Genomic DNA, 57,671 nt, shown 5'->3' with positions numbered 1-57,671 from the left:
TTTCACATTAGAATACCGAAATTATTCTTCATCTAAATCAACATATTTTGCTAAAATTTCCATAAACTCCTTTCCTGTAATTGTTTCTTCTTCTAACAAGTACTCTGAAAGTTCTTTCATGGCATCTCTATTATTTGCAATCATCTTTCTTGCATCTTCTTGAGCAGACTTTATTATTTTAACTGTCAAGTCGTCAATCTCTTTTCTCGTTTCTTCAGAACAATTTATATTTCCTTCATCACCCATATATCTTGATCCATTTTCTTGAAATTTAACCATTCCAAATTCATCAGCCATACCATATCGCGTTATCATAGATCTTGCAGTGTCTGTCGCCTTTTCTATATCATTTGCTGCACCTGTTGATACTTCGTTAAATATAACTTCTTCTGCTGCACGACCTCCACATAGAGTTCTTATGTGATTTAACAAGTCATCTCTTGTGTACAAATTTTTTTCATCCTTTGGAACTTGCATTGTGTATCCAAGTGCCCCAGATGTTCTTGGTATTATCGTAATTTTTTCCACTGGCTCTGAATGACTTTGTAGTGCTGATACAAGAGCGTGACCAATTTCGTGATAAGCCACTCTCTTCTTCTCTTCTGGAGATAAAATATCTTGCTTTCTTTGTGCTCCTGCAATTACAACTTCTATGGATTCTTGAATGTCTTCTTGTCTAACTTTGTCATGACCCATTCTAACTGCACGAAGAGCTGCTTCATTTAAAATATTTGCAAGTTGTGCACCTGATGCTCCAGCTGTTGATCTTGCAATAAGTGAATAGTCTATATCATCATCCATTTGATATTTTCTTGCATGAACTTTTAAAATTTCAATTCTATCTTTTAGCGTTGGAAGTTCAACTCTTATTTGTCTATCAAATCTTCCTGGTCTTAAAAGTGCAGGATCTAAAATTTCAGGTCTATTTGTCGCTGCAAGCATTACTATTCCAATATTTCCATCAAAACCATCCATCTCCGATAAAAGCTGATTTAATGTTTGTTCTCTTTCGTCATTTCCTGATATTCCTGCACTGTCTCTCTTCTTCCCAATTGTGTCAATTTCGTCAATAAATATAATACATGGTGCATTTTTCTTCGCTTCATCAAATAACTCTCTTACCTTTGCAGCACCTCGCCCAACAAACATCTCAACAAATTCAGAACCTGCTATTGAAAAGAAAGGCACATGACTTTCTCCAGCAACTGCCCTTGCAAGAAGTGTCTTACCAGTTCCTGGAGGACCTACTAACAATGCTCCCTTTGGACACTTTGCACCAATTTTTGTATATTTTTCAGGATTTTTTAAATAATCTACAATTTCAACAAGAGATTCTTCTGCCTCTTCTTGCCCTGCGACATCATCAAAATTTACAGTTTCTCCAGTTGGTTCATACTTTTCAATTTTTTTGCCACCAAAAATTCCTCCAGCAGCTCCTCCAATGTTTTCCATTCTCTTACTAAAAGTTCTTTGAAGCATAAAGAATAATAAAATTGGAAATCCCCATGTCATTATAAATGACATAAATAAACTTGGTTTTTCTGTAATTTCTGCACTATAATCAACATTCTCTTTATCTAAATCTCTTACTATGTCTGGATCTTCCATTTTTCCAGTTTTATAAACTTTTTCGTCATCTTTTAATTTATAAAGTATTTCAGATTCCTTAAAACTCACTTCTTTAATTTTATTTTCACTTAAATCTCTTCTGAAATCTGAATAAGATACATTTTCTATGCGATTTTGTGAAAGTATTGGAAGAATAAGCCAGTTAAGTGCAAAAACTGCTAAAATAGCAATTAAATAATATCTAAGTAAATTGTAATGTGGCTTCTTACCATTATTATTTTTATTTTCTTTCATTTTAACCTCCTAAATTTATTACGATAAAATTAAATCTTTCTTATATTATAAAAACCGGATACAAGATCCGGCTAAACTCAAAATTAAATTATCAAAGGTCATCTTCTATTACAGAAGATTTAGAATAAGCAGATGGCTTTGCCTCGAAGAAGTCTGTCTTTATTTGATTTGGATCAGAATATTCACTAACCCACTTCATAGATTCAGGCTCTTCTGTGTTTTTTGAAAACAAATTTCCAAAACCCAAATTTCTTGAACGCAAGTTGCCAAGATACATTATATAATCCTCGATCATTTTCTCATTTAGACCTCTAATTTCATCGCCTATGACATATTTACCCCAAGAAATTTCTTCCTCAACACCTTTTTTAAGCATTTCTTTATATTCTTTTACGTTTTCATCAGTAAAAATTTCTGGATTTTCCTTTTTCATTTCTAAAATAATACTTCTAAATAACCAAAGATGTGTGTTTTCATCTCTATTTATATATCTTATCTCAGAAACTGTGCCAGGCATTTTACCCATTCTACCAAGATTATAGAAAAAAGAAAAACCTGAATAAAAATAAATTCCCTCTAAAATATAATTTGCAATTAGTGCTTTCATGAAATTATCCAAACTTTCATCTTCATAAAAATCTTGGTACTGATCTCCAATAAATTTATTTCTCTTTAAAAGAAATTCATCATCTTTATATTGATACAAAATATCTTCTCTCTCTTCTGGTGAACAAATTGTATCCAAAATATAGGAATAGGATTGAGAGTGAATTGACTCTTGATAGCCTTGAATTGAAAGACAAAGATTTATTTCATTTGCAGTTATATAAGACTGTAACTTAGGTATTTGTGCAGTTTGAAGAGAATCAAGATAGATTAAAAAGGATAAAATTTTATCATATGCAGTTTTTTCATACTTATCTAAATTTCTATAATCTTTTATATCTTGATTTAAATTAATTTCTTCTGGTATCCAAAAATTATTCATAGCTTGTCGATACCAATCGCTAGTCCAGCTGTACTTTAAATTGTTAAAATCATTTAAATTTGTAGTATTTCCATTAATTACTCTTCTTTTTGAGGTTTCAATATCTCCATTTTCATTAAAAAGACCTCTCTTCGAAAGTTTCATAACTCCTCCTTAAATTATGATGCACAATAATCGCATTCTTCAACTTCTAATGACTTACTTCTGACATAGTAAACTGATTTTATTTTTTCCTTTGCCGCTTTTATATAAAGATTTAAAATTTTTCTCATTGTAAAATCCGTAGTTATATAAAAATTAATTGACTGAGATTGGTCAATATGCCTTTGCCTAATTGCAGCAGCCTCTATTAAAAAATTTTGGTCTAATTCATGAGCATTTTCATATAACCAAAAAGTCTGTGGAGTTAAATCTGGAGCAACTCTAGGAAGGATTGACCCTTTTTTCTCTTCCAAGAAATACCTACTCATAACAGGATCAACACCAGCTGTTGTAGCAGAAATAATAGAAGTAGAACCAGTTGGCGCAACAGCCATTATATAACCATTTCTAAGTCCATTATTTTTTACATCTTCTCTTAACTTTTGCCATTTTTCATCATTGTAATCTCTTAAATCAAAATAATCTCCACTTTGCCAATCAGAGCCTTCAAAGAAATTATAAAATCCTTTTTCCTTTGCAATTTCCATTGAAGCACTAATTGCATGGTAATTTATTCTTTCATAAACATCATCAGCCCACTTTAAATGTTCTTCTATATCTGAAAAAGCGATACCTGATCTCACAAGTGCATGATGATAACCACTTGTTCCAAGTCCAATTGACCTATATTTTCTATTTGTCACTTTGGCATAGGGAACTGGATAGTAATTTAAATCAATTACATTGTCAAGAGCCCTTACAGTTGTAGAAACAATATCCCTTAACTCTTTATCGTCTTCTAAATCAATATTTCCGAGGACAAGTGAAGCAAGATTACATACAACAAAATCTCCAGATTTAATTCTATTAACTATTACTTCATCGCCATCCACAGTTTCTATTTTAGTATCTAAAGTTTCAATTGCAGACATATTTTGCATAATTTCTGTGCATAAATTTGAAGAATAAATAATTCCCTTGTGCTTATTTGGATTCATTTCATTTACATTATCCCTATAAAAAGCAAAAGGCGTTCCTGTTTCTGTAAGTGATTTAATTATAAGCCTTACTAAATCCTTTACGCTCATTTCACGTCTTGAAATATTTTTATCTTCAATACATTCTCTATATTTTTCTTCCCATTCTTTTCCATAAAAATCTTCAAGAGCATAACCCTTTTTTTCCAAAACTTCGTGAGGATCAAACATATACCAAGTAGCATTTATATCTTTTTCAGCCAGTTCAAAAAACAAATTTGGATAACAAATTGCAGGGAAAATATCATGAGCCTTCATTCTGTCATCTCCATTATTTGTCCTAAGTTGCAAAAATTCTGGAATATCCTTGTGCCACACGTCGAGATAACAAGCAACTGAGCCTTGTCTAACACCAAGTTGGTCCACAGCAACAGCAGTGTCATTGGCAAGTTTAATCCATCTGATTACACCACCAGCAACACCCTTAAACCCTCTTATATCAGAACCTGTTGCACGAACTTTTCCAAAATAAAGTCCCATTCCTCCACCATGCTTAGAAACTTGTGCAAAATTATCAATTGAACGATAAATTCCCTTTAAGGTATCTGGCACTGTGTCAATAAAACAAGATGAAAGTTGGTTGTAGGGCTTTCTCGCATTTGACATAGTAGGTGTTGCAACAGTTACTTTTAGCGTTGAATAGATGTCGTAAAATTTTTTTGCCCAATAAATTTTATTTTTCTCTGGAATGGCAAGGTGCATTGCAATACCCATAAACATCTCTTGAATGCTTTCAACAAATCTACCATCATGACTTCTTATAACATATCTTTTTATTAAAAGATCAAGGCCAGAGTAATTTAAAAGTCTATTCCTAGAATTATCAATATATTCTTCAAGTTCTAAAATTTCTTCTCTAGAATAATTTTCTAAAATATATTTTCCGTAAAGATTTCTTTCAGTTAAAAATTTTATTTTTTCATAGAAATTATTAATTTCGAACTTTTCCAAATTTTTTGCAATTTTCTTTTCCAAATCATAATTTAAAAATAACGCAGCAATAAATTCCCATTTAGGGGAATCCTTGTCAGTTAATTCACTTGCCGCTTTTATAATTTCAGAGAGATAAGCATCCTCAGATTGATCTTTTTTGACAAAAGATTCAAACTTGTTGTATAAATTTTCAAGCTCATATTTTTTAGGATCGTAATTTTTTCTCACATATTTTAAAATTTTTAGCACATTTTCATCTTTAATATAATTTGCAAACTTGTCTAAAATTTGTCTTTCTTCAGAATGTCTATTTCTATAAAGAATATATGCCTTTACAACATCAATTTGCTTTTCATCAATTAACTTTAACTCAACTAAATCTTGAATCTCTTCAACAGTTGGTGGGTTTTTTGGATCATAATTTTTCAATAACTCCTCTTTTATATCAAGAGCATAATTATTTATTACAGAATCATCATAAGCCCTATCAACCGAATCGTAAGCTTTTTCAATTGCATTTTTTATCTTTAAATGATCGAAAGTGTCCTCCCTCTTATCTCTCTTTAATATCTTCATGAATCCTCCATATAGTATATTCTTATTAATTTTATTTCAAATACTACTATATAGTATCACAACAGAAATAACTTATAAACTTATAAATAGATTAAAAATAAAAAAATATCGGCATAAACTGTATAAGAAAAAACTGACATTAAAATTATCAAATAATAAAAAACCCCAAAATCAATAATTTTGAGGTTTTGTGACTTTATATAATTTTATTTTACTACTGAAAATAAAATTTTTGCTACTTTCTCTGCAGACTTTTCTGTTTTTTCTACAATTTTTTCGTCTTTAGTTTCCTTTTCTTCAGAATCTTCTCCTAAAGCTCCTTCCATTTCCTTTTTAACTTCATCTTGATATTTTTTTAAAAGTTCTGGATCTTTGTCAAGATCAGCCTTAGCTGCAAGAATTTTATCTAATTCTTCACCTTCATAAAGATCTTTTAAAGTTTCTTCTATTTCTTCATCTTTTTGACCAGATGATTTCATAGAAGCTATCATTTTATAATTTTCTTCTTTTTCTAATTCTTGAAGTTTTGTTTCTAATTCTTTTTCAGTAATATTAAAGATATCAACTATTGGCATTCCTTCGTTTGCATCGTATTTAACCTTATAACCAAAAGCTTCAGATACAAATCTTACTGGAATATAAGTTTTATCATTAATAATTGTAGCTGGTGAATCAAGCTTAACTTCTTTTCCATTTACAAGAGCCTTATTAGAATCAATCTTTAAAACAATCTTATCATTATCTTTTGAAACTGTTACTGTTCTATCTTTTCCATTCCATTCAACTTTAGCGCCAATTTTTTCATAGAAAGCACGAGCAGCTAACATTGTTCTTTCATTAATAATCTTTGGAAGAGCTTCTGGATCTTCAAAAGTTATATCTTCTCCATTTACTCTCACTGTAACAAGACTTGAATTCATTCCTGGCATTATTAGTTTCATATATTCGTCCATAGTTAATTTTTTAACTGATGTAGGGAAATTGATTTTAACATTCTCATCTTTTGTTGTCACAGTATTTCCTTTAACAGAAACTTTTACAAAATTTGAAACGCTAACTTTCATTCCAATTTCTTGTATATATTTATTTTCTTCAAAAGTTGTCTTTTCTGAAATATTTGAACCTTTTAGCATTTCTTTTATTTCAGAAGCAGAATTTACTAAATCTTCTCTTTTGTATTCTTTATTAAGCTCCTTAAAATCTTTCTTTTCTTCATCATTAATTGGGAGCCCAGCTTTATCTACAATTGCTAGCACATCTTTAGAAACAGTGTCCCAATTTTTCATAACATTATCAGATGCTTTAATAAATTCGTCAATTATTTGATCACTTGTAGCATTTAATGTATAAGTATTTCCATTTACTTCATAGTCGATACCTTGTTTAGCATCTCCTAATGCTACATCCATTAATTTTAATAAATCGGATTTAAATTCTTCAGAACTAAAATATTTAGCTGATTTAGGTGAAAGACCATTACCTTCACTAGATATTGAAATATAATCTTCTTTAATATCTTTTACGGCTTCTTTATTGACAGCAAAAATATTTTTGGACATAATAATTTCATTGTCTTTTACAAACACATCAATTTTCATATTGTTTGGGATATCTTCAATCTCTTTTTTATCTTCTGTATTCTTTAAATCTTTTTCAAAAACTTTTTTTACATCTTGAAGATTCATGTCCATAATTACATGAGCCCTGTCTTGTCCCAATTGTTCTCCTGTGAGTTTTATAGGTAACTTTACATTTACCATTTCATTTGATTTAGGATCTTTAATTTCAAAATCGTAATCAAGTTTTCCCGAAACTTTTGAACCCTCCCAATTGGAAACTTTTCCTGCGGCATCTAAATATGACACAGTATTTGCACTACAAGCTCCAAGCGTTATTGCAGCCATTAGTGCTAATAAAATAACTAAAATTTTCTTTTTCATAAAAACCTCCTCATAACATATTTATATACTACTATAAAGGATTTTTGATTACAAGTTAAAATAAAATTACAATTTAGTAAAATATTAATAGAAGTTCATTTTAAAATATATAGAATTATATTTAGATTTATTGCGTTTAAAACAAAAAAAAGGACTCAACGAGAGTCCCTCAATAAATTATTTTAAATTGTTATATATCTATAGCTTAAACATCTCCCGAATTAAGCATTCAAACTTTTAGCACTTAGCTACTATTAAATGAGATATCTTGCTACTCTTCCCTTTCGGGATAAAATAAAACTTGTCATTGGAATCACCTTTTCTTAGTAACCAATTTTGTTTTCTCAAGCTAGCTTGATTATATTATAAAGCTTCCATTTCACTTTGTCAAATGTTTTCCTCAAAACTCTTTACTTTAAAAATTAACTTTGCTTTTCTCAATTTTTTCATTTTTTAGAGCAACATTTATTACTTCTTTTGCTTTTTTTAGAGAGTTTTCTGAGCCAATATTAATTCTATAATTTTTTGAATTCTCTCTTCCTTTTATAACTAACTCTTTGTCTTTTGACTCAGAAATTGATTTCATACTGTCATAGGAAAAATGATAATTTCCTAAAATCATTCCATTTTCATATGATCCAACCACTGTTCCCAATTTATCATTTCCATCTCTAAAAGATGATTTTCTCGGTATTTCGTATATATCTGTTTCTTTTTCTTCTTTTTGTGGAAATTTTCCATTTTGGAGATTTATAAGAAATACCACAAATACTAGTATTACGAGAATTGGATTGGATAAAGCATCTACTATTTTTACATCTTTTACATACATTTGTTGCAAGAAATAAATATTTACTAAAATTAAAAATCCAAGGTAGACAAATATATTCAAATTGTAAGTTTTTTTATTTATATTTAAATTTTCAAGTTTTTTTATTTTTTTATAATTTGCTATAAAGTCCACTGCTGTCATTATAAATAAATAATTTACAACTGCCCACATAAATGAGTACAAAAACGCACTCTTCCCCATATAATTTTTCATTCCTGAAACACTAAGACTAAATGGTATTAGTATTGAAATTGCAAGAATTATATTTGATTTTTTCTTTGTCAAGTTTTTCTCCTTTTTATTACTTTACATCGTCATATTTATTTAAGTTATATTTTTCAATTACTGAAATCACTTTATTTTTATAATCTGGATCTGTGGCATAGCCACCTTCTATTATATACTGTATAGCCTCTTCATAATTTTTGGCAGTTTTTACCTTTTCATATCTCTTCGCTTCTGTTAAAAGTTTCGCATAGTGTAGGAAGGAGTCTTTCTTAGATGGATACTTTTTAAAGTTTTCCATGTATCTTCCACTTTCTCCCTCTACATATTCTTCTGTTTCAAAGACTATGCCTTCTCCTTTTTTTACTTCTTTTATACCAAAGTAATTATTATATTCTTTTGAAAGCTCCGACCTTCCCCAGTCGCTCTCTAATATTGACTGTGCAAGCATTACAGAAGGAAAAAGTTTATATTTCTTTGATATTTTTACTGCCATAGATGCTGTATCTTCTATATATTTTTGCCTATAATTTTCTTCATCATAAGCTTTTCTATTTGAAGAATTACTTATTAATAAATTCATTATTCCAACAATTACTACAAAAAATACCAAAATTACAAAAAAACCACAGCCAGTTTTTTTAATTTTCATCTTTGGATTCTTTATAAAGTTCACTTATTTTTTTATTTAATATCGGATGAAAATAGTTTGGCATAATTTCGTTTAAAGACTCCAAGACAAATTCACGCTCAGCAATATAAGGATGTGGAACTATCAATTCATCTGTGTAATATATTTCCCTATCTATAAATAAAATATCTAGATCAATTGTTCTTTTTCCCCATTTTTCATGTCTAACTCTACCTAAGTCTATTTCTATTTTCTGTAAAATATGAAGCAAATCTAGTGGATCTTCGTAAGAACTTACCACTACTACTGTATTCAAAAAATCTCCTTGATCAGTCTTTCCCCAAGCTTTTGTTTCTATAATGCTTGCTTTTTTTAATATTTTTAATCCAGATTCTTCCATCATTTTCAGTGCAGATTTTATATAATTTTCTCTGTCGCCAAGATTTGTACCTATACCAATATAATAATTTCTTCTTTTTTTAGTGCATCTTATGGACGCAGAATCAAGTGGCAAATTTATTGGTGCCCAAGGCTTTTTTATTTCTAAATCTACACTCTTAGCTATTTCATAATTGTCGAAAATAAACTTTGTTAATTTGTATCCAAGAGTTTCTACTAAGTCTTCAGTTTCATCCCTGAAAAAATTGTAAAGTTCATGAGATAATTTTCCATAATCAATAGATCTATTCAAATTTTTTTCAATGGCACAGTCCCTAAAACTCATCCCAATTTCTACACTTATTAAAAATTTTTGTCCAAGTTTTTTTTCCTCTTCAAAAAGTCCATGGTTTGCATAAACTTCAAGATCTTTTATTTTGATAAAATCCATAATTCTCCCATCAATAAATTATTTCGTGATTTTTCTTTTCATAGCTCCAATTGCAAGAATTATATGCAGGACATCTAAAACAAGGCCTTGAAAGTTTATCTGCCCTATAAAATATATTAAAAAATTCATCTTCTTGCTTTTCCTTTGTCCTATGATAACTTATGCAATTTAAAATTCTTTTTTTCTCATTTTCAGAAAAATCAGTAATTTTTAAAATTTCTCTTGCAATAATAAGAGAGCCCTCTGCATGATTTATCCCCTCTTTTATTTCAAGCACCCTTCCAAGATCGTGGAGGAGTGCCGTTGTATAAATCATATCTTTACTTATATTAACATTTCCTTCTAATTTTAATATATAGCAAATTCTTGCCACTGATATAAAATGTTCATAATTATGCCTGCAAAAGAATCTGTCTTTTTCTAAATCTTCCAATTCATTTAAATAGTCATTATAAATTTTACTTTTTATAATTTTATTTGTCTCTTTCACTAAAATTCAATCAACCTAAAAGCTTCTTGTTTTTGTTTTTCATCAGTTTCTAGAACACCTCTTGCAACTGATGTAACTGTTTTTGAGCCAGGTTTTTTTACTCCTCTCATATTCATACACATATGCTCTGCTTCTATTACAACTAAAACTCCCTTTGGTTCTAAATATTCCATCATTGCATCCGCAACTTCAATGCTAAGCCTTTCTTGAAGTTGTGGCTTTTTTGCATAAGTTTCTACAGTTCTTGCAAGTTTAGAAAGACCTGCAACTTTTTGATCAGGTATATATGCAATATGTGCTTTTCCATAGAAAGGTAAGAAGTGATGTTCACACATTGAATAAAACTCAATATCTTTTACTACAACTATATTGTCCTCAGTTATTTCAAAAGTTTTTGAAAGATGTTCCTCTGCAGTTTTTCCAATTCCTGCAAAAACTTCTTCATACATTCTAGCAACTCTTGCTGGAGTTTCAATTAGCCCTTCTCTATTTTTGTCTTCTCCAATTGCTTCAATTATCATTTCTACAGCTTCTTCAATTTTTTGTTTATCCATTATAATCTCCTTATAGATTTTATCCCATCAAATTTTATAAAATTTATTATAACACAATAGTACTTATATTTATAACAAATACCCATAAATTAAAATTTATAATAACTAATACAAATTTTGTAAGCTTTTGGTTAATTTACAATTTATTTATAATTTGATACAATATTTTTCGAGGTGTAAGATGAAGAAAATACTTCTGTACTTATATGCAATTATTTTTATTTTTTCTCTTCCTCTAAATGTATTTGCAGAGGAAAACATAAAAAAAGAAAATAATACAAATAAAATAATAGATTCTAATATAAATCTTCCAGAACAAAACTCTGAAATAGATCCAAACGCAGTAAGAAATAAAGATTTTTTAGTTCCAACAGATAAAGGAGTTCAAAAAGCAAATCAATACGAGGCAGATAAAATTAAAAATCTGGAGCAACTTCCCATGGAAAGCTTGACTAAATCATACCTCTTGGGAGATTTTAAGTCTGGAGAAATCATTGAGGGTTACAATTTAGATGAGGTTCGTGCCATGGCATCTACATCAAAACTTGTATCAATTTTTGTAGTGTTAGATAAAATTGAAGATGGATCAATTTCTCTAAATGACGAGGTTGAAATTGATCACGAGGTGGCAATGCTAAATGGATCTTCTTTTAAATTAAAAGCAGGCGATAAAGTTAGTGTAGAAAAACTCCTTAAAGCTTCTCTTGTGGTATCAGGCAATGATGCCATTACAGCTTTAGCAAAACACATCGCTGGTTCTACTGATAATTTTGTAAAAATGATGAACTATAAGTGCGGTGAACTTGGACTTAAAAATGCACATATGGTAAATCCAACTGGACTTACTGATTATGAAATTTTAGACTACAATAAGATGACAACTCGTGAAATGTTTAAACTTGCCTCAGAACTTTTAAAATTTCATCCAGAAATTTTAAAATACACTACAATAACGAAGTTAGAAGAACCTTCGAGAAATTTTATTGAATATAACACAAACCCTGTCCTTGGAATTGTTCCTGAAGTAGATGGATTAAAAACAGGTTATACTAACGCTGCTGGAAGATGTGTCATCTTGACTGGTCTTAAAAAGGGCGAAAAACATAAATCAAAAGATATGCGCCTTATTGGAATAACAACTGGCTCAAATTCTGATTTTGAACGATTTGTCGCATGTAAAAGACTTATAACAAGAGGTTTTGAAGAATATTGTTACAATGCAATAGGCGACACAGAAAAAGAAGTGAGAACTATAGAAATTCCAAATTCTCAAGACAAAAATATTCCTATATATCAAAAAGAAGTTGGCTATGTTTTGTCAAAATCAAATGAAAAATTAAAAGAAATAATAAATATTGATGAAAATTTGGAAGCTCCAATAGAAGCAGGAAGTCCTGTTGGAAAGATTAGTTTTTATAAAAATAATGAATTAATATATAAAACTGACTTAATCGTAAAAGAAAAAGTTTATGAGCAGGGAATGATAAATAAATTTAAGAGAGTCTTTGAAGAAATATTTGTAAATATTGAAAAAGCTGCTTAACTTTTATATTTAAACCATATTATAAAAAGAAGTGTCTAAAATAAATTGACACTTCTCAATAATTTTTATAAAATATATTTTATAAGTCCACGTAGCTCAGTTGGATAGAGCACACGCCTCCTAAGCGTGGGGTCGGAGGTTCGACTCCTCTCGTGGACGCCACTACTCACTTGCAATACAAGTGAGTTTTTTAATAAATTTTTGTATTTTAAAAAAACTTTCACAATAATTCAATCACATTTATAACTGGAACTTCATATGGATGAATTCTTTTTATAATCTTTAAAACCTCATCCAAATCATCTTTTTTTATCCTAAACTCAATTTTATTTTCTTCTACATCTTCAATACTTCCAACAGTTCCAATATATGGATTTGCTCCAGTTATCGGTCTAAAATGACCAATAACCTTTGTTTCTGAATAACAAAAATCATAATTTTCTTCTTCTAAAAATCCTCCTTCATTTATACCTTTCATTAATTTTTTTGCATCTTCTCTTGGTACAAAAACCTCTATTTTCACAAATTTCATTTTATCCCTCCAATATTTTTATACCCATTAGATAAAAATTGTTTATTTTTAAGTTTATCGGTTATATATAGATTGGGAGGGAAGATAATGTTAAAACTAATTGTAAAAATCTTGGTTAGTGGATTAGCTATTCTTATAACTTCTGCACTATCAATAGGTATTCAAACTGATGGTTATTCTACAGCCATAATGGCAGGTATCGTAATTGGCATCTTAGATTGGGCTATAAATAAATTTACAGGTGTTGACGCATCACCTTTTGGTAGAGGTGCAACTGGATTTATAGTAGCTGCAATTATTTTATTTATAACAGGAAAAATTGTCGACGGATTTACCGTTTCTGGATTAGGTGCTGTTATTGGTGCTTTAATTCTTGGTATTGTTGATTCATTTTTACCTGAAGATAAAAAAACTATGTAATTTAAATATTTTTATAAAAGTTTTAATAGCTCAATTATGCGAGCTATTTTTTTGTGGATAAATATAATTTCTATACCCTATAAAAGATATATTTTTATTATACTTTAAATTTTATCCACATTTTTAATTACTTATATACATTTGTGCATTTAATTTTGCTTTATTACGGTTACTTTTTATAATCTGTATCTTATTCACATCTTTATTATTATATTTTATATAACTTATTCACATTTTTATAAATATAAATTTTTGTCCACAAATAGAAAAGAAGATAGTTCAATTTTCAAACTATCTTCCGTATCTTTCTATAATATTGTCAATGACTTTTGAATCTTTGGAGTTAATATTATAATAAATGTTATTTACTCTTAGAGTAAATCCTGATTTTACAAAAGAAATTTTATTTCCACTTGTAAAATAAACATTTATATAATTACTAATTTCAGAATTAGTATCCTTATTTGCTTGTTTTCCCCTCAAACTATTGAGATCTTTTACTATTTTATTTATTGTTTTCTCATCTTTTATTGTTTTCATATTATCTGTTTTAAATCCAATAATTTCAATATAATCAACATCTTTTGGATTAATATCTACAATTTTATTTCTAGATGAAACTAAACTAATTCCAAAAAATAATATGACAACAAAAAATATAACTAAAACAATTTTAGATTTACTTGATTTTTTTGCTCTTCTGCTCATTATATACTTAAAACTCCATTCATAAATACATATGCTCTGCCACCAACTCTAATTTTATTTTCCTTCTCAGTTAAACTGGCAGAAACTTTTGAAATTCTACCAATATAATCACCTTGAATTGCAGAAATAAATTTACTTTCTGTAATTTTATTTGCATTTAAGTAGTGCATAGTCGCAGCAGTAGAGGTTCCACTTCCAAATTCTTCGTCCTCTCCAATAATTGGAGAAAAAGTTCTCTGTTTAATTTCTATTCCATCTTCTGTTGTAAAAACGTGAATAGAAATTATATCTTCCATATCAGAAAGTTCCAGTGCTTCTTTTTTGTCAAGCTTTATAGAAGAGAGAGTTTTTTCATCTTTTACTGGAACTAATATATCACAAGTCCCAGTAGAGATTTTCTCTACTTTTGAACTTTCTGATATAGAAAGTCCTATATTTTCCTCTTCTAAATCTAAAATTCTTAAAACTTTTTCTACATTTTTAAATTCTTCCTTCAATTTAATGTCTAAATTCATATAAACATTTTTTATTTTAGAGTTGCTATATTCCAACTCAACAGGTATTTTCCCAATTTTCGTGTGTTGAATTATCTTTTTTATTCCAGACTCTTGGCTTTTAATATATTCATTTTCTGCAAGAGCATAAAACGTTGCAACTGTAGCATGACCACATAAATTTATCTCTCCCTTTGGTGTAAAAAATCTAGTCAAAAACCTATCTCTATCAAGTTCTCTTACAACTACAAGTACAGATTGATTTATATCTTTTGCAATATTTATCATATCAGAATCAGTGAGTCTTCCATCATCTATTACTACTCCAGTGGAATTCCCCATAAATGATCTATCTGAAAAAGCTGAAACCAAATAAGTCGTATAAAATCTTTTCATTTTATCACTCTCTTTCTAAAATAAGTTCAACTATCCTAGAGAGATCTTCTTCTCCATAATACTCAATCTCAATTTTTCCAACTTTTCCCTTTTTGCTAAAATTGACCTTTGTACCAAGAGATCTTTCAACTTCATTTCTGACATCTTCCCAAAAAATATCTTCTTTTTCTTCTTTCTCAACAGATTTTTTTGTAGAAATTTTTTTATTCACTGGTACAGAATTTTTTACAATCTTTTGAGCTTCTTTATATTGTTTATCTCCATTTTTTATAGATAATAAATTTTTTCCATGAGATGTACTTAATTTGCCTTCCTCTAATAATTTTAACACTCGTGGATCTAAATTAAGAAGTCTAATAGTATTGCCCACATACTGTCTACTTTTCCCAATTTCATCTGCAAGTTCCTTTTGAGTTAAATTTTGAGAATCTAAAAGATGTTTATAACTCATAGCTTCTTCAACTGGATTTAAATCTTTTCTCTGAATATTTTCTATTATAGAAATTCTATCAGAAATTTCATCAGAAACATTTTTGACTATTGCAGGAACTTTTACAACTCCAACATTTGCGGCAGCCCTAAATCTTCTTTCTCCAGCAATTATTTCATATTTTTCTCCTTTTTTCTTCAATAAGAGTGGCTGAATTATTCCATACTTTTTAATTGATTTAGATAAATCATAAAGTTCATCTTCATCAAAGTTTTTACGAGGTTGATCTTCATTTGGAACAATATCACTAATATCAACTTCTAAAAGTTTAGTGTTATCTTCTTCAATAACTTCTCTAATTTTTTCACTTGAATTTAAAAAATTTCCAATTCCTCTCCCAAGACTATTTTTCTTCGCCATTTACTTCACCTATAACTTCCTTTGCAAGATCTATATATGCTTTTGCACCTTTAGACTTACTGTCATAATCGAAAATGTTCATCCCAAAGCTTGGAGCTTCAGCAAGTCTTACATTTCTCGGTATGTACGTTTTAAAGACTTTATCTTTGAAAAATTTTTCTACCTCTTCAACAACTTGATTAGAAAGATTTGTCCTTCCATCATACATACTCATCACTATTCCTAAAATATTTAAATTTGGATTGAAATTATCTTTTACAAGAGTTATAGTATCCATAAGTTGTGAAACCCCTTCAAGTGCATAATATTCGCATTGAACTGGAATAAGTATTTTGTCGCTTGCAACTAAAGACATCATAGATAAAATTCCCAATGAAGGTGGCGAATCTATTATTACATAATCGTAATTATCTTTTACTTTATCTAGCATTTTTCTTAACTTAAATTGCCAATCTTCGCATCTAGCAAGTTCAATTTCAACTCCAGCAAACTCTCCATTAGATGGGATTATATCAAGCTTACTAAATCCTGTTTTATAAATAGAATCTACTTTTTCATCTATTAAAAAATCATAAATCATATTTTTAAATTCATAAACTCCAAGTCCCGAAGTTGAATTTCCCTGTGGATCCATGTCAATTATAAGCGTTCTTTTCCCTCGAAGAGCTAATGCAGAACTTAAATTTATAACGGTGGTGCTCTTACCAACACCACCTTTTTGATTAAAAACTGTAATTACAACAGACATTTCTTACCTCATTTCTATATCATCAATAATACCATGTTTAAAAATTTTTTTAAAGATTTACAAAAAAATAACCCCAAAAATTTTTGGGGAATGCTCTACGTAGAGCATTTTTTTGTTTTTGTAATGCTCCACGTGGAGCATTAATTATAATGGAGATTTTCTTGGTTTTCCTCCACCTCTCGGATATTTTTTATCTGTCGACTTTATTTTCTTTATTACAATTATATAATGATCAATATCTGATGGCAGTGGTGTATGAATAACTTTTTCTACTTCTCCGCCCATCAATTTGATTGCTCTATCTGCTTTTTTTAGTTCCTCTTTATATTCTGGCCCTTTTTGAGATATAAAGTATCCTCCAACTTTTACAAATCCCATCGAATACTCCGTTAATGTAGATAAATTTGCAACAGCTCTAGAAACTGCAATGTCATAGTTTTCTCTACATTTTTCATCTCTTGCAATTTCTTCTGCCCTTGCATGAATAGCTTTTATATTTTTTAATCCTAGTTCTTCTATAACACCCTCCAAAAAATCTATTCTTTTCCTCAATGAATCAAGAAGAGTTATGTCTAAGTCCTCATTGTATAATTTTAAAGGTACTCCTGGAAATCCTGCTCCAGTTCCTATATCAATCACTTTCTTCTTTTCATCAAATAATCCCGTTTTAAACAAAGAGAGGGAATCCAAAAAATGTTTCACATTAAAATCGTCATCTTCAGTTATTCTAGTAAGATTAGTGTGTTTATTATAAACTAATATAAGGTCTTTATATTTTTCAAATTTATATATATTTTCAGCGTTAAGTTTATATTCCTCAAAATAATCAGCTAAATTCATTTTTTCTCCTCTTTTGTTCAAGATATATTAAAAGTACATTTATATCAGCAGGTGATACTCCTGTTATTCTTGATGCTTGCCCTATTGATTCTGGTCTTATGTCTGATAATTTTTCTCTTGCTTCAATTCTAAGTCCTTCAATGTTTTTATAATCTATATCTTTTGAAAGTTTTTTATTTTCAAGTTTTTTAAACTGATTTATTTGTATCTCTTGTTTTTTAATATATCCTTCGTATTTTATTTCTATTTCTACATTTCTTATAATATCATCTCTTACTAAAGGCCTATCTGGATCAAAAACTATAAGTTTTTTATAATCAAGTTCTGGCCTTTTTATAAGTTCGTATAAAGAAAAAGAATTTTGTGTTTCAGTAGACCCTAGTTTCTTTAAAATTTCATTGTTTTTTGATGTTGGATTTATTTGAATTTTTTTAATTCGTTTTATTTCTTTTTCTATTTCATTTTTTCTGTATAGGTAACCTTCGTACCTATTATCATCGACAAGTCCTATTTCTCTTCCTCTTTCTGTCAATCTAAGGTCTGCATTATCTTGTCTAAGAGTTAACCTATACTCTGCTCTCGAAGTCATCATTCTATAAGGTTCACGAGTTCCTTTTGTAACTAAATCATCAATTAAAACCCCAATATAAGCTTCAGATCTGTCAAGTATAAAAGGGTCTTCTCCTTTAACTTTTAGAGCTGCATTTATCCCAGCAACTATTCCCTGTGCTCCAGCTTCCTCATAACCGCTAGATCCATTTATTTGACCTGCAAAAAATAGTCCTTCATAATCCATATGCTCCAAACTTCTCTTAAGAAGAGTTGCATCAATTGCATCATATTCTATAGCATAAGCAGGTCTTAAAATCTTGCAATTTTCCATTCCGATTATTTCTTTATAAAATTGATGTTGCACTTCTACTGGTAGCGATGATGAAACTCCTTGAATATACATCTCATCAGTGGTAAGACCTTCTGGCTCAATAAAAACTTGATGTGAATCCCTATCAGAAAATCTCATAACTTTATCTTCAATTGAAGGACAATATCTTGGTCCTTTTCCTTCAATATCACCAAGTGCAAGAGCAGATCTATCTATATTATTTCTTATTATTTCGTGACACTTTTCTGTCGTATAAGTTAAGTAGCAAAGTTCTTGATTCTTATCAAATTTTTTGTCAATATTTACAAAAGAAAATGGAACAATTTCTTCATCTCCTACTTGTTCCTTCATTACAGAATAATCTATTGATTTTCTAAGTACTCTTGCTGGCGTACCCGTCTTTAATCTTTGAAGTTCCATTCCAAAATCTTTTTCTAAACTTTCAGAAAGATAATTTGAAGGCCCAAAACCACTTGGACCAGATGAATAATTTACTTCTCCCATAAAAACTCTTGCTCTTAAATAAGTTCCACTACAAATGATTACACATTTTCCGTTATACTTTGCACCATTTCTTGTCAAAACCCCAGTAATCTTATTTTCTTCTCTTAAAATTTTTATTGCTTCATCCTGCACGAGATACAAATTATTTTCATTTTCGAGAACTCTTTTCATTTCTTCATGATATTTTCTCTTGTCAGCTTGCACTCTTAAAGAATGGACAGCTGGACCCTTTGAAGTATTTAACATTCTCGACTGGATAAAAGTTTTGTCAATATTTTTTGCCATTTCGCCACCTAATGCGTCAATTTCACGAACTAGATGACCCTTACCAGTTCCTCCTATATTTGGATTACAACTCATTTGTGCAATAGAATCTAAATTTATACACAATAATAAAGTTTTAACACCAAGTCTTGCAGATGCAAGGGCAGCTTCACTTCCAGCATGACCTGCTCCAATAACTATTGTGTCAAATTCTCCAGCTTCAAAATAATTTATTTCTGACATTTTTACCTACTTTCCTATACAAAAATCAGAAAATACTCTGTCTAAAATATCTTCTGTCGTAATTGCCCCTGTTATTTCTGAAATATGTGCAATGACATTTTCTAAGTCAACTTCAATTAAATCTAAAAACACTTTTTTATTTAAACTCTCATTTACCTCTAAAAGGTCTTTTTTTGCTTCCCTTAATGCATTTATATGTCTTAAATTTGAAAGTACCATATCAGATGAAATTTGAAGCTCTCCGTCGAAAAACAAATCTAAAATTAATTCTTCTACTTTTTTTACAGATTTATTTTCCATTACAGAAAGTCTTAGATAATCATCTTTAAAATATTTTTCTATCTCCGCGTCTGTAATTTTTTGTTCTAAATCGTCTTTATTTAAAATAATAATATGTTTCTTATCTTTTATTAAATTTAAAATTTCTTTATCATCAGAATCGAATTCACGAGATATATCAAAAATTGCAATTACAAGATCTGCCTCTGATAACTTCTCTCTTGCAATATTTACACCTATTTTCTCAACTTCATCCTCAGTTTCTCTTATTCCTGCAGTATCTGCAATCTTTAATAAAACTCCATCTAAATTTATATAGTCTTCTATTACATCTCTTGTAGTTCCCGCAATATCTGTTACTATTGCTCTATCATACTTTAGAAGTCCATTTAAAAGAGAACTTTTACCAACATTTGGTTTTCCTAAAATAACTGTATTAATTCCATCTCTTAAAAGTCTAGAATTTTTAGAATTTTCAAGTAGTTCATCCATCTTGCCTATGATTTTTTCACTTCTTACAATTAAATCATTATATGCTGCATTTTCAATATCCTCATCTGGAAAATCAATGTTAGCAACAATAAGAGCCTGCATAGAAATAAGCTCATCTTTTAACTCGTTTAAAACATCACTTAAAGCTCCACCAAGTTGATTTAATCCCATGTCAAAAGAAATATCTGTCTTTGCCTTTATCATATCTATTACAGCTTCAGCTTGAGTAAGATCAATTCTTCCATTTAAAAATCCTCTTTTAGTAAATTCTCCTCTTTCAGCAAGTCTTGCACCTTTTGATAAAACTAAATTTAAAATTCTTTTAACTGAAACAATTCCGCCATGACAGTGAATTTCTACAATATCTTCAGATGTATAAGAATGAGGTCCCTTCATTTTAACTACTAAAACCTCATCAATTTGCTTTTTTTCATCACATATATGTCCGTACAAAAATTTTCTATTTTCCGCATCCCTTATTTTAATTCCATTTGCAGAAACAAAAATATCATCTATTATATCAATTGATTTATCGCCACTAATTCTCACAATTGCAATTCCAGCTTCTCCAATTGCAGTAGAAATTGCTGCGATAGTATCATTTAAATTTCCCATTAAATCAGTCCTTTTAAAATATATTACTACAACTATATAAAATAAAAAAGAAGGCTTTTAAAATAAGCCTCCTTAAATATTTTTCAATATTTTCTTTCTTTTTGAATTACTACTTTTCTAAAAGGATCTTTTCCTTCTGAATGTGTTAAAACCCCTTCAAAATCTTGCAAAGCTGTATGAATAATTTTTCTTTCATAAGAATTCATAGGCTCAAGCCTTACACTTCTTCCAGTTTTAATAACTTTCTTTGCCATTTTCTCAGCAAGATTTGTAAGAGTTTCTTTTCTCTTTTCTCTATATCCACTAGAGTCCAAACTTACTCTAATATATCTTGAAGACTTTTTATTTACTATTAAATTTAAAATATATTGGATTGAATCAAGAGTTACGCCCCTTTTTCCAATTAAAATTCCAAGTCTATTTTCGTCTCCATTTACATTTATGTGTAAAGTATTTTCTTCTAATTCCATTTCTATAATATTTTCAAGTTCCAAAGTTTCAAGTATTTTAGTCATAAATTCTCTTGCAGTACTTAAAATTTCTTCATTTTCTTCTTCAATACTTGTCTTTTTTTCTTCTTCACTTATAATATCCTCAGTTTTTTCATAAGAAATTTCATTAGAATTATCATTATTTTCAAATTTAAGTTCATTATAAGTATCTAGAACTTCATCTTGGCTCTTCTCTTTTTCTAAATCCTCATTAAATATATCGTTTAAAATATTTTTATTTTCATCTTCTTTAGGCCAAACCTTTACTGTAGCATCTTTAGAACCAATAAGTCCTAAAAATCCTTTTTGACCTTCATCCAAAATTTGAATGTTTGCATCTTCTTTATTTATATTTAATTCGGTTAGAGCCTCTCTTACTGCTTCATCTATGGATTTTCCCGTCTTAATTACATAATTCATTTTTTACCCTTACCCTTAACTTCTTCAACATCATCAACTTCATCTTCCACAAGCTTATTAGTGATAAGCTGTTGGACTATTGAAAAAATATTAGAAACAGTCCAATAAATAACAAGACCAGCTGCATATTTTCTAGCCATTGAAAAAATTAAAATTGGCATTGCAACCATCATAGTCATCATCATTGACTTTGCTTGATCATTCTCCGCACTTTGCGTTGCAGGATTTTTAGTAGTAATAAAACTTACTAAAAAAGTTGTTAGCGCAGAAACAATAGGCATTATAAGTGTAGGATCTATATGATCAATATTTTCAATATAAAAGAAATTTTTATTCATGGATTCATAAAATCCAGGATCTTTAAAAGCAAAGGTTTGTGGATTTAAAAATACTCTATAAAAAGCAATTAAAACAACCATTGTAATAATCATAGGAAGACATCCTCCAGCAAGATTGTAATCTGCATCTTTATAAAGTTTTTGTTGTTTAGCAGCCAAAGTTTGAGGATCATTTTTGTACTTTTGTTGTATTTTTTTTAGTTCTGGTTGTAACTTTGCCATTTTCTTTTGATTTTTCATCTGAGAAATATTTAGTGGCAAAATAAGAAATTTAATAATTATAGTAGCTATAATTATAGAAAGTGCAAAAAATGAAACTTGAGCTGGTTCATGTGGCATAATTGATGCAAGTCCATCGTAAATAAACTTTACAAATACACCAAGTATAGAACTAATTGCACGCATTAATAATTTCCTCCAATATTAAATGAGAGGATCGTAACCGCCTTCGTGAAATGGATGGCATTTTAAAAGTCTTCTAACAGTAAGATAAGTTCCTTTAAAAAAACCATACTTTTCATAGGCCTCATAGCTGTACTGTGAACAAGTTGGGGTAAACCTACAGTGTCTTCCTGGTAAAATATATTTTGAAATAAATTTTTGATAAAATCTTATTAAAAGCATACAAAATTTTCTCATTTAATAACCTTCTTTTGTCTTTTTAGAACAGAAAAAAAAGAATTCCTAAAGTCTTTAAAATCAGCATCACAAGCATCTTTTTTGACAACAAAAACATAATCATAACCTGACTTTATTTTATGAGAATTCTCTCTTAGTAGGTGTTTTAATCTTCTTCTTGCAAAATTTCTCTCTACTGCGTTTCCAATTTTTTTCGTTGTAGTTATTCCGAATCTAGGATAATCTCTATTATTCTTTGCAGTGAAAAGAGTAATATATTTTGAACCAGAAATTTTTTTATTAGCGTAAACCCTTTGAAATTCACTATTCTTTTTTAAATAACAATCCTTCATTATAAAACCTAAGCTGAAAGTCTTTTTCTTCCCTTTCTTCTTCTTGCTTTGATAACAGCTCTACCTGATCTAGTTCTCATTCTTGAACGAAAACCATGTTCTCTTTTTCTTTGTTTATTTTTTGGTTGATAAGTTCTTTTCAAAATTCTCACCTCTTTCTATCTTTATAATTTTATTTATAAATAGCTTAGTTGTCAAGTAATATAGGCAATTAAATAAAATTTATAACTAGACTTTGTGATTAAGAAATATTTAAAAATTTTTAATTTGTTTATAAAAATATAAAATCTCATAAAAAGCATATTGTTGATAAGTACAATGTTATTTGTTAAAATATATGTGGATAAATGCTGTGTGTATGTTTATAAAAATAAAATTGTTTATAAATAAAATTATTAACATTCTGTTGATAAAGTGTTGATAATTTCATTTTTATTTTTATAAATACGTAAATAATCATTTTTTTACAAGAAATTATAAACAAATTTACTAAAGTTATCCTGTTTATAAATATTTATCCACAAATTTATTCACAATTGCAGATTTATTTATTTACTAAAATTTATGCACACTATATAAATTGTTAATAAGGAGGAACTATGGACAAAGAACTTTCCACTATGTGGGAATCTTTCTTAAAAGAACTTGAAAAAAGATCTATGTCTCAAGTTACATATTCCACTTGGTTTTCCAGAATGCTTCCTAAATCAATAGATTATGACAATAAAAAAATTGTCATTACAGTTCCATCCCCCTTTATAAGAGATTATCTTGCAAACAACAAAAGGCATTTCGATCTTGTGGGAGATGCTTTAAAAGAAATAACTGGTATTGATTTTAATATAAGTATTATTTCAGAAGATGAAGCTGAAAATTCTCACCCAGCAGGTTTAATAAATAACAACTTTTTAAATGTTTCAAGGTTAAACCCAAAATATACTTTTGAAACTTTTGTAGTAGGTAAGAGTAATGAATTTGCCCATGCAGCAGCTTTAGCTGTTTCTGAAAACTACGAAAATCCCCAAAATGCTTTTTCAAATCCCCTATTTATATATGGTGGAGTTGGACTTGGAAAAACACATTTGATGCATGCTATTGGACATTTTGTACTAGAACAAGATCCCACTAAAAAAATCTTGTATGTTACAAGTGAGCAATTTACAAATGAGCTCATTAATTCAATTCAAACAAATAAAAATGAAGAATTTAGAAATAAATATAGAAAAGTAGATTTATTATTAATAGATGATATTCAGTTTATAGCCGATAAAGATAGAACTCAAGAAGAATTCTTTCACACCTTTAATGAACTACATGAACAAAATAAACAAATTGTTTTAACTTCTGATAAACCTCCTAAAGAAATAAAAAGTCTTGAAGAAAGACTTATCTCAAGATTTGCATGGGGACTTGTAGTTGACATTGGACCACCTGATCTTGAAACTAGAATTGCTATTTTGAGAAAAAAAGCTGATTCTGAAGGTTTTGAAGTAAGTGTAGAGGTAATGAATTTTATCGCTGAAAATGTGAGAAGTAACATCAGAGAACTTGAAGGAGCTCTTTCCAGAGTAATGGCATACTCTAAACTTACAGATTCTGAAATTACTGTAGATTCTGCAGCTATTGTCCTTAGAGATATTTATGAAACAAAAGCAAAAAAACAAATAACTGCAGAGTATATTAAGTCTGAAGTTGCAAAAAAATATGGATTAAATGTTGAAGATTTAAATTCAAGAAAAAGAACTAAAGCTATTGCCTATCCAAGACAAATTGCAATGTATATTACTAGAGAATTAACAGATTTATCTCTTCCAAAAATAGGTGAAGTATTTGGTGGACGAGATCACTCTACTGTTATACATGCTTATGATAAAATTACTAAAGATTTAGAAGATGATCCAATATTTAAAATAGAAGTTACTAATTTAATAAAGGAAATAAAATCATAGATGTTAATAATTTTTAATAAATTTAAAACTTATCCACATATTATCAATATAAAATTCTATTTTAATTCATGTATTAAAGGGACTTATTCACAAATCCACAAGTCCTACTACTATTACTAATTAATATTCTATTTTCTAGGAGGAAAAAATGCTAATAAAGGTTAATAGAAAAGAACTTACAAAACATATTTCAATAGTTCAAAAAGCAATTTCTCAAAGAACCACTATGCAAATACTTGAAGGTATAAAAATGTCAGCTAAAGATAATACTTTAATACTTACAGCTACTGATACAGAAATAAGTATTAAAACAAAATTAAATGCAATAGTTGAAAGAGAAGGGGAAATTGTAATAAATTCAAGACTTTTTGGTGATATTGTAAGAAAACTTGAAAATGACATTATAAATATAAATGTAGAAAATTATATTATGAATTTAAAATGTGGAGATTCTATCTTTAATTTATCTACACAAAAAGCTGATGAATATCCTGATCTTCCAAATGTAGAAGAAGAAACTAAGATAAATATTTCATCAAAGGATTTAAAAAACATTGTAAAAAAGACAACTTTTGCTGTTTCAAATGATGAATCAAGAATTGTATTCACTGGAGTTTTTATGGATATAAGAAAAAATTATATCAATTTTGTAGCTCTGGATGGCTTTAGAATGGCAATTCAAAAATTAGAAAAAGAAACAGGAATAGAAAATTCTGTAATAATTCCTTCAAGATCACTAAACGAACTTGTAAAAATTATTGATGATGAAAACGAAATAACTTTAAATATTTCAAGAAACAATATTGTATTTAAATTTGACGATACTGTTTTTTACAGTACATTATTAAGCGGAGAATTTTTCAGTTATAAAGCACTATTAAGAGATGAACACAAGATTTCTACTAATGTTTCAAAGAAAGAATTTCAACTTGCAGTAGAAAGAGCATCTCTACTTGCAAGAGAAGATAGAGCAAATTTAATAAAATTAAATATTCGAGATAAATACATTGATATAAAAAGTAATTCCGAAATAGGAGATGTTTTTGAAAAAGTAAAGACATCTGAAAATGAAGAAGAGCTAGATATTGCTTTTAACTCAAGATATATTTTAGATGGAGTAAAAATTTTAGAATCAGAAGAAATTACATTAAATTTTACAGATTCTGTAAATCCTCTTATAATAACTGAATCTGATGATGACTCCTATATATACCTTGTTTTACCAGTTAGACTTGCGGGGTAAATATGAAAACTATTAAAATAGACACAGAGTATATAAAATTAGATTCTTTTTTAAAACTTACAGGTCTTTGTGAAACAGGTGGAATAGCAAAAACTGTAATTTCAGAAGGCCTTGTATATGTAAATGGAGAAGTCGAAAAAAGAAGAGGTAAAAAATTATATAATAAAGATAGAATTTCCTTTAATGGAAATGATTTTATAATTGGTGAGAAATGAAACTAAAATATCTAAGACTTTTTAATTTTAGAAATTATAAGAGTTTAGATTTTATTCCAGGTGAAAATATAAATGTTCTTTATGGATTAAATGCTTCTGGAAAGACTAATTTACTGGAATCAATTTATATGTCCATAAGGGCAAATTCTTTTAGAAACCAAAAAGATAGAGATCTTATTAATATTGGTGAGAATTCTTCTAGTATTATAACTAGGTACAATATAGAAAATTTTAAAGATGATTATAGGGTTGAAATTTCAAATTTTGAAAATAAAAAATTATTTATAAATGATGAAAAAGTAAATACTAAAGAATATAGAAAATCTAGATTTGTAGTTCTATTTAGCCCAGAAGATCTCAATATGATAAAATATTCACCAAAGGATAGAAGAAAGTTTTTAGACGATTTACTCTCAAATATAGATCTAAATTATGATTTTTATATGTATAGATATAGAAAACTTTTATTCGAAAGAAATAAACTTTTAAAATCTTGTACGGATAAAAATCTTTTAGATGTATATGATAGAGAAATTGTAAAAAATGGAACTAAAATAATAATAATGCGTCTTAAAACAATAAAAAAATTAAATGAAATTGCAAAGAAACATTATAAAAACATCTCTGGAGATGATTTAAACATTACTTATTTGTCAACTGTTCCAATTTTAACAGAAGAAAGGGAACTTACAGAAAATTATCTAAAACTTTTAAAATCTTCTCTTTCAAAGGACATAGAAAAAAAATACACTACTATTGGACCTCATAGAGATGACTTAGATTTTAAAATAAATAAGTATTCATCTAAATCTTATGGTTCTCAAGGAGAACAGAGAAGTATTGTTCTTAGTTTAAAATTGTCTGAAGCAGATTTAATAAAAGAATTATATAAAACAAATCCAATACTTCTTTTAGATGATGTTTTTTCTGAAATAGATTCAAATAGAAGTAGATATTTACTTTACTCACTAAAAAATTTACAGACATTTATTACTACAACTGAAACTAGTAATTTTCTAAAGTCAATTGATGCTAATTTTTATAGGATAAATGCAGGTAAAATTTTGTATTAGAATAGGAGAAAAAATGGCCAAGGATAAAAGACATTATGACGCATCTGATATACAAGTCCTAGAAGGACTAGATCCTGTTAGAAAAAGACCAGGTATGTATATAGGTTCAACAGGAGCAAGAGGTCTTCATCATTTAGTTTATGAAGTTGTAGACAACTCAATTGATGAGGCTCTTGCAGGAATATGTGATCATATTATTGTAAAAATAAATAAAGATGGAAGCGTTGAAATTTCAGATAATGGATCGGGAATTCCAGTTGCAACACATCCGCAGACAGGAAAATCAACAGTAGAAACTGTACTTACAATCCTTCACGCTGGAGGTAAATTTGACAATTCAGCTTATAAAGTTTCAGGTGGACTTCATGGTGTAGGTGTATCTGTAGTAAATGCACTTTCCAACAAATTAGTTGCAACTATAAAAAGAGATGGAAAAATTTATAGACAAGAATTTGCAAGAGGAAAAAGAAAAAGTGAACTAAATGTAATTGGGAAAACTAAAAAGGAAGATACAGGTACTACAATTTATTTTGAACCTGATGATACTATATTTGAAACTGTAGAATTTTCCTTTGACGTACTTTCAAAAAGATTTAGAGAAATGGCTTTTTTAAATAAAGGAATAAAAATTGAATTTATAGATGAAAGAAAAAATATAAAAGAAATTTATCACTATGAAGGTGGAATAAAATCTTTTGTTGAATTTATAAATGAAAAAAAGAAACCAATTCACGATGAAATTATTTATATAGATGAAATAAGAGAAGAAACAGCTGTGGAAATAGCAATCCAATATACAGATTCTTATTCAGAAGTCGTGCTTGCTTTTGCAAATAATATAAATACAGAAGAAGGTGGAAGTCATCTATCAGGATTTAGATCAGCTCTTACTAGGACTTTAAACGATTATGGGAGAAAAAATAATATTATAAAAGAAAAAGAAGAAAATTTATCTGGAGAAGATGTAAGAGAAGGTATTTCTGCTGTTATAAGTGTAAAGCTCCCAGATCCACAATTTGAAGGACAAACTAAGGCAAAACTTGGGAATTCTGAAACTAGAGGTATTATTGATTCAGTTCTATCAGAAGAGCTTTCAGCTTTTTTAGAAGAAAATCCTAAAGTTGGAAAACAAATTTTAGATAAAGCACTTTCCGCAAGGCGTGCAAGAGAAGCAGCAAGACGTGCGAGAGATTTAACTAGAAAGAAAAATAATATTGAGTCAATGACTCTTCCTGGAAAACTTTCAGATTGTCAAAATGATGACCCTTCTAGAAATGAAATATTTTTAGTCGAAGGTAATTCTGCCGGAGGTTCTGCAAAAGATGGAAGGGATTCAGCATATCAAGCAATCCTGCCTCTAAGGGGAAAAATTATGAATGTTGAAAAGGCAAGGCTAGATAAAATGCTAAATTCTTCTGAAATAAGAGCTATGATAACAGCTTTTGGAACTGGAATAGGAGAAGAATTTGATATAAAAAAACTTAGATATGACAAAATTATTATTATGACCGATGCCGATGTCGATGGTGCTCACATTATGACTCTTCTATTGACATTTTTCTTTAGATATATGAAACCTTTGATAGAAGAAGGTCATGTATATGTGGCACAAGCTCCACTTTTTGGAATTGAAAAAGGTACAAAAATTCTTAGATATTGTCACAATGAAAAAGAACTTAGACTCGCAGTTAAAGAGTATAAAGACACAAAGATAAATATTAAAAGATACAAAGGTCTTGGTGAAATGGATCCTGAACAACTTTGGGAAACAACAATGAATCCAGATAATAGACTTCTACTTAAAGTAAATATAGATGATATAACAGAAGCTGATGATACTTTTACAGTATTGATGGGAACAGAAGTTGAACCAAGAAGAGAATTTATAACAGAAAATGCAGTTTATGCAGATTATATAGATGCATAGGAGTAAAAGATGACTGAAAATAATTTTATAGAATCAGGAATACTTGATGTAGATATTAATAAAAAGATGAGGTCTTCTTATCTCGATTATTCTATGTCTGTAATTGTCGCAAGAGCACTTCCTGATGTGCGAGATGGACTAAAACCAGTACACAGAAGAATTTTATATGGAATGCAAGAACTTAATCTTGCATCTAATGGACCTTACAGAAAATCAGCAAGACTTGTTGGGGATGTAATGGGTAAATATCACCCTCATGGTGATTCATCAATTTATGAAGCAACAGTAAGACTTGCACAAGATTTTAATACTAGATATCCACTTGTAGATGGACAAGGAAACTTTGGAAATATTGATGGAGATGGCGCTGCGGCAATGCGTTATACAGAAGTTAGGATGACAAAGTTAGCAGAAGAAATGTTAAAAGACATTAACAAAAATACTGTCGATTTTGTACCTAATTTTGATGAAAATGAAAAGGAACCTACAATACTTCCAGCAAGATTTCCAAATCTTTTAGTAAATGGATCTAGTGGTATAGCTGTTGGCATGGCAACTAATATGCCTCCACACAATATGAATGAAGCTATTGACGGTATAATTGCATATATTGACAATGATGAAATATCTATAAGTGAATTAAATGAAATTATAAAGGGACCTGATTTTCCTACTGGAGCTAAAATTATGGGAACTGAAGGTATAAAATCAGCTTATGAAACTGGAAGAGGAAAGATAACTGTAAGAGCAGTTACAGAAATAAAAAGTTTCAAAAATAATAGAGAAAAAATTGTAATTACAGAACTCCCTTATCAAGTCAATAAATCTTCACTAATAATGAAAATTGCAGATCTTGCAAAAAATAAAGTTATAGAAGGAATTTCTAATATAACAGACGCCTCAAATAGAAAGGGCATAAATATAATAATAGAATTAAAAAGAGATGCAAATGCAGAAGTTGTTTTAAATAAACTTTATAAAAATACACAAATGCAAACAACTTTTGGAATTATAAACCTTGCTCTTGTAAATGGAAAACCAGAAATTTTAAATTTAAAAGAAATTATAAGATATTATGTTGACCATCAAGTTGAAGTAGTAACTAGAAGAACTAAATTTGATTTAGATAAAGCTGAAAAGAGAGCACATATTGTTGAAGGGCTTTTTATTGCTCTAGATAATATTGATAGAATTATAAAAATTGTAAGATCTTCTAAAGATGATAATGAAGCAAAAGAAAAATTCTACAAAGAATTTAAATTAACTGAAGCACAATCTCAAGCTATTTTAGATATGAGAATTAGAAGACTTACTGGACTTGAAAGAGAAAAACTTGAAGCTGAATATGAAAAATTAAAAGCAGACATAAAATGGTATAAAGAAATTTTAGAAAATAATGATGTTCTTATGAATCTTATAAAAGATGAACTTTTAGAAATAAAATCAAAATATGGAGATTTGAGAAGGACAGTTATTTCTAACGGCAATACTGATATTGAAATTGAAGATATTATAAAAAAAGAAGATGTAGTTATTACACTCACACAATTTGGATATATAAAGAGAATGAGTGAAGGAACTTATAAGCCACAAAAAAGAGGTGGGAGAGGAGTTTCTTCTGGAAATATGAGAGATGAGGATTTTGTAAAAGAATTATTTGTAACATCTACACATGACACAATTTTATTTTTCACATCTCTTGGAAATGTATTTAAATTAAAAGCATATGAAATTCCACAAGATTCTAGGACATCTAGAGGAACAGCTATAATTAATTTGCTTGATCTTGAAGAAGGTGAAAATATAACATCAATCATACCAGTTGAAGGTTATGACCCAGACATGAACTTTTTAATGATAACTGAAAAAGGACTTATAAAGAGAACTCCTTTTAAAGATTACAAAAATATAAGAAAATCAGGTATAATAGCCATTAAATTAAATGAAGATGATAAACTTATAGATGTCCATTTGACTAAAAATGACGAAGATGTAATACTTGTAACTAAGAAGGGACTTTCAATTAGATTTAATGAAGAACAAGTTAGAAAATCAGGAAGAAATTCTATTGGAGTTAAATCAATAGATCTTTCAGACGATGATATTGTAGTTTCTTCTGATCTTATTTGTGAAAATAAATATGTTCTTGTTATTTCTGAAAATGGATATGGAAAACTCACAGAAATTTCTAAATATAGACCTCAAAACAGAGGTGGAAAAGGTCTTTTAACTTATAAAATAACGAAAAAGACTGGAGATGTAGCTGCGGCTGCAGTAGTCGAAAAAGAAGATGATGTAATGATAATTGCAGATTCTGGAATTATCATTAGAATTCTTACAGGAGATATTTCAATTCAAGGAAGAAATACTTCTGGAGTTAAACTTATGAATTTAACAGATGCAAAAGTTGTAGCTGTTGCCAATTATATTGGAGATTAGGAGGATTTATGGAATTTAGATTAGAATCAAAAATAACTGATGAATTTTTAATTTTGTACCCAATAGGAGAACTTGATGTCTACAATACAAAAAAGTTCAAAGAAAAGTCAATTAAAATATATCAAAAAGAAAAGAAAGACATTTTATTTGACTGTAAAGAACTAGAATATTTAGATTCAACAGGTCTTGGTTCACTTATTTTTATATTAAAAGAAGTTGAAAAAGATGGAAACAAAATAGTAATTGAAAATTTAAATAATTCAATAATGAAGCTTTTTAAAATTACAAAGCTTGATGATATGTTTGAAATAAGGGGATAATATGGATGTATTAAAATATCAAATACCAAATGATCCTAAATATTTTTCTACTGTAAGATTAATGCTTTCAGGAATTCTAAATATTTTAAATAGAAATATAGAAGAAATAGAAGATTTAAAAATGGCAGTTACAGAGAGTTTGAATATTGCACATAATTTAACTGAACTTGATTATATAGACTTGATTTTTGAAATAGAAAACGAAAAAAATATAAAGATTTATGTAAGTAAAATTGAAGAGGAAAAATTAGAATCATCTGAAAAATTATCTCTTGCAAAAACTATTATTGATTGTCTAGTAGACGAAAGTTATTTTGAAGGGAATAAATTTATTTTATCAAAAAAATTGTAAGGATCTGTTATGAACTTAAAAGAATATAATAACTTAGATAGAAGACTCACTAAAGAAGAAAGAAAAGAACTTTTTAAAGAATATCACAAAACTGGAGATCAAGATATAAGAGATATTTTAATTGAAGAGCATCTTTATATTGCAGAAATACTATCTAAAAAGTATACAGGTAGAGGAATAGATTATGATGATATATACCAAGTTGCATCTATTGGACTTATTTATGCTATAGAGAGATATGATCCGGATAAAGGATTCGAATTTTCTTCCTTTGCCACTCCAACTATTATTGGAGAAATAAAAAAATATTTTAGGGATAATGGTTGGACAATTAGAGTTCCAAGAAGAATTCAAGAATTATCTAAAAAAATTGCAAATGCAACTGTAACTCTCTCTCAAAAATATCAAAAGACTCCTACCATAGATGAAATTGCAGAATTTTTAAATTCAACTCCTGAAGAGATAATGGAATCCATGGAAGCATCAAAAGTTTACACTCCACAATCACTTGATGTTACTTATGAGGCAGGAGATGAAAATGAAGTAAGTCTATCTGATTTAGTAGGAGCAGATGAAAAATATTTTGATAAAATAGAATCAAATGATTTTTTCAAAAGAGCTATGGAAAATTTAGATGAAGTTGAAAAAACAATTCTAATTGATAGATATTTCAACAAAAAGACTCAAGTTGTCATTGCAGAGGAATTAAATATTTCTCAGATGACAGTTTCAAGAATGGAGAAAAAAGTTTTAGAAAAGATGAAAAAAGAACTTACTAAAACTATGGAGGTATAATGAATAGAAATAGGTACTTAGTTATTCTTTTAAAACTAGTAAATATTTTTGAAATTATAGTTTCAATTTTATTAATAGCAGGAGTTATAATTTCAATTCCAGATATTTTAAAATATTACTTTAAAATACTTACAAGTGATGCAACACTATCTTATGAAATATTTCAAAATTTTCTTTCTCATGTGCTTTTACTTGTGATAGCAATAGAATTTGTGGTTTTGATGATAGCACATACTGATACTAATATTCTTCACTTGATTTTACTTGTTATCTCAAGGAAAATGCTAGTTTATTCTGACACTATGCTCGATCTTTTATTTGCTACTACCGCAATTGCGATTTTATTTGCAGTTAGAAAATATTTACTTACTGGAGCAAGAATTGAAAATGAAAAAAATAAATACAATGAATTTTCTGCAACTACAACTATTAAGAGATTAAATTCAAAATATGGATTTGAAATTGATCCAAAAGATTCCAAAACAATTGGAGGATATGTATATGCTCTTCTTGTAAAAAATGCAGAGGAACCTGAAATCGGAGTTATAGTCGATGATGGAAAGTGTATTTATCAAATAATGAGTATGTCATCTGGTGGAGTCATAGAAACAGTTTCAATTGAAAAAATTGATAAAAATTAATAAAATAATAAAAATAAATAAAAAAGTGTTGGAAAAAAAACCAACACTTTTTTTGGAGCTGATAGGCGGGATCGAACCGCCGACCTATTGATTACGAATCAATTGCTCTACCAACTGAGCCATATCAGCAAATAATTTAAAACAATTATAACACTAATATAACACTAATGAAAAGAAATTAAAATTTAAAAATAAATAAGGTGATAATTTGAAATATATAATGGCATTTGATGCAGGAACTACATCTGCTAGGACAATAATTTTTGATAAAAAGGGAAATCCCATATCTGTTGCACAAAAAGATTTAATTAAACATTTTCCAAAACCTGGATATGTGGAAGAAGAACCAGAAGATATTTGGTCAAAACAAATAGGTACTGCAGTTGAAGCAATGTCAAAAAAGGAAATAGATCCAAAAGATATTTGTGCAATTGGAATTACAAATCAAAGAGAAACTACAATTGTGTGGAATAAAAAAACAATGGAGCCTATTTATAATGCCATAGTTTGGCAATGTAAGAGAACTTCAAAATATTGTGAAGAATTAAAAGAAAAAGGTTTGGAAGAAAAAATAAGAGAAAAGACTGGTCTTGTAATTGACCCTTATTTTTCTGCGACAAAAATAAAATGGATACTTGATAATGTCGAAGGTGCAAGAGAGATGGCTAATCGAGATGAACTTCTCTTTGGAACAGTGGAAACCTATTTGATTTATAAATTGACAGATGGAGAAGTACATATAACAGATTATACAAATGCATCGAGAACACTTCTATTTAATATAAAAGAAAAAAAGTGGGATAATGAATTATTAGAACTTTTTGATATACCAAGGTCAATGCTGCCAGAGATAAAAGATTCTAGCGAAGTTTATGGTAAATCAAAATCAAAATATTTAGGTTGTGAAATTCCTATTGCATCGGCAATAGGTGATCAACAGTCATCACTTTTTGGAACAGCTTCCTTTGAAAAAGGAATGGCAAAATCTACCTTTGGAACAGGAGCCTTTGTTTTAATGAACACAGGCGATGAGCTTATTCGTTCTCAAAATGGACTTGTTTCTACAATTGCATGGGCAATAGATGGAGAAATTAAGTATGCACTAGAAGGTTCAATTTTTGAAGCAGGATCTTGCATAGATTTTTTGCGTGATAATCTTAGAATAATTGATCAGGCAGATGATTCTGAATATATGGCAGGAAAAGTAGAAGATACAAATGATTGTTATTTTATACCGGCATTTACAGGACTTGGAGCACCTTATTGGGATCAATACGCAAGGGGAAGTATAGTTGGATTAAGTGGATCTGTAAACAAATATCACGTTGTGCGTGCAGCACTTGAGTCTATTGCTTATTTAAGTTGTGACGTTATAAATGCAATGCAAGAAGATGCAAATACAAAAATAAAATCTCTAAAAGTTGATGGTGGAGTGAGCAAAAATAATTTTCTTATGAGTTTTTTATCTAGTATAGTAAATGTTGAAGTCACAAGACCAAAAGTAATTGAGTTAACAGCTCTTGGTGCTTGTTATATGGCTGGACTTGCAGTTGGATTTTGGGAAAATATTGACGAAATAAGAGAAAATAATGAAATAGAAAAATATTTTGAGCCAGATATGGATGAAAAAGAAAGAAAAGAAAAAATGAAAAGATGGCACGAAGCTGTAAAGTATTCTATGAATTGGACAAAATAAATAATATAAAAGTTTAATAAAAGTATAGGCCTTAGAAATGTTTCTAAGACCTTTATTTTTTGTAAATTATATTTAATTTATTTGTGAAAGAAATACTTTAAAAGCTTCGTAAAAATTTATTATAGATGGAATGTTGGCTGATTCAGAAGGACTGTGGAGTCCTGTGTGATTAGGACCAACACTAATTATATCTAGATTAGGTTTCTTTTCTAAAAGATAACCTGATTCTAGACCAGCAGGTGAAACTTTTATTTCTATTTTTTTATTGAGTTCTTTTTCAAATAATTCTTTATAATCTTTTCTCAATTTGCTATCTGGGTTAAATCTCCAACCTGGGTATTTTGCATATATTTCTAGACTTCCATTATATATATCGGCTATTGTAGAAATTTTATTATAAGTATATTCAACCTGGGATTTTTCCATAGCTCTTATCTCATTTATAAATTTAACACAGTTATCTTCGATTTTAATCTCACCTAAATTATTTGATGAGATAACTACATGATTTTTAGGATCTACTTCAAAAATTCCATTAGGATATAATTTTATAATATTGATTATCTTATAAAAATCTTCTGATTTTATTGCTTTTTGGTCTGAATTTGAATCTTCAGAACTAATATAAATAGTATCAGAAAAAGAATTATATTCATAATGAATTTCTTTTTCAAATTCACTGAGAATATTATTTAATTCATTTTTATCTAAATTTGTGCTTATAATTGCAAAAGATTCTCTAGGAATAGCAAGTCTAAAGGTACCACCATTAATATCTAAAACTTCTATATTATTTTTTAATTTTTCTAACAATCTAGATAAAACTATAATAGCATTTCCTCTACCTTTTGATATATCTTCTCCAGAATGTCCTCCTAAAAATCCACCAACTTTTATTTTAAAAGTATTTGCAAATTTTCTATTTTGTCTATTAACTTTAATAGACAAGGTTACACCAGCTCCACCATTACTTCCTGATATAATTTCATTATCTTTACTGTTATCAATATTGATAGCTCTATTTCCTATTATCCAATCTTTTGATAAATTATTAACACCGCTAAAATCATCTTCTTCAACAGTAGTAAATATAGCAGTAATTGGAGGATGTGAAATTTCTTTATCTTCTAGAATTGACATTATTATAGCTACTCCAATGCCATTATCAGCACCAAGAGTGGTCTTTCCACCAGTGTTAAGTTCATCGTCATTAATTTGAACAGGTATAGGATCTTTGTCAAAATCAAATGAAAATCCGTCTTTTTTCTGACAAACCATATCTAAATGAGCTTGCAAAATTAGAGGTTCCTTATTTTCTCCTCCATTTTGACCTTCTTTTAATATTAATAAATTAAAATTATTGTCTTGTTTAACAATAAGATTAAGTTTTTCAGCCCAATTTTTTAAAAAATCAGATACTCTTTTTTCTTTAAAAGATGGCCTAGGAATTTCTGTAAGTTTTAAAAAATTATTAAAAATTTGAATTTTTTTTAAGTCGTCAATTGAATTAAATTTATTCATTATTACCTCCTAGAATGGTCCAAGACCAATATTTACAGCGACAATACAAGCTGTTATACCAATTAAGTACCAAAGTAAAACTAATTTCCAAAACCATTTAATCCATTTTCCATATGAAATTTTCATTAAGCCTAGAGAAACCATTATTGTAGCTTCGGCTGGTGAAAGTAAGTTGGTTATACCATCGCCCATGTGAAAAGCAAGAGCAACTGTTTGTCTTGTTATTCCTAATATATCTGCCAATGGAACTAAGATAGGCATAATGATTACTGCTTTTCCTGAACCAGATGGGACAAATAGATTAATTATAGATATTACTATAAAAGATAGTGGAGCAGATACTATTGATGGAAGATTTCCTAAAACCCTTGTCAAAGAATGAACTATAACATCAAGGATATGACCGTCCATCATTACTATAGTTAATCCTCTTGCCAATCCTACACATAAACAAGGATAAAGTAAATCAGCAGCTCCATTTGCAAAAGCATTAACTGTATCATTTGCTTGTTTATCTGAAATAATAGCTACAATTATAGTTAGTAATATAAATACAGCTGCCATTTCTCCTAAGTAAAACTGATATACAATTACCCCATAAACGATACCTATAACAGCTAATATAAAAGATAACAATATTAATTTATGTCTTATTGAAAATTCAATATTTGTAGAAATTTCTTCTCTATATTTACTTGTTTTATCTTCTTCATAAGATAGAGATAGTTGAGGATTTTTGTGAATTTTATCAGCATATCTATATATGTATGCGATTGTTACAATAAGTGTTACTAGCCATAAAATTAGTCTAAATCCAATTCCTGAATAGGGCGGTAATTGTGCAATTTGTTGTGAAATTCCTAAGGTGAAAGGGTTCATAACTCCACCAATATAACCAACAGCAACACCACATATACCTATAACCACACCTGTTATAGAATCAAATCCTAAAGCTAGGCACAAAGTTATTTGCATCGGTAAGAATGCTAAACATTCCTCAAAGTTACCTAAGAAAGCACCTCCTAGTGCCCATAAAGTTACAAAGAATATTACAACTAGTTTTTCTTTACCTTTTAACTTAGTAGCTGTTCTTGAAATCAATGCTTCTAAAGCACCTGTTGAATTCAAAACGCCAAAAGCACCTCCAATAATAAATAAAAATGAAGTGATTTCTGAAGATTCAACAAGTCCCTGATGTACAGAAGATAATACTTTCCATGGACCAACTGGTGTATTTTCGATAAAATGGAATGAATTAGGATCAACCATTTCTTTACCAGTTTTAGGATCTAATAGCCTAGTATATTCTCCTGCTGGGATTAAATAAGTTAAAATTGATACAATTACCATTAAAATACATATTAGTAATAATGCGTCAGGTGATTTGAAATTTTTAAATTTTTTCTTAAAATTTGCCATATAAAAAACCTCCCAACTAAAATATAACATCATGTGAAAACATTGTCAAAACAATAAAATATGTATTAATTCATCTTATAATTAAGAATGAGCTATTATATTTTGAAATTAATAGAAAAAATTTTCCTAGATATATGGAAAATTATATAACCTAATTTAATTTTTTATTTAAAAGTGGTTAATTTATTGTTGCAATTTAGATTGTAATTTAAGTCTATATAAGATAATAAAATTAAAAAAATTTTGATATAATATAGTTGTAAAAAAATAAAAGAGGAAGGAAATTTTTATGGATTACAATAATTTTTTAAGAGAAAAGATGATTCCAGCTTTTGGCTGTACTGAGCCCATAGCTTTGGCTTATGGTGCAAGTCGTGCCAGATTTATTTTGGGAGAAAATCCAAAAAAAATTACAGCAAAGTTATCGGGCAATATGATTAAAAATGTAAATAGTGTTAAAGTTCCAGGAACTGATGGGAGAAAGGGAATAGAAATTTCACTTGCAGCTGGAGCTTTTCTAGGTGATTATAAAAAGAAACTTGAAGTTCTATCTGGCATAGATAAAAGTAAGCTAGATATACTTGATGATTTAATAGAAAAAGGTCTAGTTGAAATTATTTTGCTTCATGAAAAGAAAGGTCTTTATATAGATATAATTATGGAATCAGATAAAAATAAATCTGAAGTAATTATAAATGATTTTCATACAAATATTATTTATGAAAGTTTAAATGATGAAGTTTTATTTGAAAAAAAATATGAAGAAGAGTGTGAAGAAAATAAAATAGATTTATCCTTTGATAAAATTTATGATTTTGCGAAAAATGGAGATTATGAAAGTATAAAAGATTTACTAGATACAGAAATTGAATACAACTGTGCAATTGCAGAAGAAGGAATTAAAAATAATTGGGGAGCAAATATTGGCAAATTAGTTTTAACTGATGCAAATGACAAAAATTATGAAAAATTTGTCGCCTATGCTGCAGCAGGTTCTGATGCGAGAATGTCTGGTTGCGAAAAACCAGTTGTAATAAATTCAGGCAGCGGAAATCAAGGCATAACTGTTTCTGTACCTGTAATTATGTACGCAAGGGAAAATAATATTGACAGCGACACTCTTTATAGAAGTCTTATTTTTGCAAATTTAATTGGCCTTTACATAAAAGAAGGAATTGGAGAACTTTCTGCTTACTGTGGAGTTGTATCTGCAGCTTCTGCTTCTATTTGTGGCATTGCCTTTTTAAATGGAGAAGACAAGGAATTGATAAAGGAAACCCTAATAAATTCACTTGCCACAAATTCTGGAATAATTTGCGATGGAGCAAAGGAATCTTGTGCTATGAAAATTGCATCTAGTTTAAAAATGGCATTTTTATCTTATAGACAAGCAAAATCTGGAAATTCTTTTAAAGCAGGAGATGGAATTGTAAAAAAAGATGTTGATGAAATGATAAAAACTATTGGTCACATTGCAAAGGACGGAATGATGGAAACTGACGAAGTAATTTTAAAGGAAATGATAGGAAAATAAAAATTTTAATAAAAAGACGAAGTACACATCTAATATTGATATGTACCTCGTCTTTTTTATTTTTCTATAACATTATAGCCCATGCTCTTTAAAATTCCTGTTACAGAATTTTCTGGAACAAGATGAGCTGATCCTATTAATATAAAGTAAGTGTTTTTACCATCTTCTTTTAATAATGTGTCAATTTTTTTTGCCATATTTTTATCTCTGTCAGATAAAAGTGCTTCGTTAAATTTTTCTGCAGCTTTATCCCCATTTGTAGATAAAAGTATTTTCATTTTATCTTTGTCGCCTTTTTCCCAGACATCAATCATTTTATCAAGCTGGGCATTTATATTCTTGTATCCATTTTTTTCAATTTCATATGTAAGATTTTTTATCATAGAAATATAGGACTCTTTGTCAAAATTTGAGAGTAAATCTGATTGAAATTCAACAGATTCAAGTTCGTCTATTTCAATTTTATTTAAAAGACTAAGTGCCAAGAAATATGACTCAACTCCATAATCTGATGTCGCAGTTTCTCTATTGGGATCAATTGAGAGAGTATTGTAAATTGCCCAAGGCTTTATACTTTTCACTTGGTCTTCAGTCATTCCAAAATTTTTAAAAATATCTAATACCCTTTCGTAAAGTTCTTCGCCCAAATCATCCTTTAAATTTCTGCCATCTTTGTAATAAATTTTTTCTTGCATTTCTGCTATTTTTTCTTGATCCGTTAAATCTATCTCCATATAAATTTTATCAGAATTTTTTAAAGACTTTACAATATTATTGTCAATAGGATAAAGGGAATTTCTGCCTACATGAATGGATCCAAGCATATAAACTTTGTTGTTTTTGTTATTTATTTCGTAGAAAAATCCCTTTGATACCTTGTCATTGTCTTGCAAAACTTTTTTAACAGCTCTATTGTATAGAGAAAGCATTTCTTCAAGAGGAATTTTTTCATTTAAGTAATTTTTACTATCTTCGCCCAAAAATATTTTCAAATCTTTTAAAGATTTTATTGAAAATTTATCATTATTTAAAAGTTTTGAAATAGATTCTAAAGTTTCAAGACGACTTAAATTTTTAAAATTAAAATTCCCACCAGTTTTTATGTTGCGAGATTCAATTTTTTCTTTTGCAAGATTGTAAGCTGTATTTGCATCTTCCCTAGTAACAGCTTTTGTAAAATCCTTTCCATTTGAAAAGCTTGAAATTGGAAATAAACCCATAAATTGTATATCATTTAATTCACTACTTGCCCAAGGACTAAATATTAGATCTTTAGGTGCAGTGGATTCTTCCTTAGATCTCAATTCGTGAGCTTCTTCTATTTTTTTATCTAGAGTATTTTGATTTTCGCTATTTTTATTAAAATTATCCTCTACCTTGACTTCAGTAATAACAGGAGCATTTCTATCTGCAGCAAAAGTCAAACTTGGCACAAAAAGTGAAGGCACTAAGACTAAAGTAGAAAATATTTTTTTTAATTTTTTCATTTTATCACCATTAATAAATTTCTTTTAAAAATTGTAATAATTTTTCATTTGAATTATCATCTAAAATGCAAATTCTAAAATAAGAATTGTCTAAATTTTTAAAAGTTTTACAATCTCTTATAACAATTCCATATTCTAAAAGTTTTTCACGCAAATTTGTAGAATTTATCCCATTCAAAATTTTTATTAAAATAAAATTCCCAAAACTTTTAAAAGGTTTTAAATTTTTTATTTGAGAAATTTCATTGTAAATATAATTTCTTCTAGAATCTATAAAATTAAAAATTTTATCAATATATTCTTTGTCAGAAAACATTACCTTGCCACAAATTTCTGCAACAGAATTTATTTGCCAAAGAACTTCCCTCTCTTTAAAATAATTTAAAAAGTTTTTATCAGAAGAAATTCCATATCCAAGTCTTATTCCAGGAAGTGCAAAAAATTTTGAAGTACCTCTTACTATCGCAAGATTTTTATAATGTTTAGTTAGCTTTGTAGAAGAAAAAATATCCATGTCTGTAAATTCCACATAAGTTTCGTCTACTAAAATTTTTGCATCAGTTTCTGTTAAAATTTTTTCAATATCTAACGCACTTAAAATTGTTCCAGTGGGATTATTTGGATTTGCAAAGACAAAAAGTTCAACTTTATTTTTATTTATTAAATTTATAATTTCGTCTAAATTTATTTCGAAATTATTTTTTTCTTCTAGATTGTATTCTATTATTTTAGAATTTATTTTTTTTAGTTCATTTTCATATTCAGAGTAACAAGGTGAGAGTATCATAGAAATTTTTGGATTAAAAAATTTTATAGCATCCTTTAAAATTTCTGTGGAGCCTAGTCCAAGTACAATATTTTTTTCATCACAACTTGCATAATTTGAAATAGAATTTTTAAGATCTATGTACTCTACATCGGGGTAGCTTGAAAGTAAAACTAAATTATTTTTAAGAGAATTTAGAGCTTTTACACTTGGTCCCAAGGGATTTATGTTGGAAGAAAAATCTTTAATATCTTTTATTTCTATACCATTATTTTTTGCAATTTCAAAAATATTTGCACCATGACTATTCATTTAAACACCTCCTTAATATTGTACCCTATTTTTTAAAAAATTACATTTAATATATAAATTCGACCAAAAATGTAAACATTTTAGTAATTAAAAAAATTTTATTATAAAAGTTAGAAAAATCCGATAAAATAGTGTCTTTTGATTAAAAAATAATTGAAAATATGATATACTCATAATATAAATGTCTTCTTTAATATTCCTTAAAATAATTTTATTATATAGAATTGTTTTTGAGGAAAAATAAATAGCAAAAAGGAGGAAAAGACATTATGTTAAGAAATAAAAAATTAATGGCATTTTTTTTAGCTTGTTTAATGCTATTAAGCACATTTGTTCCAATTGGAGAAATATTTGCACAAGGTGCAAATGAGCTAACAAAAACAAAGATAAGTAGAATGGAAGTTAAAGATCAAAATGGTAATACCATTGATCTTAATGACGACATTGCAGAAGAAAAAAATTGTAAATTAGAGTTTGATTGGGATTCTAGTGAATACGAAGAAAACATTAAGGCAGGAGATTACTTTAATGTAAACCTTCCAAAAAACTTTAAAACATCAGAAAATGATTTTACAGTCAATACCATTGATGGAGTTCAAGTTGCAAAGGCACAAGTAAATAACTCTAATTCTGAAGTTGGGGGAGGTACTCTAAAGGTAGTATTTACAAGCCTTGTAGAGGATAAAACAGATGTAGCAGGTAGTATTGCTATCGAAGGCAGCCTACTAAATACAAACAATCCTCCTGAAGAAAGAGAATTAGAAATTAAAGAAGACGAAGCATCGACAGAAAAAGTGATGAATGCTGAAAATAATGAAAATGATAATAATGAAGATAATGAGGTAAATGGAAGCTGTTCTAATATTGACCTTAGCTTAGATATAGAATCACACGAACAAACAGAATATTATGGAACAGATTTAATTCAAAGTAATGTAGTAATTGATGGTAAGGGAATTGAAGGTCAAGTTGAAGGATTATATTATGATATTATATTCCCTTCTGAAGAGTTTCCAATAAGAAACGATGGGAACTGGGATCCTATTGATGTGACAAGATGGGAAGACCCAAATAACCAAGGAAAGTATATAGATTCTTCAGCTACTATAAAAGAGTATCCTATGATTGATAAGGTGGAAAAGAGAGTAGAAGATAGGAAGACCATTTATAGAGTTTATTTAAAAGCCATAGATTCGACTACCACTTTAAAAATACCTTATACCTTTAGTTTTAAAGACAACATTACACCACCAGATTATAAATTCCAACCAGAAGTTAAGCTTTATGATGCAAGTGGATGTCTTATAAAAGAAGTAAAAGATAAAGTTTATTCTATTAAATATGATGACTTTAGAGGAAGAAAATTAGTTAACCTATCTAGTGAAAAAGACCAAATGAATTATGGCGGTAGTGAAGATAAAAATGATCCTCGAAGAATATCAGAAAATGACACAAGACCTGTAAACTTCCAATTCAAGTTAGAAGTTAAAGATCGTGGTTACAATGGAAGCAAAGCAAGAGCTCTTAAATCTTATGTAATCACAGACACCCTACCAACTTATACGGATAAGGATGGAAGGGAAAGGACAGCTGAATTTAGAGAGGAAGAAAACCCAGGATGGGTGCTTTCTAAAGATGGAAAGACTGTAACTTATAATCTTAATGAAAGAAAAAGACATAGTAATAAGGATGGAGACTTTTTATGTGGTGGCGCTGAAGGCGACCTATATGAAGAAGGTGTTCAGCTAAAATTACGCTTTCCAGGTGCAAAAACCAATTCAAAGGATATGCCAAAAGAGGATAGAGTATATTATGACAATAGTGTTGATATAGAAGCAAGGCCATATAACCCAAGTGAAGGGGAAGTTTACAAGGCTTCAGCTAATTTAAGCTTTCAATTGACATCCGATCCATTAGATGGAAGCGGCGTATTTTGGAAGAATAATGAATTTGATGACGGGGTATACCATCCGGAGACACCAGCCAAGACTTATTATGATCCAACAGGTATGGCTAGTGCAGAAGTCAATTATAGCGTTTTTCTAGAAAACAAGACACCTGAGCCTATGAAAAATATAGTCATAATTGAAGATGCTAAAAGCTTTGATCCTAGATTTTATGTTTCAGGTATATTTATTCCAGAACAAACTACACCTAATAAACATAACTTGAAACCTGAACAGTATGAGATAAGGGGGATTAAGTCAGACGGGACTTATGATATTATAACTGAAAAGTTATTTGGATATACTGAGCATCCGATAAATAAACTTGCTCAGGAAGAAGCAAAAAATATAAGAAGGCAAGTTCTTGATGGAAAGATAGAAAGAGAAAATGCGCCGGCTGTAAATCCAGAGTATGATAAAGTAGAGATACATTTTAAAAATTATGAACTGCCAGTAGGTGCTCAGCTTAAATTAGGTTTAAAAATGAAGTACAAGGATCCTTTTAAGGTTAAATTTGAACCAGATAGAGCCCTTAATAATACAGCAGAAGTAAATTTAAAATCCGGAGAGGATGAATATAATTTTACAGCATCAGCAGATAAATACCTCATACCAATAGAAGAGTCTGTTAAGCTCTATAAAAGCACCGATTACTTACGTAATCCTACACCTAAGGTTGGAGATCAGATTAGATTTAAAATAGAATACGATTTTAGAGGATTATCTGACCAAAGAGAACTCTCAAACCTAACATTTGTAGATCTTTTACCTGAAGGTACAACTGTAAGTACAGATCCAAAAGAATTAGGTTTAAGAGCTGATGTCGGAAGTGGATTTAATTATAAATATGAGCTGGTAAAGAATTACAATAATACGGGTAGAGACGCTTTTATTTTAAAATATGACAACTTTTTAGTGGGTGAATTTAGGAATGTTCATGGTAAGAAATTAGAATTTAGTTTTGGAGGAAGAATTAATGAGAATATTGTTCCAGAAAGGGCGATTACAGAAAAACTTAATAATGACAATATAGTATATTCTTACTTCAATGATGACCAATCTGTGTTAAACCCTAAGGTTGGTGACCCTATGTCATTTACAGTAGTTGTTGATAAGCTGGATATCAATAGAAACGGGAAGACACATGATTCTATCCTAATGGCGAAGTCAAAGGTAACCTCAACTTTGGCACAGAGTGTAAAAAGTATTAAAAGAATAAGAAGTTTAGAACCAGCAGAAGAAAATGGGGACCTTGTATATGACAGGGCATTTTCATTAGATACAGTTACTAATTATGCTGATAAAGCCAATGATAAATTAGGTAGGTTTGAATATCAGCTTAGAGTAAATAACTATAAAGATGAGTATTTAAATAAACTGGAAATATATGATGTACTACCAAGTTTTACTGATGGAAATAATAAATACAGGAATAAACTTGTCGATGAAATAAAAATCTATAAAGCTGGTAAAGATATAACAAAGGATTTTAATATTTTTTATACAACAGATGAGAATCCTTCAGAAGACCCAGTAAAAGCTGTAAAAAGCCAAAATTGGGTTAAAAATCCGACATCATACGAAGATGTAACCGCTGTAAAGATAATCGGTAATTATGACCCAGTATTAACACAATATGAAACCCTAGATATCAGACTTCAAATGAAAGCTCCAGAATATCCTGGCAGCAATGTTCTTAATGATAAAGTTGCAACGAACAGCTTTTTTGTGAGATATGCAGATGATGGAAATTTTGGAAAATCTAATTCTGTTACGAATGGCTTAATAAAAAAAGAAGACATCAAAGTCGAAAAGATTTGGCAAGATAAAGATGGCAAAGTTATAGACGCTCCAACAGGCAAAATAGAAGTAGAACTATATAAAGATGAGCAAGCCACAGGAAAGAAATTAGAATTAGATAAATCCAACAACTGGAAAGCAGAATTCAAAAACTTAGAATTAGAAGATAAATCCGACATATATACGATAAAAGAAGTCGGAGAAAAAGACGGCTCAATCAAGTTTGGAGATAAATGGTATGATGTTTCATATACGAGAACAAAGGAAGATGGTTTTAAGATCACAAATAAAGAACCAAATCCATTGACACCATTAGACCCACCAAAGACAGATGTAAAAGTCGAAAAGATTTGGCAAGACAAAGACGGAAAAGAAATATCTGCACCAGTAGAAAAAATTGAAGTAGAACTCTACAAAGACGGAAAAGCTACAGGTGAAAAGAAAGAACTAAACAAAGCTAACAATTGGAAAGCAGAATTCAAAGACTTAGACGTAGTAGAAAAATTGGACTCAAAAAAAGCCTACAAATACACAGTAAAAGAAGTTGGCGAAAAAGATGGTAAAATTACAATTGGTGATAAAAAATACCAAGTAAGTTACGATGGAAATGAAGAAAAAGGTCTAACAATAAAAAATAAGTTAGAAGAGAAATCAGACCCATGGACACCAATAACTCCATCAAAAGAAGACATCAAAGTTGAAAAAGTTTGGCAAAATAAGAATGGAAAAGTTATAGAAGCTCCAGTAGACAAAATAGAAGTAGAACTTTATAGAGATGGAAAAGCTACAGGAGAAAAGAAAGAACTAACAAAAGACAACAAGTGGACAGCAGAATTCAAAGACTTAGACGTTGTGGAAAGCTTAGATTCAAAGAACTATTACAAATACACAGTAAAAGAAGTTGGTGAAGATACTGGTTCAATTAAGATTAATGGAAATTGGTACAAAGTGAATTATAGTGGATCTATGGAAGATGGTTATACTATAAGAAATCAAGAAGAACCAAAATCACCGCCAAGACCAAGACCATCAGAACCTAATACCATAGATATTAAAGTTAAAAAAGACTGGATTCTATATGGAAATAAGCCAGTAGACAAAATAGAAGTAGAACTTTATAGGGATGGAGAAGCGACAGGAAAGCTCCTTGACTTAAATAAAGACAATAATTGGAGTGGTGAATTTAAAGATTTAGACGCTAAGAAAAGTTCAAATTCAACACATGATTATCATTATACGATAAAAGAAGTTGGCGAAGCTGGAAACACAATAAAATTAGATGGAAAATGGTTTGATGTCAATTATCTTGGCAGTGCAGAAGATGGATTTACGATTGTAAACAAAGAAGAAAAGCCAACTAGACCAGATAGATCAGAAGATCCAAAGAAACCAGAAAAACCAGATACTCCAAATAAACTGGATAATCCAGAAGAGCCTGAAAATCCAAACACTCCAGAAGAACCAAATGAGGTTGAAACACCAGACAAACCAAACACTTCCAAGACTCCTTCACAAGGTAAAGAATTGCCTAAGACAGGAGATGGATTGAATTTATCAACTTACGCTTGGATTCTACTGGGACTAGGAAATCTTTCTACATTTGCTGGAATTCAAAGAAAAAAGAAACTAAACTCAAGAAGAAAGAAAAATGTCAAATAAAGAAAGAAAGGATTATCTTAGTAAATCTCTTATTGGTATTGGATTAATATTAATAGTCTTTGCCATTGCATTTCTGGTTCTTAACAAAAAAAGAATAGAATTTAAAAAAGAAGCATCAATAAACCTTGAAAGCCAAATGAAAGAGGAATTACCTTCTTTAGAAAATTATGAAAAAGAAGAACAACCAGATGAAGTAAAGGATACTATAAAAGATACAGCAATAGGTGTTCTCAGAATTGATAAGATTGGGGTTATAACTCCTATTAGTGAAAATACCAGTAAACAATCTTTATTGACTGGTTCAGGCATTGTAGAAGGTACTGATATACCAACATCAAAAGACAACACTATAACAGTTCTTGCAGGACATAGAGGGGGAAGAAATGAAACGCAATCCTTTCTAAATATTGATAAGCTGGAAATTGGCGATGAACTAAAAATCACTACAAGAGAAGAAGAACTTTACTACAAAGTAGTTGATAAAGAAGTGATTGAACCCACAGATTGGAGTAAATTCACACGAGAGGAAGGAAAGACAAAGCTATTTTTAATGGCGTGTCACCCTTATCCAAAAAATGATAAAAGACTCTTAATTAAATCAGAATTAATAAGAAGTGACGAAAATATCGAAAACTGAAAAAATCAAAGCTATAAAAGGTGATGTTGCAGAATAGGAAGATCTATTCTGTTCATCACTTTTTTATATTTTATTTCAAATATTATATAAAAGATATCATAATTTAATATTGTAGCCTATTTTTTAAAAATTCACATTTAATATATAATATTGGGTAATAATAATACGGGGTGAGTTATGAATAATTTTTTAAATGATTATAACGATTTTGGTTCAAGAGAAATTTATGAGGAAATTAATAAGATATTTGATGAAAAAATTTCTGGTTATGGTTTAGATGAAATTTCTAATTCTGCTAGAAAATTAATCTTAAAGGAAATAGATTGTGATGCAGATATAGAATTTGTATCTGGAGGAACTGCTACAAATATTTTGGCAACTACTTTTGCATTAAGGCCTTTTGAAGCAGTTTTATCTGCAAGTACTGGCCATATAACTCATCATGAAACGGGGTCAATTGAGGCGACAGGTCATAAAGTCGTCACAATAGAAAATTCTAATGGAAAATTAAAAGCAGAAGATATAAAAGAATTACTAGAAAATCAAGCTGGAGAAATTGATGTAAAAATAAAAGTTGTCTATATTTCACAAACCACAGAGCTTGGGACAGTTTATTCGGTAGATGAGATAAGAGAGATTTATAAAGTCTGCGAGGAAAATAATCTTTATTTATATATTGATGGTGCTAGAATTGCCCATGCAATGGCTGCAAATAATTCAAGACTTTCTGATTATGCAAAATACTCACATATTTTTTCTATTGGTGGCACAAAAAATGGCGCAATTTTTGGGGAAGCTCTTGTAATATTAGATGAAAATTTAAGAAAGGATTTTAGATATTATTTGAAACAAAGAGGGGCAATGATGGCAAAATCTTTCTTGATAGGTTTGTCATTTAAAGTATTATTTCAAAGTGGTCTTTACTATGAAAATGCAAATAAAGCTTATAAAATGTCAAGACTTCTGTTCCATGGTCTTAGTAAAATGGGAAGAGAGCCACTTTTTGGAGAGTCAAATCAAATTTTTATAAAGTCAAATCCAGATGAAATTAAAAAGTTACAAAGAGAAAATATTTTTGAAATAGATAATAAAAGAGAGTCAATTATTAGACTAGTTACAAATTACAGAACAGAAGAGAGTGATGTAATAGGATTTTTAAATTCTTTAGATAAATAGGAGGAAAAAATGTTAGATAGAAATATGACAGTTGAAGCTGCAGTTATGGAGAATCCAAAGATTTTAAAGGAAATTCAAAAACTTGGCGCAGAGTATGATTTTATTGCAATGGAAAGTTTGGAAGATGCTTTAAAATCTCTTGGTACAAATTATGAAGATTTTCTAAAAAAAGTTCAGGATCAGGTTGAATTTAAAGATATGGACAGAGTTTATAAAATGAATAAGGAGGAACTTATAAATTATATTGTAAATGAAATTCATCCTTACGAACTTGAAATGACAGAAAAAATTGATGAAATTTTTAGAGGTGCAATAAAAAAATATTATAGAGAGAGGGGAGAACAACTCTTTGTAATATATGAAGTTATACTTCTCATTAAGGCAGAACTTATTTCACACTTTTCAAGCGAAGAGGAATTTGAGTTTAAAGATGCTTTAGCTGGAAAAGATGTTGATTTCGAAAATTTGATTGCAGAACATGAAAAGACAATTGGACTTTTTGACAGAGTAAAATATTTAACTCGTGATTATAAAATGAATGCGGAAGAACCAGAAGTTAAAGAACTTAATAGTCTTATGGAAGAGCTTGACGAGGACATAAGAAGACATATTTATATAGAAAATGAAATTTTATTTAAGATGTAAGTTTTTGTGAAGTTAAAAAATTTAATAAGAAGTTTTTATATGGTTTAGTTTTTTACTAGACCATATTTTATTGTACGCTTTATCTTATAAAATATTATGCAATTTAGGAAATAAAAAAGATTTTTATGTGAAGATTTGTAAATTTTTTTTATTTGTGTTAATCTAATAATAGATGACACCCAATAGGGGGTGGGAGGAGGTAATATGGAGAAAAAATTTGATGTAAGTGGAATGACTTGTGCATCTTGCGTGGCTAATGTCACAAAAGCTGTTGAAAAACTTGATGGAGTTCAGTCTGCAAATGTAAATCTTATGACAAACTCTATGAAAGTAAATTTTTATGAAGATAAAGTAAGTGAAGAAAAAATAATTAGTGCAGTGGAAAAAATTGGCTATGGTGCAAGTGTGTCTGGCAAAAAAGTTTCACAGGAAGATAAAGTAGAAGATAACAGAGAAAAAAATTTAAAAAATAGACTTGTATCTTCAATTATTTTTATGGTGATACTAATGTATGTATCAATGGGGCATATGGCTCACCTTCCAACTCCAAAAGTTTTTAATGGAAGAGAAGGGTCAATTATTTTTGCTTTTACGCAATTTCTTTTGGCACTACCTGTTGTGTATATAAATAGAGATTTTTACATTTCTGGTTTTAAAGGACTAAAAAACAAAGCTCCAAACATGGATAGTCTTGTTGCCGTTGGTTCATCGGCTGCACTTATTTATGGAGTTTTTGCAATTTACATGATGTCCTATGGCTTTGGACACAATAATATGGAAATTGTTGACCTTTACAGAAAAAATTTATATTTTGAATCTTCTGCAATGATATTAACTTTAATAACTGTTGGAAAGTATTTGGAAGAAAAATCAAAGAATAAGACTAGATCATCTCTTTCAAAACTTATGGACCTTGCTCCCAAAATGGCGACAGTTGTAGAAGATGGAGAAGAAATTGTAAAAAATATTGAAGATGTAAAAGTCGGCGATGTTTTAATTGTAAAACCTGGAGAATCTGTTGCAGTTGATGGAAAAATAATAGAAGGATCATCAACTCTTGATGAATCGGCAGTTACTGGTGAATCAATACCAGTGCCAAAAGCTGTTGGCGATAAAGTTATCTCTGCTTCTATTAATAACACAGGTTCCTTTAAATTTGTGGCAGAAAAAGTTGGAGAGGACACTACAATTTCACAGATAATAAAATTAGTAGACGAGGCAAATCAATCAAAAGCACCTATTGCAAAGCTTGCAGATAAAATTGCAGGAATTTTTGTGCCAACAGTATTGATTGTTGCAACTGTAACTTTTATTATTTGGATGAGTCTTGGTTATGGTTTTGAAAATGCACTTAATTTTGCAATTTCTGTTCTCGTGATATCTTGTCCATGTGCTCTTGGACTTGCTACGCCAGTTTCTATAATGGTTGCAACAGGTAAAAGTGCAGACTTTGGACTTTTATTTAAAAATGCAGAGGTTTTGGAAAATCTTCACAAAGTTGACGTAATTGTAATGGATAAGACTGGCACAATTACAGAGGGGAATCCAAAAATTACAGATATAATTACAGATTTAGATGAAGATGAGTTTCTAAAAATTGCTGCTTCGTTAGAGAAAAATTCACAGCATCCACTTGCTTCTGCAATTTTAAATTATGCTGAGGAAAAAAGTATAAAGATTTCTAATGCAGATAATTTTAATTCTGTAAGTGGTAGAGGTATTAGTGCAGATATAGATGGTGTAAAATATTTCACAGGAAATATAGAATTTATGCTTGAAGAAAAAATAAATTTGAAAAATTTTGAAAAAAGTGCAGAAAATCTTGCAAAAGAGGGCAAGACTTCAATGTACTTTGCAAGAGGAGATGAAGTTATTGGGATAATCTCTGTAAAGGATCTTCCAAAGGAAAATTCTAAAAAGGCCATCTCTCTTTTAAAAGAAATGAACAAAAAAATTGTAATGTTAACTGGCGACAATGAAAAAACTGCAAAGACAATTGCAAATGAAATTGGAGTAGATGAAACTTTTGCAGGACTTTTGCCACAGGAAAAAAATAAAAAAATTGATGAAGTTCAGAAATCTGGGAAAAAAGTTCTTATGATAGGTGACGGAATAAATGACGCACCATCACTTGCAAAGGCAGATATAGGAATGGCAATAGGTCATGGCACAGATGTCGCAATTGAATCATCAGATGTAGTTCTAATGAGATCAGATCTAATTGATGTAGTTTCCGCAATTGAAATTTCAAGGGCGACAATAAAAAATATTAAGGAAAATTTATTTTGGGCGTTTTTCTACAATGTAATTGGAATACCTATAGCTGCTGGAATTTTGTTTCCACACTTTGGTATAAAATTGTCGCCAATGTTTGCAGCCTTTGCAATGAGCATGAGTTCAATTTTTGTTGTGAATAATGCACTAAGGCTTAGAAGGTTTAAACCAAGGACAGTAGTAAATCCCATGAAAGAAAATTCTGATATTAAAAAAGATAGTAAAGAAAAATTTGAAAAAGAAAAAAATATGACTACAATAAAAGTAAGTGGCATGACGTGCGAGCACTGTGAAAAGAAAGTTTCTGATGCACTAGAAAAAACTGGAAAGGCAAAAAATGTAGAAGCAAATCATGAAAGTTCTTCTGTAAAATTTATAGATGAAGGCATCACAGAAGAAGAAATAAAAAATGCAGTGGAAGAAGCAGGTTATGAAGTTATTAAAAATAAAGGAGAAGATAGTATGGAAAAAATTTTAAATGTTGAAGGAATGAGCTGCAATCACTGTGTGGCAACAGTAAAAAAAGCACTAGAAAATGTTGATGGTGTAAAAGAAGCAGATGTAATTCTTGAAGAAAAGAGAGCAGAAGTAAAACTTGATAAAGAAGTTTCTGATGAAATTCTTGTAGACGCAGTGAAAGATGCTGGTTACTCTGCAAAAATTGAAAAATGAGAGCAGATAGGGAAGTCCAACTTAGAAAATTAAAAACTGTCAGGGGACAAATTGATGGTCTTATTAAAATGGTTGAAGATGACAGGTATTGCTTGGATATATCAAATCAGCTTATGGCATCAATTTCAATTTTAAAAAATATAAATAAAGATGTACTGACGGCACATTTAAAGGGCTGTGTCAAGGAATCTTACGGAAAAAGTGAAGATGAAATTGATGAAAAAATTGAAGAGATAAACAGTATAATTAACAAATTGTCAAAGTAGGAAGATTATGAAAAAAATAATATTTTTAATGATGATGATGTTTTTGTTATCATCTTGCAAAAAAGATGATTCTCATGAGATAAAATTTTCCTCTGGAGAAGTTTATAATTTTCAGTCTTTATCTGTAGAAGTGATTTCTGATGAAGAAAAAATGACTACAAGAGAGATTTTTAACAGTAAAGGCGAAGAAGAAAAGTTAGGAGAAATAATAAATCTCTTAGGTAATTGTAAAGTCGCAGATGAAGGATACTCTTATGCTTCAATTCCAGACTACAAATCTTTATTAATAAAATTTCAAACTAAAGACAAAGAAGATACAATTTATATGTATGATTCAGAAAGAGATAGGAATACAAAAAAATTCCACTATACTTTTACTGGAAGACTTGGAAAATATGAAGGGGCTTGTCTTTTATCTGATGATGATTTAATTTCAGAGATAAAGTCTATTATTCAAAAATAAAATTTATTATAAAAAAAGATTGCGGTATTTTTGCATCGCAATCTTTTTTAAGTGCTAATAGGTGTATAACCAAGTTTTTTATTTAAGAAGTAATCTAAATCATAAATTTTTTAAATTGTGATACAGGTATAAAAATAATAACTATAAAAAAGGTGTTGGAAAAAAATTCAGCACCTTAATTTTTATAATTATTCTTCAAATCCACCTGTGTAAAGGTTGTAATAGATTCCCTTTTGTTCTAATAAATCTTCATGGTCGCCTCTTTCTATAATTTCTCCATTTTCAAGAACTATTATTACATCAGAGTTCATAATTGTTGAAAGTCTGTGTGCAATTACAAAGGTAGTTCTGCCCTTCATGATTTCATCCATGCCTTCTTGTACAATTTTTTCTGTATGAGAGTCAATAGATGATGTGGCTTCGTCAAGTATCATTACAGGAGGATTGTAGATTTCAGCTCTTGCAATAGATAAAAGTTGCATTTGACCTTCTGAAAGTTCGCCACCTGCTCCAGTAATTACTGTATCATATCCATCTTTTAAATTCTTTATAAAATCGTGGGCATTAGTTCTTTTTGCAGCCTCAATTGTTTTTTCCATATCAATATCATTAACAGAATAATTTATATTTTCTGCAATTGTGCCAGTAAAAAGATGTGTGTCTTGAAGTACCATTCCAAGAGAAGATCGCAAATCATCTTTTTTAATTTTTCTAATGTCAATTCCATCAAAAGTAATAACTCCGCTGTCGATTTCATAAAATCTATTTATTAAATTTGTAATTGTAGTTTTACCTGCACCAGTTGCACCTACGAAGGCAACTTTTTGGCCAGGTTTTGCATAGAGGTTTAAGTTTTTGAGAACTTTATTTTCTCCATCATAAGAAAAAGTTACGTCATTAAATCTTATGTCGCCCAAAAGTTCTCTGTATTCGTCACTTTCAATATCGTGCCAAAAATATTTTTCTTCTCCATTGATATTTTTAACAACTTTTTCAACACTTCCTGAATAGTCTTCAGGTTCTTCTTCAAGGAATTCAAAAATTCTTCTGGAGCCTGCAATGGCAAGGACTACTGAATTTATATTTCCACCAATTTGTCCCATGGGACCCGTTAGAGTTCTTGAAAGTTGCAAAAAGGATGCAACTATTCCAACAGTTATTCCATATTTTCCAGAAACTGCCATTAATCCACCAATTAATGCAAATAAGATGTATTGAAAATTTCCAATTCCAAAGATAATTGGGAATAAAAATAGTCCAAGCCTATTTGCAATCATTGTATTCTCCATTAGTTCTTCGTTGATAACTTCAAAATCTTCTCTGGCATTTTCTTCGTGATTAAAAACTTTTACGACTTTAAGACCATCAATCATTTCTTCTATATAGCCGTTTGTTTTAGCAAGAGATTTTTGTTGTTCTAAAAAGAAGTGTGAAGATTTGCCACCAATGACGTTCATAACAAATATCATAAGCCCCACTGTAAGAATTATTATAAGAGATAATAAAAATGATTGAGAAAACATTGCAATTAAAACCATTATAATTGTCATAAGAGAAGACACAAAGGAAGGGAAAGATTGAGCAATCATGTCGCCTAATGCCTTTACATCATTTGTGTAATAACTCATAATGTCGCCATGACTTTTACTGTCAAAGTAAGACACTGGAAGAGCTTCCATTTTCTCAAACATTAATTTTCTCATGTTTCCCATAGTTTCTTCTGAAATATATACCATTAGTCTTGAGTACATAAATGAAGAAAAAACTCCAACAGCTAAAAAGATTGCCATCTTAATAAGCATAGCCAAGAGGTTGGAATAATCTGGCACATCCATTTTAAGAAGTGGCATTACATAATCATCAATTAAAAATCTCATAAAAAGTGAGATAGAAATTGTTGCAAGTGATGAAATTATTACCATAATTGAAACTGCAATGAGTTTGTATTTGTGCCTTTTAAAAATAAAGGAAAATAATTTTTTTGCAGCAACTTTATTTTCAGAAGATGAAATTTTTTCTTTATTCTTTCGCATCAAAATCACCATCGCTTTCTTGAGTTTCATTTATTTCTCTATAAATTGAACTTTTGACAATAAGTTCTTTATGAGTTCCAATAGATTCTATTTCTCCTTTGTCCATTACAATTATATAATCTGTATTTTTAAGTGACTTTATTTTTTGAGAAATTAAAATTTTTGTCATATCAGGTCTAAGTTTGTTTAAAGATTTTATGATTTTTTCTTCTGTTTTATTATCAAGAGCAGAAGTTGAATCGTCCATTATTAAAATTTTTGGATTTTTTAGAATGGATCTTGCAATGGAAATTCTTTGTTTTTGCCCGCCAGAAAAGTTTGTTCCACCTCTTTGAACCTTCATATCCAAGTCTTTTTCTGGATCGATAAAATCGTCACAACTTGCAATATAAAGTGCCTCTTTTAAATCTTCATCACTTAAGTCGTCCCTTGCCCATTTTAAATTTTCACGAAGAGTTCCTGTAAAGAGCTGATTTTTTTGTAAGACAACAGATACTTCATCACGCAGAGATTTTAAATCATAATCTTTTACATTTTCTCCTGCTACAAGGACATCACCACTTGTTGTATCAAAAAGTCTTGCTACTAAGTTTATAAGAGTAGTTTTCCCCGAACCAGTTGGCCCTATTATTCCCACATAATCAGAAGATTTTATTTTTAAGTTTATATTTTTTAAAACCGACTTATCTATATCTTTTGAATAAGAAAAGTAAACATCATCAAAAATAATTTCACCATTTTTTATTTCTTTTATAGGATTTTTTGGGCTTACAATTTCTGGTGTAGTAGAAATTACTTCATCTATACGTTTAATAGAATTTCTAGCAATAGTTATTTGAACAAGTATAATAGAAAGCATCATTAGAGAAATTTGAATTTGTATCGCATAGGTAATTAAACCAGTTAAAGCACCTGTGCTCATATTGCCTGAAACAATTAAGTGAGAACCAAGCCAGGCAATTAAAATTGTCATAAGATAAGTTGAGAAATTCATAAGAGGATTTGCAAGAGCTAAAAGTTTTGATGCCCTTACATAATTATCTTGAAGTTCATCAGAAATATTATTGAACTTTTTTATTTCTTTATCTTCTTTGACAAAGGATTTTACTACTCTAATTGCAGATAAATTTTCTGAAACATCGGTATTTAACTTGTCTGTAATTTTAAAAACTTTTTCAAAAATTGGATAGGCTTTCTTAATTATGATTCCCATTCCAATTGAAATAAGAGGAATTATAATTACAAAAGTTGGAGCAAGATCTTTTGAAAGTTTAAAACTCATAATAAAGCAAAATATAATTGTAAGAGGAGATCTAATTGCCATTCTAATTGTCATTTGAA

49 protein-coding genes and 2 tRNA genes (1 of these 51 running past the window's edge) are annotated in these 57,671 nt (G+C 29.3%); 22 read left to right on the top strand and 29 right to left on the bottom strand.

The features are described from left to right. Positions 1 to 21: 21 nt before the first annotated feature. The 9 genes from ftsH to folE all read right to left on the bottom strand — a co-directional run bounded on the left by ftsH (position 22) and on the right by folE (position 11,039). The gene (gene ftsH, locus BQ5450_RS06145) at positions 22 to 1,863 is read right to left on the bottom strand and encodes an ATP-dependent zinc metalloprotease FtsH (RefSeq protein WP_071126300.1); all 1,842 of its coding nucleotides are present in this window, start codon (positions 1,861 to 1,863) and stop codon (positions 22 to 24) included. Positions 1,864 to 1,954: 91 nt separating this feature from the next. After that, positions 1,955 to 2,995 carry a ribonucleotide-diphosphate reductase subunit beta gene (locus BQ5450_RS06140; RefSeq protein ID WP_010245271.1) on the bottom strand — a complete coding sequence of 347 codons (1,041 nt, stop codon included), beginning with the start codon at positions 2,993 to 2,995 and terminating at the stop codon, positions 1,955 to 1,957. Between the two features lie 14 nt (positions 2,996 to 3,009). Beyond that, positions 3,010 to 5,538: a ribonucleoside-diphosphate reductase subunit alpha gene (locus BQ5450_RS06135; protein WP_071126299.1), complete on the bottom strand. Its 2,529-nt coding sequence runs from the start codon at positions 5,536 to 5,538 to the stop codon at positions 3,010 to 3,012. A gap of 206 nt (positions 5,539 to 5,744) precedes the next feature. Continuing rightward, positions 5,745 to 7,478 carry a copper amine oxidase N-terminal domain-containing protein gene (locus tag BQ5450_RS06130; RefSeq protein ID WP_071126298.1) on the bottom strand — a complete coding sequence of 578 codons (1,734 nt, stop codon included), beginning with the start codon at positions 7,476 to 7,478 and terminating at the stop codon, positions 5,745 to 5,747. A 415-nt stretch (positions 7,479 to 7,893) separates the two neighbouring features. Continuing rightward, the gene (locus BQ5450_RS06125) at positions 7,894 to 8,595 is read right to left on the bottom strand and encodes a hypothetical protein (protein ID WP_010245280.1); all 702 of its coding nucleotides are present in this window, start codon (positions 8,593 to 8,595) and stop codon (positions 7,894 to 7,896) included. A 16-nt stretch (positions 8,596 to 8,611) separates the two neighbouring features. Further along, positions 8,612 to 9,187 carry a glycoside hydrolase family 73 protein gene (locus tag BQ5450_RS06120; RefSeq protein WP_010245281.1) on the bottom strand — a complete coding sequence of 192 codons (576 nt, stop codon included), beginning with the start codon at positions 9,185 to 9,187 and terminating at the stop codon, positions 8,612 to 8,614. After that, positions 9,177 to 9,995, bottom strand: a complete 819-nt coding sequence (gene folK, locus BQ5450_RS06115; protein WP_010245284.1) for a 2-amino-4-hydroxy-6-hydroxymethyldihydropteridine diphosphokinase — start codon at positions 9,993 to 9,995, stop codon at positions 9,177 to 9,179. The genes BQ5450_RS06120 and folK overlap by 11 nt, the downstream gene beginning before the upstream one ends. Positions 9,996 to 10,005: 10 nt before the next feature. Further along, on the bottom strand, positions 10,006 to 10,485 hold the full coding sequence (locus BQ5450_RS06110) for an HD domain-containing protein (RefSeq protein WP_010245286.1): 480 nt from the start codon (positions 10,483 to 10,485) through the stop codon (positions 10,006 to 10,008). Further along, positions 10,485 to 11,039 carry a GTP cyclohydrolase I FolE gene (gene folE / locus BQ5450_RS06105; RefSeq protein ID WP_010245287.1) on the bottom strand — a complete coding sequence of 185 codons (555 nt, stop codon included), beginning with the start codon at positions 11,037 to 11,039 and terminating at the stop codon, positions 10,485 to 10,487. Before folE ends, BQ5450_RS06110 begins: the two co-directional genes overlap by 1 nt. Before the next feature lie 181 nt (positions 11,040 to 11,220). Here folE and BQ5450_RS06100 point away from each other — a divergent pair, with 181 nt between their 5' ends. Both BQ5450_RS06100 and BQ5450_RS06095 read left to right on the top strand, forming a co-directional pair. Further along, positions 11,221 to 12,582 (top strand): D-alanyl-D-alanine carboxypeptidase family protein, encoded by a 1,362-nt coding sequence (locus BQ5450_RS06100; RefSeq protein ID WP_071126297.1) that lies wholly within the window; start codon positions 11,221 to 11,223, stop codon positions 12,580 to 12,582. Positions 12,583 to 12,667: 85 nt separating this feature from the next. Further along, a tRNA-Arg gene (locus BQ5450_RS06095) sits at positions 12,668 to 12,744 on the top strand. 58 nt (positions 12,745 to 12,802) lie between these two features. On the opposite strand, the gene cutA is transcribed toward BQ5450_RS06095, so the two are convergent. Next, positions 12,803 to 13,114, bottom strand: coding sequence for a divalent cation tolerance protein CutA (cutA, locus tag BQ5450_RS06090; protein ID WP_010245291.1), 312 nt, complete (start codon positions 13,112 to 13,114; stop codon positions 12,803 to 12,805). Between the two features lie 87 nt (positions 13,115 to 13,201). On the opposite strand from cutA, the gene BQ5450_RS06085 reads away from it, so the two are divergent. Continuing rightward, positions 13,202 to 13,534: a phage holin family protein gene (locus BQ5450_RS06085; protein WP_010245293.1), complete on the top strand. Its 333-nt coding sequence runs from the start codon at positions 13,202 to 13,204 to the stop codon at positions 13,532 to 13,534. Positions 13,535 to 13,825: 291 nt separating this feature from the next. Here BQ5450_RS06085 and BQ5450_RS06080 read toward each other — a convergent pair whose 3' ends face one another. The 12 genes from BQ5450_RS06080 to rpmH all read right to left on the bottom strand — a co-directional run bounded on the left by BQ5450_RS06080 (position 13,826) and on the right by rpmH (position 23,213). Next, positions 13,826 to 14,242 carry a hypothetical protein gene (locus BQ5450_RS06080; RefSeq protein ID WP_071126296.1) on the bottom strand — a complete coding sequence of 139 codons (417 nt, stop codon included), beginning with the start codon at positions 14,240 to 14,242 and terminating at the stop codon, positions 13,826 to 13,828. Further along, a complete protein-coding gene (locus BQ5450_RS06075; RefSeq protein ID WP_071126295.1) occupies positions 14,242 to 15,132 on the bottom strand; it encodes a PhzF family protein in 891 nt (296 codons plus the stop codon). Before BQ5450_RS06075 ends, BQ5450_RS06080 begins: the two co-directional genes overlap by 1 nt. Before the next feature lie 4 nt (positions 15,133 to 15,136). Continuing rightward, complete coding sequence (locus BQ5450_RS06070; protein WP_010245305.1) at positions 15,137 to 15,982, bottom strand: ParB/RepB/Spo0J family partition protein; 846 nt, start codon at positions 15,980 to 15,982, stop codon at positions 15,137 to 15,139. Further along, complete coding sequence (locus tag BQ5450_RS06065; protein ID WP_071126294.1) at positions 15,966 to 16,730, bottom strand: ParA family protein; 765 nt, start codon at positions 16,728 to 16,730, stop codon at positions 15,966 to 15,968. Before BQ5450_RS06065 ends, BQ5450_RS06070 begins: the two co-directional genes overlap by 17 nt. A 144-nt stretch (positions 16,731 to 16,874) precedes the next feature. Next, complete coding sequence (gene rsmG / locus BQ5450_RS06060) at positions 16,875 to 17,570, bottom strand: 16S rRNA (guanine(527)-N(7))-methyltransferase RsmG (protein WP_071126293.1); 696 nt, start codon at positions 17,568 to 17,570, stop codon at positions 16,875 to 16,877. Continuing rightward, on the bottom strand, positions 17,557 to 19,464 hold the full coding sequence (mnmG, locus tag BQ5450_RS06055; RefSeq protein WP_071126292.1) for a tRNA uridine-5-carboxymethylaminomethyl(34) synthesis enzyme MnmG: 1,908 nt from the start codon (positions 19,462 to 19,464) through the stop codon (positions 17,557 to 17,559). The genes rsmG and mnmG overlap by 14 nt, the downstream gene beginning before the upstream one ends. Positions 19,465 to 19,470: 6 nt before the next feature. Then, entirely contained in the window at positions 19,471 to 20,850 is a 1,380-nt protein-coding gene (gene mnmE / locus BQ5450_RS06050; protein WP_071126291.1) for a tRNA uridine-5-carboxymethylaminomethyl(34) synthesis GTPase MnmE, read from the bottom strand. 83 nt (positions 20,851 to 20,933) lie between these two features. Beyond that, positions 20,934 to 21,761 (bottom strand): RNA-binding cell elongation regulator Jag/EloR, encoded by an 828-nt coding sequence (jag, locus tag BQ5450_RS06045; RefSeq protein WP_071126290.1) that lies wholly within the window; start codon positions 21,759 to 21,761, stop codon positions 20,934 to 20,936. Next, positions 21,758 to 22,504 (bottom strand): YidC/Oxa1 family membrane protein insertase, encoded by a 747-nt coding sequence (locus BQ5450_RS06040; RefSeq protein ID WP_071126289.1) that lies wholly within the window; start codon positions 22,502 to 22,504, stop codon positions 21,758 to 21,760. The genes jag and BQ5450_RS06040 overlap by 4 nt, the downstream gene beginning before the upstream one ends. Before the next feature lie 18 nt (positions 22,505 to 22,522). After that, positions 22,523 to 22,738, bottom strand: coding sequence for a membrane protein insertion efficiency factor YidD (gene yidD / locus BQ5450_RS06035; protein ID WP_010245320.1), 216 nt, complete (start codon positions 22,736 to 22,738; stop codon positions 22,523 to 22,525). After that, the gene (gene rnpA / locus BQ5450_RS06030; RefSeq protein ID WP_010245323.1) at positions 22,735 to 23,070 is read right to left on the bottom strand and encodes a ribonuclease P protein component; all 336 of its coding nucleotides are present in this window, start codon (positions 23,068 to 23,070) and stop codon (positions 22,735 to 22,737) included. Before rnpA ends, yidD begins: the two co-directional genes overlap by 4 nt. 8 nt (positions 23,071 to 23,078) lie before the next feature. Continuing rightward, positions 23,079 to 23,213, bottom strand: coding sequence for a 50S ribosomal protein L34 (rpmH, locus tag BQ5450_RS06025; protein ID WP_010245328.1), 135 nt, complete (start codon positions 23,211 to 23,213; stop codon positions 23,079 to 23,081). Positions 23,214 to 23,669: 456 nt separating this feature from the next. Here rpmH and dnaA point away from each other — a divergent pair, with 456 nt between their 5' ends. The 10 genes from dnaA (at position 23,670) to BQ5450_RS05975 (ending at position 34,024) form a co-directional block, all read left to right on the top strand. After that, positions 23,670 to 25,019 carry a chromosomal replication initiator protein DnaA gene (gene dnaA / locus BQ5450_RS06020; RefSeq protein WP_010245331.1) on the top strand — a complete coding sequence of 450 codons (1,350 nt, stop codon included), beginning with the start codon at positions 23,670 to 23,672 and terminating at the stop codon, positions 25,017 to 25,019. Between the two features lie 148 nt (positions 25,020 to 25,167). Then, entirely contained in the window at positions 25,168 to 26,262 is a 1,095-nt protein-coding gene (gene dnaN / locus BQ5450_RS06015; protein ID WP_071126288.1) for a DNA polymerase III subunit beta, read from the top strand. Between the two features lie 2 nt (positions 26,263 to 26,264). Next, positions 26,265 to 26,477, top strand: coding sequence for a S4 domain-containing protein YaaA (gene yaaA / locus BQ5450_RS06010; RefSeq protein WP_010245335.1), 213 nt, complete (start codon positions 26,265 to 26,267; stop codon positions 26,475 to 26,477). After that, positions 26,474 to 27,550, top strand: a complete 1,077-nt coding sequence (recF, locus tag BQ5450_RS06005) for a DNA replication/repair protein RecF (RefSeq protein WP_071126287.1) — start codon at positions 26,474 to 26,476, stop codon at positions 27,548 to 27,550. The genes yaaA and recF overlap by 4 nt, the downstream gene beginning before the upstream one ends. A 13-nt stretch (positions 27,551 to 27,563) precedes the next feature. Beyond that, positions 27,564 to 29,477, top strand: a complete 1,914-nt coding sequence (gene gyrB / locus BQ5450_RS06000; RefSeq protein WP_010245337.1) for a DNA topoisomerase (ATP-hydrolyzing) subunit B — start codon at positions 27,564 to 27,566, stop codon at positions 29,475 to 29,477. A 9-nt stretch (positions 29,478 to 29,486) separates the two neighbouring features. Next, positions 29,487 to 31,916, top strand: a complete 2,430-nt coding sequence (gene gyrA, locus BQ5450_RS05995) for a DNA gyrase subunit A (RefSeq protein ID WP_010245338.1) — start codon at positions 29,487 to 29,489, stop codon at positions 31,914 to 31,916. Between the two features lie 8 nt (positions 31,917 to 31,924). Continuing rightward, positions 31,925 to 32,236 carry an STAS domain-containing protein gene (locus BQ5450_RS05990; RefSeq protein WP_010245339.1) on the top strand — a complete coding sequence of 104 codons (312 nt, stop codon included), beginning with the start codon at positions 31,925 to 31,927 and terminating at the stop codon, positions 32,234 to 32,236. Position 32,237: 1 nt separating this feature from the next. Then, positions 32,238 to 32,588, top strand: a complete 351-nt coding sequence (locus tag BQ5450_RS05985; RefSeq protein ID WP_010245350.1) for an ATP-binding protein — start codon at positions 32,238 to 32,240, stop codon at positions 32,586 to 32,588. A 9-nt stretch (positions 32,589 to 32,597) separates the two neighbouring features. Further along, a complete protein-coding gene (locus BQ5450_RS05980; protein WP_010245351.1) occupies positions 32,598 to 33,383 on the top strand; it encodes a SigB/SigF/SigG family RNA polymerase sigma factor in 786 nt (261 codons plus the stop codon). After that, the gene (locus BQ5450_RS05975; RefSeq protein ID WP_010245352.1) at positions 33,383 to 34,024 is read left to right on the top strand and encodes an HlyC/CorC family transporter associated domain-containing protein; all 642 of its coding nucleotides are present in this window, start codon (positions 33,383 to 33,385) and stop codon (positions 34,022 to 34,024) included. Before BQ5450_RS05980 ends, BQ5450_RS05975 begins: the two co-directional genes overlap by 1 nt. Before the next feature lie 53 nt (positions 34,025 to 34,077). On the opposite strand, the gene BQ5450_RS05970 is transcribed toward BQ5450_RS05975, so the two are convergent. After that, positions 34,078 to 34,153, bottom strand: a tRNA-Thr gene (locus BQ5450_RS05970). 79 nt (positions 34,154 to 34,232) lie between these two features. Here BQ5450_RS05970 and glpK point away from each other — a divergent pair. Next, the gene (gene glpK / locus BQ5450_RS05965; RefSeq protein WP_071126286.1) at positions 34,233 to 35,720 is read left to right on the top strand and encodes a glycerol kinase GlpK; all 1,488 of its coding nucleotides are present in this window, start codon (positions 34,233 to 34,235) and stop codon (positions 35,718 to 35,720) included. A gap of 72 nt (positions 35,721 to 35,792) precedes the next feature. Here glpK and pepD read toward each other — a convergent pair whose 3' ends face one another. Together pepD and BQ5450_RS05955 are read right to left on the bottom strand one after the other, a co-directional pair. Then, on the bottom strand, positions 35,793 to 37,241 hold the full coding sequence (gene pepD, locus BQ5450_RS05960; protein WP_071126285.1) for a beta-Ala-His dipeptidase: 1,449 nt from the start codon (positions 37,239 to 37,241) through the stop codon (positions 35,793 to 35,795). A gap of 9 nt (positions 37,242 to 37,250) precedes the next feature. Then, positions 37,251 to 38,660: a YfcC family protein gene (locus BQ5450_RS05955; RefSeq protein ID WP_071126284.1), complete on the bottom strand. Its 1,410-nt coding sequence runs from the start codon at positions 38,658 to 38,660 to the stop codon at positions 37,251 to 37,253. 289 nt (positions 38,661 to 38,949) lie between these two features. On the opposite strand from BQ5450_RS05955, the gene BQ5450_RS05950 reads away from it, so the two are divergent. Beyond that, positions 38,950 to 40,194, top strand: coding sequence for an L-cysteine desulfidase family protein (locus tag BQ5450_RS05950; RefSeq protein WP_071126283.1), 1,245 nt, complete (start codon positions 38,950 to 38,952; stop codon positions 40,192 to 40,194). Positions 40,195 to 40,250: 56 nt separating this feature from the next. Here the strand turns inward: BQ5450_RS05950 and BQ5450_RS05945 are convergent, their stop codons facing one another. Next, complete coding sequence (locus BQ5450_RS05945) at positions 40,251 to 41,681, bottom strand: TraB/GumN family protein (RefSeq protein WP_071126282.1); 1,431 nt, start codon at positions 41,679 to 41,681, stop codon at positions 40,251 to 40,253. A 10-nt stretch (positions 41,682 to 41,691) separates the two neighbouring features. Then, positions 41,692 to 42,759 (bottom strand): pyridoxal phosphate-dependent aminotransferase, encoded by a 1,068-nt coding sequence (locus BQ5450_RS05940; protein ID WP_071126281.1) that lies wholly within the window; start codon positions 42,757 to 42,759, stop codon positions 41,692 to 41,694. A gap of 269 nt (positions 42,760 to 43,028) precedes the next feature. Between BQ5450_RS05940 and BQ5450_RS08900 the strand changes: the two genes are divergently transcribed. From BQ5450_RS08900 to BQ5450_RS05905, 7 genes are all read left to right on the top strand, one after another. Then, the gene (locus BQ5450_RS08900) at positions 43,029 to 48,164 is read left to right on the top strand and encodes a Cna B-type domain-containing protein (protein ID WP_083379738.1); all 5,136 of its coding nucleotides are present in this window, start codon (positions 43,029 to 43,031) and stop codon (positions 48,162 to 48,164) included. Further along, positions 48,154 to 48,801 (top strand): class C sortase, encoded by a 648-nt coding sequence (locus BQ5450_RS05930; protein ID WP_010246846.1) that lies wholly within the window; start codon positions 48,154 to 48,156, stop codon positions 48,799 to 48,801. The genes BQ5450_RS08900 and BQ5450_RS05930 overlap by 11 nt, the downstream gene beginning before the upstream one ends. Positions 48,802 to 48,978: 177 nt before the next feature. Continuing rightward, positions 48,979 to 49,977 (top strand): threonine aldolase family protein, encoded by a 999-nt coding sequence (locus tag BQ5450_RS05925; RefSeq protein ID WP_010246844.1) that lies wholly within the window; start codon positions 48,979 to 48,981, stop codon positions 49,975 to 49,977. A 9-nt stretch (positions 49,978 to 49,986) separates the two neighbouring features. Continuing rightward, positions 49,987 to 50,622: a hemerythrin domain-containing protein gene (locus BQ5450_RS05920; protein WP_071126280.1), complete on the top strand. Its 636-nt coding sequence runs from the start codon at positions 49,987 to 49,989 to the stop codon at positions 50,620 to 50,622. Between the two features lie 204 nt (positions 50,623 to 50,826). Next, on the top strand, positions 50,827 to 53,568 hold the full coding sequence (locus tag BQ5450_RS05915) for a heavy metal translocating P-type ATPase (RefSeq protein ID WP_071126279.1): 2,742 nt from the start codon (positions 50,827 to 50,829) through the stop codon (positions 53,566 to 53,568). Then, positions 53,565 to 53,834, top strand: coding sequence for a metal-sensing transcriptional repressor (locus tag BQ5450_RS05910; RefSeq protein WP_010246838.1), 270 nt, complete (start codon positions 53,565 to 53,567; stop codon positions 53,832 to 53,834). The genes BQ5450_RS05915 and BQ5450_RS05910 overlap by 4 nt, the downstream gene beginning before the upstream one ends. A 7-nt stretch (positions 53,835 to 53,841) precedes the next feature. Continuing rightward, positions 53,842 to 54,297, top strand: a complete 456-nt coding sequence (locus BQ5450_RS05905; RefSeq protein ID WP_071126278.1) for a hypothetical protein — start codon at positions 53,842 to 53,844, stop codon at positions 54,295 to 54,297. Between the two features lie 188 nt (positions 54,298 to 54,485). On the opposite strand, the gene BQ5450_RS05900 is transcribed toward BQ5450_RS05905, so the two are convergent. Then, complete coding sequence (locus BQ5450_RS05900; protein ID WP_071126277.1) at positions 54,486 to 56,330, bottom strand: ABC transporter ATP-binding protein; 1,845 nt, start codon at positions 56,328 to 56,330, stop codon at positions 54,486 to 54,488. After that, positions 56,317 to 57,671, bottom strand: the 3' portion of a protein-coding gene (locus BQ5450_RS05895; protein WP_071126276.1) for an ABC transporter ATP-binding protein. It continues 382 nt past the right edge of the window; 1,355 of the gene's 1,737 nt are visible here — the last part of the coding sequence; the start codon falls outside the window, past its right edge; it ends in the stop codon at positions 56,317 to 56,319. The genes BQ5450_RS05900 and BQ5450_RS05895 overlap by 14 nt, the downstream gene beginning before the upstream one ends.

It is taken from the genome of Peptoniphilus lacydonensis (genome assembly GCF_900106515.1).
Lineage (GTDB): Bacteria > Bacillota > Clostridia > Tissierellales > Peptoniphilaceae > Peptoniphilus_A > Peptoniphilus_A lacydonensis.
This window is presented reverse-complemented; position numbering and strand designations above follow the sequence as displayed.

Coding starts and splice junctions, on each gene's coding strand:
- pepD (WP_071126285.1), bottom strand. CDS start 37,241: ATGAATAAATTTAATTCAATTGACGACTTAAAAAAAATTCAAATTTTT.
- BQ5450_RS05905 (WP_071126278.1), top strand. CDS start 53,842: ATGAAAAAAATAATATTTTTAATGATGATGATGTTTTTGTTATCATCT.
- BQ5450_RS05975 (WP_010245352.1), top strand. CDS start 33,383: ATGAATAGAAATAGGTACTTAGTTATTCTTTTAAAACTAGTAAATATT.
- rsmG (WP_071126293.1), bottom strand. CDS start 17,570: ATGAATTTAGCTGATTATTTTGAGGAATATAAACTTAACGCTGAAAAT.
- folK (WP_010245284.1), bottom strand. CDS start 9,995: ATGGATTTTATCAAAATAAAAGATCTTGAAGTTTATGCAAACCATGGA.
- BQ5450_RS05930 (WP_010246846.1), top strand. CDS start 48,154: ATGTCAAATAAAGAAAGAAAGGATTATCTTAGTAAATCTCTTATTGGT.
- BQ5450_RS05985 (WP_010245350.1), top strand. CDS start 32,238: ATGGATGTATTAAAATATCAAATACCAAATGATCCTAAATATTTTTCT.
- BQ5450_RS08900 (WP_083379738.1), top strand. CDS start 43,029: ATGTTAAGAAATAAAAAATTAATGGCATTTTTTTTAGCTTGTTTAATG.
- BQ5450_RS05980 (WP_010245351.1), top strand. CDS start 32,598: ATGAACTTAAAAGAATATAATAACTTAGATAGAAGACTCACTAAAGAA.
- BQ5450_RS06100 (WP_071126297.1), top strand. CDS start 11,221: ATGAAGAAAATACTTCTGTACTTATATGCAATTATTTTTATTTTTTCT.
- recF (WP_071126287.1), top strand. CDS start 26,474: ATGAAACTAAAATATCTAAGACTTTTTAATTTTAGAAATTATAAGAGT.
- BQ5450_RS05920 (WP_071126280.1), top strand. CDS start 49,987: ATGTTAGATAGAAATATGACAGTTGAAGCTGCAGTTATGGAGAATCCA.
- BQ5450_RS05915 (WP_071126279.1), top strand. CDS start 50,827: ATGGAGAAAAAATTTGATGTAAGTGGAATGACTTGTGCATCTTGCGTG.
- BQ5450_RS06130 (WP_071126298.1), bottom strand. CDS start 7,478: ATGAAAAAGAAAATTTTAGTTATTTTATTAGCACTAATGGCTGCAATA.
- BQ5450_RS06070 (WP_010245305.1), bottom strand. CDS start 15,982: ATGGCGAAGAAAAATAGTCTTGGGAGAGGAATTGGAAATTTTTTAAAT.
- BQ5450_RS05955 (WP_071126284.1), bottom strand. CDS start 38,660: ATGGCAAATTTTAAGAAAAAATTTAAAAATTTCAAATCACCTGACGCA.
- cutA (WP_010245291.1), bottom strand. CDS start 13,114: ATGAAATTTGTGAAAATAGAGGTTTTTGTACCAAGAGAAGATGCAAAA.
- BQ5450_RS05945 (WP_071126282.1), bottom strand. CDS start 41,681: ATGAAAAAATTAAAAAAAATATTTTCTACTTTAGTCTTAGTGCCTTCA.
- gyrA (WP_010245338.1), top strand. CDS start 29,487: ATGACTGAAAATAATTTTATAGAATCAGGAATACTTGATGTAGATATT.
- BQ5450_RS05910 (WP_010246838.1), top strand. CDS start 53,565: ATGAGAGCAGATAGGGAAGTCCAACTTAGAAAATTAAAAACTGTCAGG.
- BQ5450_RS06080 (WP_071126296.1), bottom strand. CDS start 14,242: ATGAGCAGAAGAGCAAAAAAATCAAGTAAATCTAAAATTGTTTTAGTT.
- BQ5450_RS05925 (WP_010246844.1), top strand. CDS start 48,979: ATGAATAATTTTTTAAATGATTATAACGATTTTGGTTCAAGAGAAATT.
- BQ5450_RS05940 (WP_071126281.1), bottom strand. CDS start 42,759: ATGAATAGTCATGGTGCAAATATTTTTGAAATTGCAAAAAATAATGGT.
- yidD (WP_010245320.1), bottom strand. CDS start 22,738: ATGAGAAAATTTTGTATGCTTTTAATAAGATTTTATCAAAAATTTATT.
- dnaA (WP_010245331.1), top strand. CDS start 23,670: ATGGACAAAGAACTTTCCACTATGTGGGAATCTTTCTTAAAAGAACTT.
- mnmE (WP_071126291.1), bottom strand. CDS start 20,850: ATGGGAAATTTAAATGATACTATCGCAGCAATTTCTACTGCAATTGGA.
- BQ5450_RS06120 (WP_010245281.1), bottom strand. CDS start 9,187: ATGAAAATTAAAAAAACTGGCTGTGGTTTTTTTGTAATTTTGGTATTT.
- BQ5450_RS06135 (WP_071126299.1), bottom strand. CDS start 5,538: ATGAAGATATTAAAGAGAGATAAGAGGGAGGACACTTTCGATCATTTA.
- jag (WP_071126290.1), bottom strand. CDS start 21,761: ATGAATTATGTAATTAAGACGGGAAAATCCATAGATGAAGCAGTAAGA.
- BQ5450_RS05900 (WP_071126277.1), bottom strand. CDS start 56,330: ATGCGAAAGAATAAAGAAAAAATTTCATCTTCTGAAAATAAAGTTGCT.
- gyrB (WP_010245337.1), top strand. CDS start 27,564: ATGGCCAAGGATAAAAGACATTATGACGCATCTGATATACAAGTCCTA.
- BQ5450_RS06040 (WP_071126289.1), bottom strand. CDS start 22,504: ATGCGTGCAATTAGTTCTATACTTGGTGTATTTGTAAAGTTTATTTAC.
- BQ5450_RS06085 (WP_010245293.1), top strand. CDS start 13,202: ATGTTAAAACTAATTGTAAAAATCTTGGTTAGTGGATTAGCTATTCTT.
- ftsH (WP_071126300.1), bottom strand. CDS start 1,863: ATGAAAGAAAATAAAAATAATAATGGTAAGAAGCCACATTACAATTTA.
- BQ5450_RS06065 (WP_071126294.1), bottom strand. CDS start 16,730: ATGTCTGTTGTAATTACAGTTTTTAATCAAAAAGGTGGTGTTGGTAAG.
- BQ5450_RS05950 (WP_071126283.1), top strand. CDS start 38,950: ATGGATTACAATAATTTTTTAAGAGAAAAGATGATTCCAGCTTTTGGC.
- BQ5450_RS06075 (WP_071126295.1), bottom strand. CDS start 15,132: ATGAAAAGATTTTATACGACTTATTTGGTTTCAGCTTTTTCAGATAGA.
- yaaA (WP_010245335.1), top strand. CDS start 26,265: ATGAAAACTATTAAAATAGACACAGAGTATATAAAATTAGATTCTTTT.
- BQ5450_RS05990 (WP_010245339.1), top strand. CDS start 31,925: ATGGAATTTAGATTAGAATCAAAAATAACTGATGAATTTTTAATTTTG.
- rnpA (WP_010245323.1), bottom strand. CDS start 23,070: ATGAAGGATTGTTATTTAAAAAAGAATAGTGAATTTCAAAGGGTTTAC.
- mnmG (WP_071126292.1), bottom strand. CDS start 19,464: ATGTCAGAAATAAATTATTTTGAAGCTGGAGAATTTGACACAATAGTT.
- dnaN (WP_071126288.1), top strand. CDS start 25,168: ATGCTAATAAAGGTTAATAGAAAAGAACTTACAAAACATATTTCAATA.
- BQ5450_RS06140 (WP_010245271.1), bottom strand. CDS start 2,995: ATGAAACTTTCGAAGAGAGGTCTTTTTAATGAAAATGGAGATATTGAA.
- folE (WP_010245287.1), bottom strand. CDS start 11,039: ATGGATAAACAAAAAATTGAAGAAGCTGTAGAAATGATAATTGAAGCA.